The 57,671-nt window shown below is 43.8% G+C and carries 53 protein-coding genes (2 of these 53 running past the window's edge); 11 read left to right on the top strand and 42 right to left on the bottom strand.

Features of this window, described 5'->3' with window-relative positions; all coding sequences use genetic code 11:
• Together LN995_RS10420 and LN995_RS10415 are read left to right on the top strand one after the other, a co-directional pair.
• On the top strand, positions 1–730 hold the 3' portion of the coding sequence (locus LN995_RS10420) for a radical SAM protein (protein WP_229961036.1). It extends 254 nt beyond the left edge of the window; the window shows 730 of its 984 coding nt (coding positions 255–984); its start codon lies off the left edge, out of view; its stop codon occupies positions 728–730.
• Positions 731–861: 131 nt separating this feature from the next.
• Positions 862–1,380: a gamma carbonic anhydrase family protein gene (locus tag LN995_RS10415; protein WP_229961000.1), complete on the top strand. Its 519-nt coding sequence runs from the start codon at positions 862–864 to the stop codon at positions 1,378–1,380.
• Between the two features lie 2 nt (positions 1,381–1,382).
• Here the strand turns inward: LN995_RS10415 and LN995_RS10410 are convergent, their stop codons facing one another.
• The 7 genes from LN995_RS10410 to LN995_RS10380 all read right to left on the bottom strand — a co-directional run bounded on the left by LN995_RS10410 (position 1,383) and on the right by LN995_RS10380 (position 9,235).
• On the bottom strand, positions 1,383–1,841 hold the full coding sequence (locus LN995_RS10410; protein WP_229960999.1) for a hemerythrin domain-containing protein: 459 nt from the start codon (positions 1,839–1,841) through the stop codon (positions 1,383–1,385).
• A 6-nt stretch (positions 1,842–1,847) separates the two neighbouring features.
• Positions 1,848–3,161, bottom strand: a complete 1,314-nt coding sequence (locus LN995_RS10405; protein ID WP_229960998.1) for a hemolysin family protein — start codon at positions 3,159–3,161, stop codon at positions 1,848–1,850.
• Between the two features lie 221 nt (positions 3,162–3,382).
• Entirely contained in the window at positions 3,383–4,606 is a 1,224-nt protein-coding gene (locus tag LN995_RS10400) for a hypothetical protein (protein ID WP_229960997.1), read from the bottom strand.
• Between the two features lie 108 nt (positions 4,607–4,714).
• Positions 4,715–7,159 (bottom strand): DUF2339 domain-containing protein, encoded by a 2,445-nt coding sequence (locus tag LN995_RS10395; protein ID WP_229960996.1) that lies wholly within the window; start codon positions 7,157–7,159, stop codon positions 4,715–4,717.
• Between the two features lie 286 nt (positions 7,160–7,445).
• Positions 7,446–8,054, bottom strand: a complete 609-nt coding sequence (locus LN995_RS10390; protein ID WP_229960995.1) for a superoxide dismutase — start codon at positions 8,052–8,054, stop codon at positions 7,446–7,448.
• 88 nt (positions 8,055–8,142) lie between these two features.
• Positions 8,143–8,592 (bottom strand): nucleoside deaminase, encoded by a 450-nt coding sequence (locus LN995_RS10385; protein WP_229960994.1) that lies wholly within the window; start codon positions 8,590–8,592, stop codon positions 8,143–8,145.
• Positions 8,593–8,680: 88 nt separating this feature from the next.
• A complete protein-coding gene (locus tag LN995_RS10380) occupies positions 8,681–9,235 on the bottom strand; it encodes a hypothetical protein (protein ID WP_229960993.1) in 555 nt (184 codons plus the stop codon).
• A gap of 229 nt (positions 9,236–9,464) precedes the next feature.
• Here LN995_RS10380 and LN995_RS10375 point away from each other — a divergent pair, with 229 nt between their 5' ends.
• On the top strand, positions 9,465–9,908 hold the full coding sequence (locus tag LN995_RS10375; protein ID WP_229960992.1) for a DUF937 domain-containing protein: 444 nt from the start codon (positions 9,465–9,467) through the stop codon (positions 9,906–9,908).
• Positions 9,909–10,047: 139 nt separating this feature from the next.
• On the opposite strand, the gene LN995_RS10370 is transcribed toward LN995_RS10375, so the two are convergent.
• Together LN995_RS10370 and LN995_RS10365 are read right to left on the bottom strand one after the other, a co-directional pair.
• Positions 10,048–13,683, bottom strand: coding sequence for a M1 family aminopeptidase (locus LN995_RS10370; RefSeq protein WP_229960991.1), 3,636 nt, complete (start codon positions 13,681–13,683; stop codon positions 10,048–10,050).
• A gap of 55 nt (positions 13,684–13,738) precedes the next feature.
• A complete protein-coding gene (locus LN995_RS10365) occupies positions 13,739–14,650 on the bottom strand; it encodes an ABC transporter ATP-binding protein (protein WP_229960990.1) in 912 nt (303 codons plus the stop codon).
• A gap of 256 nt (positions 14,651–14,906) precedes the next feature.
• On the opposite strand from LN995_RS10365, the gene LN995_RS10360 reads away from it, so the two are divergent.
• Entirely contained in the window at positions 14,907–15,302 is a 396-nt protein-coding gene (locus LN995_RS10360) for a GtrA family protein (RefSeq protein WP_229960989.1), read from the top strand.
• 26 nt (positions 15,303–15,328) lie between these two features.
• On the opposite strand, the gene LN995_RS10355 is transcribed toward LN995_RS10360, so the two are convergent.
• Positions 15,329–16,951 (bottom strand): glycosyltransferase family 39 protein, encoded by a 1,623-nt coding sequence (locus LN995_RS10355; protein WP_229960988.1) that lies wholly within the window; start codon positions 16,949–16,951, stop codon positions 15,329–15,331.
• Between the two features lie 76 nt (positions 16,952–17,027).
• On the opposite strand from LN995_RS10355, the gene LN995_RS10350 reads away from it, so the two are divergent.
• Entirely contained in the window at positions 17,028–17,942 is a 915-nt protein-coding gene (locus tag LN995_RS10350; protein WP_229960987.1) for a glycerophosphodiester phosphodiesterase, read from the top strand.
• Between the two features lie 85 nt (positions 17,943–18,027).
• Here LN995_RS10350 and LN995_RS10345 read toward each other — a convergent pair whose 3' ends face one another.
• From LN995_RS10345 to LN995_RS10335, 3 genes are all read right to left on the bottom strand, one after another.
• Positions 18,028–18,186, bottom strand: coding sequence for a hypothetical protein (locus tag LN995_RS10345; RefSeq protein ID WP_229960986.1), 159 nt, complete (start codon positions 18,184–18,186; stop codon positions 18,028–18,030).
• 421 nt (positions 18,187–18,607) lie between these two features.
• Positions 18,608–19,093 carry a hypothetical protein gene (locus LN995_RS10340; protein ID WP_229960985.1) on the bottom strand — a complete coding sequence of 162 codons (486 nt, stop codon included), beginning with the start codon at positions 19,091–19,093 and terminating at the stop codon, positions 18,608–18,610.
• Positions 19,094–19,263: 170 nt separating this feature from the next.
• Positions 19,264–20,166, bottom strand: coding sequence for a retroviral-like aspartic protease family protein (locus tag LN995_RS10335; protein ID WP_229960984.1), 903 nt, complete (start codon positions 20,164–20,166; stop codon positions 19,264–19,266).
• A gap of 190 nt (positions 20,167–20,356) precedes the next feature.
• On the opposite strand from LN995_RS10335, the gene aspS reads away from it, so the two are divergent.
• A complete protein-coding gene (aspS, locus tag LN995_RS10330) occupies positions 20,357–22,111 on the top strand; it encodes an aspartate--tRNA ligase (RefSeq protein ID WP_229960982.1) in 1,755 nt (584 codons plus the stop codon).
• 75 nt (positions 22,112–22,186) lie between these two features.
• Here aspS and LN995_RS10325 read toward each other — a convergent pair whose 3' ends face one another.
• From LN995_RS10325 to nuoK, 4 genes are read right to left on the bottom strand one after another with little or no spacing between them, the layout of a single operon-like run.
• Positions 22,187–23,569, bottom strand: a complete 1,383-nt coding sequence (locus LN995_RS10325) for an NADH-quinone oxidoreductase subunit N (RefSeq protein WP_229960980.1) — start codon at positions 23,567–23,569, stop codon at positions 22,187–22,189.
• A 41-nt stretch (positions 23,570–23,610) separates the two neighbouring features.
• Positions 23,611–25,062 carry a complex I subunit 4 family protein gene (locus tag LN995_RS10320; protein ID WP_229960978.1) on the bottom strand — a complete coding sequence of 484 codons (1,452 nt, stop codon included), beginning with the start codon at positions 25,060–25,062 and terminating at the stop codon, positions 23,611–23,613.
• A 9-nt stretch (positions 25,063–25,071) separates the two neighbouring features.
• Complete coding sequence (gene nuoL, locus LN995_RS10315; protein WP_229960976.1) at positions 25,072–27,027, bottom strand: NADH-quinone oxidoreductase subunit L; 1,956 nt, start codon at positions 27,025–27,027, stop codon at positions 25,072–25,074.
• 46 nt (positions 27,028–27,073) lie between these two features.
• Complete coding sequence (nuoK, locus tag LN995_RS10310; RefSeq protein ID WP_229960974.1) at positions 27,074–27,403, bottom strand: NADH-quinone oxidoreductase subunit NuoK; 330 nt, start codon at positions 27,401–27,403, stop codon at positions 27,074–27,076.
• Between the two features lie 304 nt (positions 27,404–27,707).
• On the opposite strand from nuoK, the gene LN995_RS10305 reads away from it, so the two are divergent.
• Entirely contained in the window at positions 27,708–28,754 is a 1,047-nt protein-coding gene (locus tag LN995_RS10305) for a DUF6929 family protein (protein ID WP_229960972.1), read from the top strand.
• Positions 28,755–28,780: 26 nt separating this feature from the next.
• Here the strand turns inward: LN995_RS10305 and LN995_RS10300 are convergent, their stop codons facing one another.
• The 12 genes from LN995_RS10300 to LN995_RS21895 form a co-directional block, all read right to left on the bottom strand.
• Complete coding sequence (locus LN995_RS10300; RefSeq protein ID WP_229960970.1) at positions 28,781–29,296, bottom strand: NADH-quinone oxidoreductase subunit J family protein; 516 nt, start codon at positions 29,294–29,296, stop codon at positions 28,781–28,783.
• Between the two features lie 5 nt (positions 29,297–29,301).
• Positions 29,302–29,814 (bottom strand): NuoI/complex I 23 kDa subunit family protein, encoded by a 513-nt coding sequence (locus tag LN995_RS10295; protein WP_229960968.1) that lies wholly within the window; start codon positions 29,812–29,814, stop codon positions 29,302–29,304.
• 61 nt (positions 29,815–29,875) lie between these two features.
• Positions 29,876–30,931: an NADH-quinone oxidoreductase subunit NuoH gene (gene nuoH / locus LN995_RS10290; protein ID WP_229960966.1), complete on the bottom strand. Its 1,056-nt coding sequence runs from the start codon at positions 30,929–30,931 to the stop codon at positions 29,876–29,878.
• 3 nt (positions 30,932–30,934) lie between these two features.
• On the bottom strand, positions 30,935–31,915 hold the full coding sequence (locus tag LN995_RS10285) for a 2Fe-2S iron-sulfur cluster-binding protein (protein WP_229960964.1): 981 nt from the start codon (positions 31,913–31,915) through the stop codon (positions 30,935–30,937).
• Between the two features lie 207 nt (positions 31,916–32,122).
• Positions 32,123–33,469, bottom strand: a complete 1,347-nt coding sequence (gene nuoF, locus LN995_RS10280) for an NADH-quinone oxidoreductase subunit NuoF (protein ID WP_229960962.1) — start codon at positions 33,467–33,469, stop codon at positions 32,123–32,125.
• Positions 33,470–33,506: 37 nt separating this feature from the next.
• Positions 33,507–34,067, bottom strand: a complete 561-nt coding sequence (locus LN995_RS10275) for an NADH-quinone oxidoreductase subunit NuoE family protein (protein WP_229960960.1) — start codon at positions 34,065–34,067, stop codon at positions 33,507–33,509.
• Positions 34,068–34,128: 61 nt separating this feature from the next.
• A complete protein-coding gene (gene nuoD / locus LN995_RS10270; protein ID WP_229960958.1) occupies positions 34,129–35,379 on the bottom strand; it encodes an NADH dehydrogenase (quinone) subunit D in 1,251 nt (416 codons plus the stop codon).
• A gap of 43 nt (positions 35,380–35,422) precedes the next feature.
• Positions 35,423–35,929 (bottom strand): NADH-quinone oxidoreductase subunit C, encoded by a 507-nt coding sequence (locus tag LN995_RS10265; protein ID WP_229960957.1) that lies wholly within the window; start codon positions 35,927–35,929, stop codon positions 35,423–35,425.
• 5 nt (positions 35,930–35,934) lie between these two features.
• Positions 35,935–36,489 carry an NADH-quinone oxidoreductase subunit B gene (locus LN995_RS10260; protein WP_317206943.1) on the bottom strand — a complete coding sequence of 185 codons (555 nt, stop codon included), beginning with the start codon at positions 36,487–36,489 and terminating at the stop codon, positions 35,935–35,937.
• A 76-nt stretch (positions 36,490–36,565) separates the two neighbouring features.
• On the bottom strand, positions 36,566–36,946 hold the full coding sequence (locus LN995_RS10255; protein ID WP_229960955.1) for an NADH-quinone oxidoreductase subunit A: 381 nt from the start codon (positions 36,944–36,946) through the stop codon (positions 36,566–36,568).
• Positions 36,947–37,165: 219 nt separating this feature from the next.
• Positions 37,166–38,794 (bottom strand): L-glutamate gamma-semialdehyde dehydrogenase, encoded by a 1,629-nt coding sequence (gene pruA, locus LN995_RS10250; RefSeq protein ID WP_229960953.1) that lies wholly within the window; start codon positions 38,792–38,794, stop codon positions 37,166–37,168.
• A gap of 105 nt (positions 38,795–38,899) precedes the next feature.
• On the bottom strand, positions 38,900–39,028 hold the full coding sequence (locus LN995_RS21895; protein ID WP_262910459.1) for a hypothetical protein: 129 nt from the start codon (positions 39,026–39,028) through the stop codon (positions 38,900–38,902).
• Between the two features lie 194 nt (positions 39,029–39,222).
• Here LN995_RS21895 and LN995_RS10245 point away from each other — a divergent pair, with 194 nt between their 5' ends.
• Positions 39,223–39,633, top strand: a complete 411-nt coding sequence (locus LN995_RS10245) for a hypothetical protein (RefSeq protein ID WP_229960951.1) — start codon at positions 39,223–39,225, stop codon at positions 39,631–39,633.
• Between the two features lie 95 nt (positions 39,634–39,728).
• Here the strand turns inward: LN995_RS10245 and LN995_RS10240 are convergent, their stop codons facing one another.
• Positions 39,729–40,424, bottom strand: a complete 696-nt coding sequence (locus tag LN995_RS10240; RefSeq protein WP_229960949.1) for a YjjG family noncanonical pyrimidine nucleotidase — start codon at positions 40,422–40,424, stop codon at positions 39,729–39,731.
• Positions 40,425–40,560: 136 nt separating this feature from the next.
• Positions 40,561–40,947, bottom strand: a complete 387-nt coding sequence (locus tag LN995_RS10235; protein WP_229960947.1) for an ArsR/SmtB family transcription factor — start codon at positions 40,945–40,947, stop codon at positions 40,561–40,563.
• A gap of 74 nt (positions 40,948–41,021) precedes the next feature.
• Between LN995_RS10235 and LN995_RS10230 the strand changes: the two genes are divergently transcribed.
• Complete coding sequence (locus tag LN995_RS10230; RefSeq protein ID WP_229960946.1) at positions 41,022–41,690, top strand: carboxypeptidase-like regulatory domain-containing protein; 669 nt, start codon at positions 41,022–41,024, stop codon at positions 41,688–41,690.
• Positions 41,691–41,853: 163 nt separating this feature from the next.
• Here the strand turns inward: LN995_RS10230 and LN995_RS10225 are convergent, their stop codons facing one another.
• From LN995_RS10225 to LN995_RS10210, 4 genes are all read right to left on the bottom strand, one after another.
• On the bottom strand, positions 41,854–42,429 hold the full coding sequence (locus LN995_RS10225) for an autotransporter outer membrane beta-barrel domain-containing protein (RefSeq protein ID WP_229960944.1): 576 nt from the start codon (positions 42,427–42,429) through the stop codon (positions 41,854–41,856).
• Positions 42,430–43,716: an LVIVD repeat-containing protein gene (locus LN995_RS10220; protein WP_229960942.1), complete on the bottom strand. Its 1,287-nt coding sequence runs from the start codon at positions 43,714–43,716 to the stop codon at positions 42,430–42,432. It abuts the gene before it with no gap.
• 308 nt (positions 43,717–44,024) lie between these two features.
• Positions 44,025–46,355, bottom strand: a complete 2,331-nt coding sequence (locus LN995_RS10215) for a M1 family metallopeptidase (protein WP_229960940.1) — start codon at positions 46,353–46,355, stop codon at positions 44,025–44,027.
• A 57-nt stretch (positions 46,356–46,412) separates the two neighbouring features.
• On the bottom strand, positions 46,413–47,006 hold the full coding sequence (locus LN995_RS10210; protein ID WP_229960938.1) for a HupE/UreJ family protein: 594 nt from the start codon (positions 47,004–47,006) through the stop codon (positions 46,413–46,415).
• Positions 47,007–47,354: 348 nt separating this feature from the next.
• On the opposite strand from LN995_RS10210, the gene LN995_RS10205 reads away from it, so the two are divergent.
• A complete protein-coding gene (locus LN995_RS10205) occupies positions 47,355–48,590 on the top strand; it encodes a lactonase family protein (protein WP_229960936.1) in 1,236 nt (411 codons plus the stop codon).
• 68 nt (positions 48,591–48,658) lie between these two features.
• Here LN995_RS10205 and LN995_RS10200 read toward each other — a convergent pair whose 3' ends face one another.
• The 7 genes from LN995_RS10200 to LN995_RS10170 all read right to left on the bottom strand — a co-directional run bounded on the left by LN995_RS10200 (position 48,659) and on the right by LN995_RS10170 (position 57,468).
• The gene (locus LN995_RS10200) at positions 48,659–50,878 is read right to left on the bottom strand and encodes a hypothetical protein (RefSeq protein WP_229960934.1); all 2,220 of its coding nucleotides are present in this window, start codon (positions 50,876–50,878) and stop codon (positions 48,659–48,661) included.
• 361 nt (positions 50,879–51,239) lie between these two features.
• Positions 51,240–51,689, bottom strand: coding sequence for a hypothetical protein (locus LN995_RS10195; protein ID WP_229960932.1), 450 nt, complete (start codon positions 51,687–51,689; stop codon positions 51,240–51,242).
• Between the two features lie 154 nt (positions 51,690–51,843).
• Positions 51,844–54,465 (bottom strand): ATP-dependent chaperone ClpB, encoded by a 2,622-nt coding sequence (gene clpB, locus LN995_RS10190; RefSeq protein WP_229960930.1) that lies wholly within the window; start codon positions 54,463–54,465, stop codon positions 51,844–51,846.
• Between the two features lie 264 nt (positions 54,466–54,729).
• Positions 54,730–54,870, bottom strand: a complete 141-nt coding sequence (locus LN995_RS10185; protein ID WP_229960928.1) for a hypothetical protein — start codon at positions 54,868–54,870, stop codon at positions 54,730–54,732.
• Positions 54,871–55,390: 520 nt separating this feature from the next.
• On the bottom strand, positions 55,391–55,951 hold the full coding sequence (locus tag LN995_RS10180) for a hypothetical protein (protein ID WP_229960926.1): 561 nt from the start codon (positions 55,949–55,951) through the stop codon (positions 55,391–55,393).
• Positions 55,952–56,006: 55 nt separating this feature from the next.
• A complete protein-coding gene (gene nfi, locus LN995_RS10175; protein WP_229960925.1) occupies positions 56,007–56,693 on the bottom strand; it encodes a deoxyribonuclease V in 687 nt (228 codons plus the stop codon).
• 109 nt (positions 56,694–56,802) lie between these two features.
• Positions 56,803–57,468, bottom strand: a complete 666-nt coding sequence (locus tag LN995_RS10170) for a hypothetical protein (protein WP_229960923.1) — start codon at positions 57,466–57,468, stop codon at positions 56,803–56,805.
• A gap of 144 nt (positions 57,469–57,612) precedes the next feature.
• Between LN995_RS10170 and LN995_RS10165 the strand changes: the two genes are divergently transcribed.
• Positions 57,613–57,671 carry the start of a dienelactone hydrolase family protein gene (locus LN995_RS10165; protein WP_229960921.1) on the top strand. It continues 622 nt past the right edge of the window, so the window shows 59 of its 681 coding nt (coding positions 1–59); its start codon is at positions 57,613–57,615; the stop codon falls past the right edge of the window.

Genomic DNA, 57,671 nt, shown 5'->3' with positions numbered 1-57,671 from the left:
TACAAATGGCATGCTGTACCCCAAGCTGGCAAAGCGCCTGCAGGGGCATGTAGATATGCTTCATTTTTCTCTGGATTCAGCTCATAAAGAGGAGCACGACAATGGCAGAGGAGTCGCCTGCTACGATTTTGTAATGGAATCTATCAAGGTGGCCCGGCAGTTGGGGGAACGGCCAGATATCCTTTTTACTGTGTTCAAGCATAACCTTAAGCAACTGGAGGACGTGTATGAGCAGGTAATACTTCCGAATAACCTGATGCTGATTATTAACCCTGCCTTTGAATATAATGCTGTTGAAACAGGTGACAGGCTGACGGAGGAAGAGCTAAGCTATCTCTCTGCATTTGGGAAACGTAAGAGTGTGTATATGAATGAGGGGTTTATAGAGCTAAGGCGCGACGGAGGGAATCATATAAACGATCCTATTTGTAAGGCTGCCAGTACTACTTTGGCTATCTCCCCGCATAATGAGCTGGTTCTGCCGTGTTACCACTTAGGCACTAAAGCATTTCCTGTTAACGCTAATTTGTACAACTTATATTTAAGTGAGGAGGTAGAAGAGTGGAAGCAGCAGGAGGGGAAGCTTACTGCCTGTGAGGGATGTACTATAAATTGCTACATGCAGCCCAGTTTTGGAGTAGAAGTAAACAAATATTTCTGGAAAGCTCTGCCTAGTACATTAAAGTACAACCTATACAAAGGTACCTGGAAGAGACTATTGCCATTTTGATATATAAGTTTTACGTAGTTTATTCGTTAAAGCAGCAAATAAGTTAACAACTGTAGCTTACTGTAATATGCACCTTAAATAGTAAAAGGTTTATATTTGCACCTCAATTCAGGATTATAATTTAGATAAAAATGCCAGTTATTCTTTCGGTAAAAGGTATAAAGCCTCAGATGGGTGATGGTAGCTTTATTGCTGAAAATGCCACTATTGTGGGCAATGTAGTATTAGGTAATGATTGCTCTGTCTGGTTTAACGCAGTTATTCGGGGCGATGTAAACAGCATCCGCATTGGTGATAAAACCAATATTCAGGATGGTGTGGTTATTCACTGTACTTATGAGAAAGCAGCTACCACTATTGGGAACAATGTTTCTATCGGGCATAGAGCTATTATGCATGGCTGCACGATAGAAGATAATGTACTGATAGGTATGGGAGCTATTGTAATGGACCAGGCTGTAGTGCAGAAGAACTGTATCATAGCTGCAGGAGCCATTGTACTGGAGAACACTATATGCGAATCAGGATGGATTTATGCTGGTATTCCGGCCCGGAAAGTAAAGCAGCTAAACCCGGAACAGGTGGAGGGTCTGGATAAGCTTGCTCACAACTATGTTATGTACAGCGGTTGGTTCACAGGCAGAGACTAACATCACAATAAGCGATGCTGCTCTACCTGCTCTTTCAGAGAGGCCAATCTTTCTTCCGGAAGTTCCTGTTGCAGTTGTTCGAAAAACTGGCGCTCTTCCTGACGGATATGTTGCTCCAGAAGAACCCCCACTTCGTGTAGCTTATCCTGCAGTTCGTCTGCAGTAGTCTGGGGTAAGGCTGTAATGAGTTGTTCCAGTTGGCGGTGCTCCGCTTCTAGCTTTTTTGCCTGCTGCTGTAATTGTTCCGAAGCATCCTGGGCAAAAATAAACACCGTTTCTTCCTCCAATAAGAAATGTGGCTTTAACTGACGGGCCAGAAACATTTGCATATACTTACATTTTGCAGCAGGAGTAGTCGGCAGACCATGATAAGCCGGAGCTTCCCGCTGTAACAGTCGTGCTGCAAGCAACCCGTCATGGTGTTGCCTGGAAATAGGTATAAGACTTTCGTGTCGTTTCATAGTTAATCAAAGCAAGCTTTCACGTACTTCTTCGCGTATTCTCAGGTGTACCCATTCTACCCGCCTATCAGACTTTTCCAGCACCCTTACGTCATACTCGTTAAAGGTAGTTGTCTCATTCAGCGTTTCCGGTATCTGGCCATACAGCACATTAATCCATCCTCCTACTGTTTCATAGTCTTCACCTTCCGGAAGAGGGTAAGGAAGAAAATCGTTTGCGTCTGAAATGTTGGCAGAGCCATTTACTTTATACTCAAAGTCGGTGAGTTTCTCAACAATAGGTGCCTCCTCATCGTACTCATCCTGAATTTCTCCAACCAGTTCCTCTACAATATCCTCTATCGTAACAATGCCTGACACACCACCGAATTCATCTGTGGCAATAGCCATATGCGTGTGGCGGCGCTGGAATTGCTTTAACAATAGGTTTATTTTTTTTGTCTCCGGCACAAAGTAAGCTGGGCGCATCAGTTTTTCTACAATAATAGGCGCACCAAGGCGCATGTTACTCAAGATGTCTTTTACATTAAGTACGCCTACAATGTTGTCTATGGAGCCATTATATACTGGTAATCTGGAATATCCCTCGTTAAAAATAATCTCCATCAGGTCCGGTTCGGAAATACTTACGTCTACGGCTACCATTTTAGTACGGGGTACCAATATCTGCTTTACCATACGCTCATTAAACTGGAACACATTCTCTATCAGTTCATGCTGAGAGTCCAGTATGGCACCGCTTTCCACACTTTGCTCGAACAGAAGGCGCAGTTCTTCAGCTGTGTGTACTTCTGCGCCGTGTACAGGTTGTATACCCACAGCACGCAGCACCAGGTTAGCAAAGCCATTAAGGAACCAGATAAAGGGCCTGAACACAATGTAGAAGAAACGTAAAGGCAGTGTAACACCCAGTGTAATAGACTCTGTTCGCTGAATGGCCAGTGATTTAGGAGCCAGTTCACCAAAAACGATATGGAGTACGGTTATTATGGCGAATGAAATCGGGAGAGCAATGCTATGCGCCAGTGCCTCCCCTCCTTCAAAGCCAAAGGCCTGCATAACATCAATCACAATGCGGGCAACGACACTTTCGCCTATCCAGCCAAGTCCAAGTGAGGCCAGGGTGATGCCTAACTGCGTTGCTGACAGGTAAGCATCAAGGTGCTCGAGCATGTGCTGTGCCATTTGTGCCATAGAGTTACCCGCCTGCGCGCGTAGCTCTATCTGTGAGGATCTCACTTTAACAATGGCAAACTCAGCCGCAACAAAAAAGCCGTTGAGTAAAACAAGTAATATTGTGATTAAGACATCAAGAACCATAGAGTGTATAAGCTATGAAAAGCTACTAAGGCTGTAAAATTAAATAAAATACGTGCTTTTACTACATATGTATATTAAGCAAAGCCAGTTTAGCTTTAGATATGCCTTTATAAAGAGCTACAAGCCTTTTTTAGCAGGTATTTTTTTGAAGAGAAAACTTAAGGCAGACTTCCCAGGAAGCATTTTGGTAATTACAATTTTTCTGTTTACGGATCAGAGGTTTACAGCGATTTCTTTTTGCTCATATCGTTCAGCAATCTCATTGACATAAAAATTAAAGCTGAGGCTACTATTATAATGGCGATCCAAACATACAAGTTTGGAGTTTTTGTATCGGAGGCTGTTTGTGTCTGCACTTGCTCAATATGTTTTACCTGTAGTACAGGCAGGTGCTGAGGTATGCTATCCTGGAAATACTGCAGCTCATAGTTAGGCGACTTTGCTTTCTCATTACCGAAACGTAAGCTGTACTGCTGGGCAGGGTTTAGCTCAGCGGCCAGGTAATGGTTAAGCTGGAGTAATTTTATAGAATTGATTTGTAAGGGTGGGTTATCTTCATTCTCTATGATAAATGTTAGCTCCTGCACTTTTCTTCTGGGAAGATCTATAACGTCAGGAGCATTAGAACTAAGTACGAAAGGAATGGTGGCTGCTCTGAGTACTTTGTTTCTTTTACGCTTTCTTCTTCGCTCGATTACTTTTTCCTTGCCTAAAATAACTAGCCCTGTACGATAATATAATTGTGGCTCCAGTATTTGCAGCTCCAGCCGGTCAGGGTATACAGGTTGCTCGAAAAGTAGCCGGACGTACGTCTGCTTTAGAGAAGAGCTATCAGTGCGGATCACTTGCTGAACCGGTATCTGGGTATACTTGCCTGCTTCGGCTTGCGTGTCGTAAGAACCAACCTGCAAAATGTTAAGCGGGGCACAGCTAGAGTCGTTGAGCTGCAGGCGCAGGTATTTATAATTGCTCCAGGGGAAGTTCAGTAGCCGTACCTCTGATGTGCTTTGCGTACTGTTGATGGCAAAGAGAACCCCTTTTTCCTTAAGCACGTACCAGTCCTGCTGATTATTGCTGCCACTCAGGTTTACTTCTTTCTGTACCTCTGCATTACTAACTAACAGGCTCATGTTATTTATCTTACGCTTCTCAGGGTTAGCGATCAGCAACTCAGAGCAACAGCCTTCGCGGTGGGTGTAGCTGATAATTTGATGAGAAGTAAACAGCTTTTTGTACTGTAATGGTTCTTCAACGCGTAACAGGTACGGAACTTCTGTGCCCTTGCTGTTTTGCAGGCGCACATCTGCCTTGCCAGGCTGTAGCTGGCCAACAACCTGAGGTGGTAAAAGAATATTATAATAACCCGCCTGCTGAGGCTGTTCTATATTGGCCTGCCAACGGTAGTTTTGAGCTGTAATGCCGTGGCAAAGCAGCGTAAAAGCCAACAGAAGAAGATGTTTAATATAACCAGACAATTTTCTGTAACTTAAATAACAGGAAAGCAGACCAGGAAATAATCTGCTTCAACAGGTTACGTCAGTAAGCTATATAATTTATGGTGCATCTGACGTAGACCCTGGCGAAGCATTGGCTGCATCATCTTCCAGAATTAAGGCCTTAAGCTTCTGGTACATAAACGATACGACCAGCAGCAGAATACCTAAACTTATAAAAGCTGCAATCTTTCCTCCCTCTGATATTTCTCTTATATCAAACAGGAAGAGCTTTAGGAGAGTGAGAAAGAACAGCGACAATGATACGATACGTAATGTTTTTAGTTTATAGCGCATGCCAATCATCATCAAAATAAATGAACTGACACCCCAAAGGATGAGAAAGCCGATTTTGCGCACCTGCGTTAGCTGTATTTCCAAGCTTTCGGCAGGGTTGTAAGTAAGAAGTAGCTTCAGGTGCTCTAACTCTGCACTTGCTAAAAACACTGCTACAAAAGCTGCAAACCACAAAGCAGCTTTACCAGCTTTTGTTTTAAAACCATACTGCTGATATATTAAACGAAGCAATGCGCCCAAAATTATCATTGTGAGCAGGAGGGGTAGGTAATGCAGCAGGAAAGACGCTTTAGTGGCTCCGTTACCCTGCAGGTATAAATCGCGAGTGCTCATGGTAATAGGGTGCAGCACCAGTAAATAAAGAACAACACCACCCATTGCCAGCACAAGGGCACCAATTTTATATAGTTTACCCGCAAGATGAGGCACTAGCTGTAATAAGCCCAGCAGGAACAGGTAATTGTAAAAGCCGATGATAAAAGCATAGGAACCATAACTGACTGCGTGGCAGTCTAACTGATAACTTAGCTCTAGTTGCAGCACCAGGTACAGCGTTATAGCAAGTACAAATCCTACGGCAGCCCGGTAAGCTTTTGCTGTAAGCATAGAGCCGAAGACAGGTTCCTGTTCGCGCTGTAGTAGCCATAAGGTAATAGCAAGAGCTGTTACTGCTACGGCACCCGTTATAAATACTTTATTAAAGATAATGCGAAGCGGTTCCGTTAAAATGTCGTAATAGATGCTCCAGTCGATTGCCAGGCTAAAGAACATCAGCGTTAGCACAATTACCGATGCCGCCCGGATTAGTTTAATACCTGGTTTCTGTGAAAGCCATAGTAGCAGTACTCCTTCCAGTGCCCAGAAAAGCGTAATATAGTTCCCTTCCAGCTGTACAGGTGCTGCTAAGCTCAGGAAAGTAAGCACTAACCCGATAAGCAGGTACACGAGGTTTCTGTCTGTTTTATGGTTCTGGTAAAGCAGGTAAGCAAAAACGAAGTTGAACACAGCAATGGCTATGGTAAAAAGCCCTTGATAAGCACCAGCAGCTATATTGTACAGTACATACATTCCTGCTGAATAGTACAGAAAGGTATTGCTCAGTAATATCATGATTTCCGGAGCAACAAAGCGGTGCTGCTCTTTTATGTTATTGATGATGTTCATAAGGAAGAACACCAGGTAGAATAAAGTGGCAAAAACCAAGGCGCCTGTATAAGGTGGGTTTACTGTGCCAATGACACGGGTAGTAAGCCAGCCGCCATACAGTACAATGGTAAAGACATAGGCGATAATGTTGAGCAGGTTCCACTTTTTGAAGTAGGCCAACACCAGTATGCCCAGGTTCAGAATAAGCACAAACACAAAGAGCGCTATATAACTGCCTCCGCCAGTGCTCACCATAAAAGGGCTGGCAAAGCCGCCTACCAGCGCCAGCGCCGCCAACTCTACCCGGTTATAAGCAATAGCCAGGAAAATACTAAAGCCCGTAATCGCCACCATCAGCACAAAGGCCATTGCCTGGCTGAAGAGTGCATATTCATGAAAAGCAATGGCGATGGTAAAATACAGCACAGCCAAACCGCCTCCCACTAAAACAGAACTAAAGGCTTTGTAAGACTGCCGAAGCCAATGCGCTACACCCAATAGTACGCCACCTGCTAATATACCTATCGTCACACGGCCGGCTTCATTTATCCAGTCTTGGTCAATGGCATACTTTACAAAAAAGCCTATACCTATCACCAGAATGGCAATACCCAGTTTATTAATAAGATTCTCGCCAATAAACTTCTCCCAGTCCGGTATGCGGTCAAAAAACGAATATTTTGATGGAGGCGACGCAACAGGAGGAGGAGTTGCAGAAGGTGTCGCCTCAAAAGCCATTACAGTTTCAGGTTCTGCTACAGGTGCTGGCTTCTGTTGCTTCAGTGGTAAGTCAGGTGCTGCCGGCTTAGGCAGAGGAGGCGTAGTGGGAGGGACAAAGTCCGAGCTGAGCGTTCTTTTAACCTTATCTACGCTATGTTTAGTGACTGTTTCTGCTGAAGTGACCGTGCCTTGGGTCGCCTGCTTTCCCAGTTGTTCACGCAGGTGTTGTACCTCACTATTAAGCTGTCGTAACTCTTGTGTGTTCTGTGTCAGCTTACCTGATATTCTGCCTGCAAACCAGATCATCAGTATAATAAGCAACAAGAGTACTGTCAATTCCATAATGTTCGCCTGTAGTTTAGTTTTCTATATTACAGATTTTATCTTGGATAATAAAAATGAAACGATGTTTACACAGAGAAAGCAGCTGTAAGTTACAACAGGAGGAGAGATAAACTGAAGATTGGGTTTGGCTTTAGATACAGCTATTCCCGAAGTTTACTGTAAAGAAATGCTCTGAAGGCTGTAAGGCATCAAAACAAAAGCCCTGTCATTGCTGGCAGGGCTTTTGTTTTTCAGACATCAGTAAGTCTGATACCTGGTTTCTAATATCTAGCGTCTAAAAAGACTACTTGGCTGCACTGTAGCGCTTTGCTACTTCTTCCCAGTTTACTACATTCCAGAAAGCGCTGATGTAGTCTGGGCGACGGTTCTGGTAGTTCAGGTAGTAAGCGTGTTCCCACACATCCAGGCCTAAAATTGGCGTACCGCCACAACTTTCAGCAAAGGACATAATAGGAGTATCTTGGTTTTGAGTAGAGCATACTTCTAGTTTGCCGTCTTTTACGCAAAGCCAGGCCCAGCCAGAACCAAAACGAGTAGCCGCAGCAGCGTTAAATTTCTCTTTAAACTGATCGAAAGAGCCAAAAGCTTCTTTTATAGCGTCTGCTAGCTCACCTGTAGGCTCACCACCACCGTTTGGAGATAGAACTGTCCAGAACAGGTTGTGGTTGTAAAAGCCACCGCCGTTGTTACGCACAGCTTTGTTGTCTCCGCTGATGCTGGTTAAAATTTCTTCGATAGACTTACCCTCCAGTTCAGTGCCTTGGATAGCATTGTTGAGGTTAGTTGTGTAAGCCTGGTGATGTTTTGTATGGTGGATTTCCATGGTGCGCGCATCAATATGCGGCTCTAATGCGTCGTAAGCATAAGGTAGTTTCGGAAGTTCGAAAGCCATAGTTTTATATATGTTTATATGTTAAAAATTGCATACATTTTATCTTAACAGTTTACGTATGCGCTTCGACTGTTAGTTTCAAAGTTAGTTAATTTCTTTTATTCGCAAAGAACGAGGCCATCAGGTCTGCACACTCCTGCGCCATAATACCACTAACCATTTCAGTTTTAGGATGTAGCAGGTTTCCTACTCGCCTGTAGCCACGCTTAGGCTCTGGAGAGCCATAAACTATCCGCTTTAGCTGAGCCCAATAACTGGCTCCGGCACACATGACACAAGGCTCCACTGTTACGTACAGGGTACAGTCGTGGAGGTATTTATTACTCATATAATTAGATGCCGCTGTTAGCGCGAGCATTTCAGCGTGAGCCGTAACATCGTTAAGCTTTTCTGTCTGGTTATAGGCTTTGGCAATAATACGATTGTTACATACTACTACAGCTCCGATAGGTATTTCGTCTTCTTCCAGTGCATACTGTGCCTGACGGTATGCCTCCCGCATAAAGTGTTCGTCGCTGTGAACAGATAAGAATTCCATAGGTATAATAATACTGCTTTACCCGAAGGTATAAAAAAAGCCCCTCCTGCGAAAGGAGAGGCTTGTGAAATTATTGTTAAAACGTTAGTTATTTTATATTGATGGAATTCATTACCTCACGCACTGTCGGCTGCCATTCATTTTTCATAGTGAATGGTGTGTGCATTGTAAAGATCAGGAGTTGGTTACCTTGAATGGTATACTGTACCATGCTGTACTTCTGCACCGGCCCTAAGATACTGGCACCTCGCTCGTCAGCCAGATTAGACACAAATTCAAAAACTATAAAATCTTTGCCGTTAACCTGCGTTACTTCTTCCCTGATAAAATCAACTTTTGTGAAAGTCTCTACTAGGTTTGCTTTGTAGAACTCCTGTAGCATTTTCAAGTCCTGAGACTTGAACGGAGTAGACTTTTGGGTAACACTGAAGTCAATCTGGTCGTTTGGGCTGGAGTATACTGCCAGCGGTCTGGTTGTAGCAGGAAATTTGCGGGCAACATCATCGTCAGATTGTGGAGAGAAGTCCTGCGGTAGTTTTACGCTGATCTCTTTACTAATCTGTACTTTCTTAAGCTTAGGAGCGGCAAGAACTACACCTGCTACAAATATAATGGCTAAAAAAGCTAAATATCGAATGTTCATGTGTTTCTATCGGCGGAGCAATATAGTAGTAATTTAGGTTTCTGTCCTTGTTGCAGCAATTTCTTTGCCAAAGTTCAAACGTGGATAGCTAGTACTGTATTGTTTTCAAAACATCTTCTTTGGATAAATATCGTTATAAATAAAATCTGTTGTTGATGGTTTAGATGAGTTAGATAAAGAAGATATCAACAATAACTAGGAAGTTATTTATAACATAAAACAGAAAACGATGCTAGAGAATATCATAAACAACTTTAAAGGTCAGTTGACCGGAGAGTTACAGAATAAGTTTAATTTACAGCCAGACCAAGCAAATAAGTCTGTAGACCTTGCACAGCAAAACTTGTCGGGTGGAATGAAAAACCAAGCCAGTAGTGGTGACTTTGGTGGAATTATGAACGTGCTGAAAGGTAACCAGAGCGCTACCCAAAGCCCGGCTATGAATGGTATGATCGGGAACTATGTAAATGATCTTACCACTAAACTTGGCCTGCCACCACAGGTAGCCAGCCAAATAGGCCCTTTTGTGATGAACTTTATTATGGGCAAGCTCTCTTCTAAGGTTACTTCCGAAGGAATGGGGAATTCTGATATTATGGGCATGTTAGGGGGAGGTCTGGCTGACAAACTTCCGGGAGGGCTTGGCAGTAAGCTAGGTGGTTTATTTAAGTAAAAAGAAAGACGTTGCTATTAAAAGACAGAAGCCACACCGGGGAGGTGTGGCTTCACTTGTCTGCACATAAGATATGCGCAATAGGCTTTACTTAAATTTACATCTCACCTTAAATAAAAGTTGCCTAATTGCCGGGGCGCTAGCTTGCCGACAATGTCTTTGTATTATCGCTTGGGTTACGGTCTATTAGAATATTATAAGGATCTACTCCGGCTTTAGCTGGCTGCTCATCCACGACAAACTCAAACGTATTTTTACCTGTCTTTAGTATATGTTTCTTAATATATATAGGAGAGTCCTGCCAATGCCCATCTATTTTTTTACGGGCCATCACGCCAACGTCTATCCAATCATTCATAGTTGTTGCCAGAGATTCAGCGCCCAGGCTGTCAGCATAAAGCTTTTTGGCATCTACCGTAAGCGTAACTTTATACTTGCCGTCTGGTAGCTTGGTATAAGAAGCATCAGCTACTTTGTTTTCATAGAGGGTAATGTTCTCGAACATATCTGTTACGAGATACTGTAACGAGTCTGGAGTGGCGGCACGAATATACTGCATAAATTCAATTGAGTTTGTATACGGAGCCTCCTGAAACGAAACTTTTTTTATGTACTGCTGCAAAGCATCATTTAATCTGTCTTCGCCAATGTAATCAGCCAGCGCATACATTACTAAACTGCCTTTGCGGTAATGTATATAACCTTGATTTTCTACACGGTACAGCGGCATTTCCTTTTTGCGTTCGGTCGTGCGACCCAGTAGGTAAGAGTTAAGCTCATACTTCAGAAACTTGTTCATTTTGTCTGCGCCGTACTCATGCTTCATTACCATCAGGGCACTGTACTGGCTCATGGTTTCCGACATTAGCACTGCTCCCTGCACGTTGCCGCCTATTACCTGGTGTGCCCACCACTGGTGCGCTACCTCGTGTGCTGTTACATAGAACGGGTAATCCACATCCTCAGGGTTTTCATCGTCCACATCAGCTATAAAACCAATGGACTCAGAAAAAGGAATAGTATTTGGGAATGATTGTGCAAAGGAAGAATAACCGGGGAACTCCAAAATGCGCACCTGTTTGTGCTGATAGGGGCTAAAGTTGGCTGTGTAATAATCCAGCGATTTTTTCACGCCCTTAACCATCCGATCCAGATTGTAGTCATGGCCTTTATGGTAGTATATCTCTATGGCTACCTCTTTACCGTTTTTGTCTCTCCATTTATCTTTTTTTATTTGATAGTCAGCGGAAAGAAAAGAATAGAAATTCAGGATTGGTGCATCCATCTTATAATGGAAAAAGCGGCGGCCGCCCTCTGTCCATTCTTTTTGCAGGTAACCTGGTGCTATGGCTATCTGATCTTTACTGGTGCTAACAGTGGCATCAAAGTTAATCCAGTCGGCATCACTGCTGATATAGGTGTTCTGGCGCGAAGCAATATCATTCACATCGGCCATACGTTCTTTAGGGGCTAATCCATATTCTTTCCGGAGGTCATCATCGCTTAGCTCGATCCTGTCCTGATAGCCTATGCTCGGTAAATAATTACTGTCGATAAATGTTCCGTTGTACACTATGTTAGTGTTAGAGCCTTTATTTCGGAAGCCTTTCGTGGCATAAACCAGGTCGAGGTTTAGCTGCATAGAGTCTCCCGGCTGAAGGGGGTGCGCCATGCGGTAGATGTAGTAGCCATTGTCTTTATCCTGGTGCACCAGTTTTGCCGGTTTAGAGAAGTTCATTTCCCTAACGTCTGCCTCGTTTGAAAGCATCAGGTGAACAGAGTCTATAGAAGCATTGTGCTTGTTCTTTACCCAGAAGTAACCTTTAAAAGAAAAGTTACGCTCATCCGGGTAAATAGCCACGTCCAGCTTTACATCTGTTATGCGCGGTTGCGGTATGCCATCGTATTTCTTATACTTCTTCTCAAAGTCTGCCTGAAGTTCTTCCTGCTCATCAGATGTTCTGTAGGTGTTCAATACGTTAGTATTATAAAAGATAAAGCCACCTGTAACCAGGAAAACCACAAGGCCGGCAGCAGTTACAAACAAAGTAGACCTTGTAAGCTGAAGGCCTGCCAACTTAAAGCGCCACTTCAGCATAGTTTCAGAACCACGTACCCAAAGCATGTTGGCCATAGTAGCCAGCAGCAGAGCAAACGCTCCCCAGTAAATTTTGAAGATAGTGAAAGGCCACACAAAGTGCCCGTACCCGTTCATTGCTGAGTAAGTAATGCCCGGGTCAGAGTTGAAAGAGTAAAGATTATGCTCCCATCCCAGTTGTCCTTTAAATATGTTCAGCAGGTAGTAAACGACCATCACAAAATGACCCAGGTATTTGTTATTAACAATAACCTGCACCAGCATAGCCAGTACGCATAGCATCCAATAATCGACCAGGTTAATGCCGAACAAGCCTTTGAAGTACACGTCCAGTTCAAAATTAAAGTAGCCTTTAAAAGCCTGAATAATAATGCCGCAAAGCATAATAACAAACAGTAGTACCACCTGTACCAGCATCAGGGCAGACAGCTTAGAGGCAAAGGGTACCCAATTAGGTATGGGCAAAGCATCATAAATCTGGTTGAGGTGGTTATCCCGTTCCCTCCACACCAGTTCTCCTGCATAAAAAGTAATAATGATAAGAAAGAACAAGGCAAAGGTGCCATTTAGTACAGACACGACTTCAGAGGTTACAGGGTAGAAGTTGGTGTCGTACATTTTGCCGATTTGTGAGCCTGCCGTAAACAGGAAAATAACTCCGGCCAGTAGAATGGCAATAAAATATAAGCTCTTTACTACACCCTTAAACTCCTGCTTGGTAAGTCTGAAATATTGACTCAGGCTAAGGTTAAAGGAGAAGTGCTGGCTTACTTTGGGCAAAGCTAGGCGCTCTGTAGGCACAAAAGCCCCGGCAGCTTCGGTGCTGCTACGTTTGCGGAATAACCTGATACCTGCGTTGGCGAAGGAGAAACTGAACCTGAAGTAACAGAAGGCAATAAGGGCCAAACCTATTCCCATCCAGAGCACACGGTTCATAATAATGTACTCACTGAACGGAAGCATAAGCGTGTTTCGTTCTGCTGTAGTCCAGTAGCGTTGGGTAAAGTAAATAGCATTGGCTCCGAGAGGGTCTGCCAAGTTAGCTACAGTTTCATTGTCGAGGTCGCCTGTAAGGCTGCTGGCGATGCCATAAAGAACCAGGAAAACAACGCCCCCAACATAGATGGAAAGTGCACTGCGGGTAAGGGTGGCAAGTGTAAAAAAGATAGCACCTGTCAGTAACAGGTTAGGGATAATGATGGTCAGGTAAGGTTGTATGTACCACATCAGGTTAAACGGGCCTACCTTGTCAGCTTCCATCCAAGGCATAATGGTGGCAAACATAGCTCCGGCAGCCACACCTGCAAATACCAGCAATGTAATTAAGAAGGAACCTGCAAAGCGTCCGAATAAATATCCAGCTTTAGTAATAGGGGTTGTGTAGTATAAGGCATGTGACTTATGTTCGAAGTCGCGGTAAATAGGTGTACCCATCATGGAGCAGGTTATCAGTACACCAAACCAGCTTAACAGGGTAATGATCCAATTAATCTGGTAAGGTGAGTTAGCAAACACTTTTCCGCCACTGGCGTCACCAATTATTACACCGGCACCAAATGCACCTCCCAAAGCCAACATAGCCAGAAATGCCATAAGGAACAACAGCGTGAAGTATATATAAGTAGCCGGGCGTTTCATCCGGTACCTCAGCTCAAACAGGAATATCTCTTTAAACATCTGTTTTACAATTATGAATGATGAATCAAAAGTTAGAAATAGTGACTATCAATTTTTAATTCACAACCAGTTCTTTATGAGCTTCACTTTCCCGCTTCGCTGCTTCATAAATTTTGCTGAAGTACACGTCTTCCAGGTCTGGAGCAACCGCATCAAAATCAGGGCTTGGTTGCATATCGCTTAGCACATGAATAATTGTTTTACCTGCGTAGAGGCGGGAAGAGATAACCTCGTGCTTCAGCTGATGTTGTATCAGTTCGTCCTTATTGATAAACTTGCGCCAGATACGGCCTTTAATACTGTCGATTACCTGAAGCGGATCTCCCTCCAGCAGTACTTCTCCTTTGTTGATGATGGCAAAGTTGCGGCAAAGGTCAGTCACGTCTTCTACAATGTGAGTGGAAAGTATCACGATTATGTTCTCGCCAATCTCGCTAAGCAGGTTATGGAACCGGTTACGCTCTGCAGGGTCTAGACCTGCAGTGGGTTCATCCACGATAATGATTTTAGGATTACCTAACAGTGCCTGTGCAATGCCAAAACGCTGCTTCATACCACCGGAGTAACCGCCCAGATTCTTTTTGCGCACGTCGTACAGGTTTGTCTGTTGCAGTAAAGCCTTCACTACCTCTTTCCGCTCTCTGGAGTTACTGATACCTTTCAATACAGCAAAATGGTCCAGCATCTCTTCTGCCGATACTTTCGGATACACGCCAAATTCCTGCGGCAGATAACCAAGCACCTTGCGCATCTCTTCTTTTTGTCGCATCACATCCAGGTCTCCCAGCATTATAGTGCCGTTGTCAGCTTCCTGCAAGGTGGCAACGGTGCGCATAAGCGAAGATTTACCGGCTCCATTTGGCCCTAACAGTCCAAACATACCTTTAGGTATGGTCAGGTTAATGTTTTTGAGAGCTTTGGTACCATTTGTGTACGTTTTGGAGAGGTTCTGAATGACTAATTCCATTGTTGATAGATTAAGGCTTTAGGTGTTAACGTTTTTAAAATAAGCTGAATAAGTGCTTGCTCAAAATAAACTATACCAACCTGCTGCTTTTATCGACAAACAGAAAAGCAAGTGTTCGTAACTTATTTGCCAGAAGATATGCAGGAAATTTCTGTGTGTTTGGTCTCTCAGGAAGAAGTCTTTATTTTAGCAGTTTGTTTGAGAGGCTATTTTGCTTAAAAGAACTTCTTATAAAGTTTTGACACTATTACCTTAAATGGCTGAAAGTATAGAAGTGCTCATATTAAAGTTCCTGAAGTTTGGATTGGTAGGAGTAACCGGAACTGTTCTGGACTTTGGAATAACCTATCTTGCAAAAGAGAAGCTTAAATGGAATAAGTATCTTGCCAATAGCTGTGGTTTTATAATAGCTGTATCAAACAATTACTACCTGAACCGCATCTGGACATTTAATAACACTGATCCAAACATAGGGTGGCAGTTCAGCAAGTTTATGACAGTAGCATTGATCGGTTTACTGCTCAATAACCTGATTATATACCTTCTGACGGAGCGCATGAAGCTTAACTTTTACTTTGCTAAGCTTAGCGCAACCTTTATCGTGTTTATCTGGAATTTCTTTCTGAACTATCTTTTTACTTTTAGCAGGTAGGTTTGTCTCATAAAAACTCTGCCGGACTACTTTGTGGGCAGAATTTCATAAATACTCACCTGCTCATCTTTATGCACACGCGGGTTAAGGAAGTGCAGTAACTGGTCGTAGAGTGATGGCGTGATCGTATGGTCTAGCTTAAGCTTTGGGTAAACACTGTGGATGCGCTCCATCCTTTCTGCCATATCATCGGACCCTACCATAACCAAATAGTCTGGTTTGTACTTGGTGTCGTTTATCTCTCTGGCTAATTCTTGTACAGGCTTTTCCCCGTTAAGACTATAAACCATTATGAAATCTTCCGGTAAAGGAGTCCCGGCTCTGTACTTGTCCCAAACCCTTTTTTTGTCGGGATCATACTTGTAGTCTCTGTACTCTGCACTGGAACGGCCCAGGTAGAAAAGCGGGGGCTTTTTGGGGCTGTGGTTGCCGAATTCCAGTAGTAAAGCATCCATATTTGCTTTCTGCGATAAATACACTAATGGTGCCACACGGCTTTTCTTGGTATAGGTTAAAGCCATTCCTAAGGCAGCAATAATGTTAAGAGACCAGAAGAGTATCCAGCAGCCAGCCAAAAGCTTTTGTCTTTTTTGCCAGAAAGTAGATTGCTTCACAAAACTCTGCCAACCGATTACCCCTAAAATCATTATAAGCGGAAATAATGGCAGTATAAAGCGTTCCTGCTTGTTTGGGAAAAGAGAGTGTGCTATAAAAAAAACTAAGCCAGCCCAGAATAAAAGCGGAGACAGTTTACTGGTGCGTGCATAGCCGAATACAAGAAACAAGCTTACAGGTGGTACTAAAAAGCCTAGAATGGTTAAGGCAAATCGGTATATAGGACCTGTACTGTAGTTATAGGCATTCTCAGAATTATAGAGAAAATAGGTAATAACAGAGTGGAATGGATAATCAAAGAAGATAATATCAATTGTACCTTGTATAATGGTGGCAATAACTGCAAATCCAAGTCCGAACCATAATATTTCGCGCCATTGCTTCCTGTAAAGTAACACCAGGCCAGCTCCGCCTGCAAGCAATACAGTATGATACCTGAGCACAAAGGCTATGGCAAACAAGGCGCCTGCCCAAAAGAAACGCTTGGCTACCTTACTGTTCTCTTGCTTTATCATCAGGTAAAAGCCAGCCATGTAAGGAGGTATACAAACCATTTCTACCAGGTTGCGCACACTCATGAAGGGCATAAACCACAGCAGCGCCAGCATCATGCCCACCAGGCGGGCATTGGCCTTAGTAGAAAGCTTGTCTGTGATCTTGTACCCAAAGTAGACTATTAACAGCGAGTACAACCCATGTAGTAGCCGTGCCACTGTCATTTTAGTTTCGGGGCTTGGCAGGCCTATACTATTCATTATGTTGAATAGCACATAATGAATGCCCACATAAAACATGCTGTGGCGAGGCGGCATATCTTCATATAGCCAGAACGGAAAACCATCCAGCCAACCCTGGGCAATGGTTATGACATCAAAGTGATCATCATGAAAAGCGAATCCCTTGGAAAAGAAAGCTGCTAGAAGCCTTATAATAAGTGCAATAAATAAAATGACAGGTAATGAAATAAGGTAGCGCTCTTTTGTAGGAGTAGGTGTTGCAGCCTTTTCCGATGACAGATCAGAAGTAATTTGCATGAGTTGGTACTGTAAAAGTGTTTACTTAAAAACCAAAGGGAAAATTAACACAAAAATTAATGTGACTGTAGCCTTTATGCTTTTAAATTTGCCTATGGCTTCTTCTACAACAAAGCAGGACACTGCTTCAAAATCAAAAAAGAAATATTGGATAATAGGTGCAGTTATAATTGTAGCTGTTGTTTATTTCATCCTTAATAATCCTTTTTACTCCTATTCTGGTTCAAAAAAGATACTGGTGATAGGTCATGCCGGCTCTGGCTTCTTCTCCCCAATAAATCCTTTCAATCCATTGCCATCAAACAGCATGGCCTCTATTGTGCGTGCTTTAGAAGAGGACGGGGCTGATGGGATAGAGGTAGATGTGCAGCTTAGCCAGGATGGAGTGCCTGTTTTGTACCACGATGTAGACCTGGAATCTATGACCGACATTGTCGGAAAAATTGATCAGCTTCCGGCTGATCAGGTGATAGGGCTGGAGTATAGGGGAGGCTTCTTTTATGAGTTTTTTCATGATGAGCGGATTATCTCTTTAGAAACGCTGCTGCAAAAGCTTAAAACATACCCGGAGTTACCTTACCTGCACCTTGATTTGCGCAATACCAACCCTGATCGCCGCGACTACTATGCTCAAACCTTAATGGCCATGCTGCGCAAGTATAACTATCCGCTGGTGAAAATGATGTTTATTTCTCCGGATACAGAAATGCTGGAGGCATTCAAAAGAGTAGAGCCTGATGCCACGCTTTTAGTAGACATGGGCGAGAGCTTCAACGAAACTTTAGAAACAATACTGGCACATGAGCTTGATGGTATATGTGCCAATGGGAAGATTATTACAGAAGAGCAGGTAGCAAAGGCAAAGCAGCACGATTTGCTGGTTGTGTTGTTCGGAGGCAAGTCCCGTTCCCGCATATCTAAAATGCTGGCTACAGAACCGGAGGCTATTCAGGTAAACCATGTAGAGGCCATGCGGAATATGCTGGATTAGGAAAATATACCTGAAGGTGATTCTATTAAAAGCTTTGGCAATTTTACATTCTACAATATTTCAGCGGTCGAAATCATGTCGTCCGTTAATGGAGGATGATTTTACTACTTGTCATTCCAGAATCCATTTTGTCGATTGCCATCTTTTTTAATGTTGTTGGCTGTAGTTTATTATTTTTTATTGATTCTAAGAAGCCCAGTTCTTCTGGATATTTATCAAATTGACTACGAGAACCTAACGGCATGGCTACTAATATTTTATTTGGACCTTGTTCCTGCTTTTGTTTTATAAACTGATGTTGTTATGGTTAGTTAATTACAACGGTCCCGCGGTAAAAATCGTTGGGGAATTCGGAGCCACTTCATTATCAGGATAAAATAGACCTTGACGCGAGAACTGGCGATTGAATAACCACTACACCCCCAATGTTTTATGACCGCGTGTTGTAGCGCGTTTATATCTCACTTTCAGTTCGTTATATTCTTTCTCTTTGTCTGATAAATTACAAAAACAATCAGTCCAATTATCAAAACAATCGGCCCGGAAATTGTCCCTTTGAACATATCAGGCCAGTGCATAATTTTAAATTGTAATCCTACAATATATAAAAGTGTTCCAAACACAATTAGTACTATCGAAATCCTTTTTAATCCCTTCATATTATTTTACTCTTTTTTTAAATCAAGATGTTGTTCAAATTTGTTTCTCAGTCTATTCCTTAAAAATCTACCTAATGGGTAGAAAATTAGTCCAATTAAAACAAATGTCAATCCCGCGATTAATCCATCTTCAGTCGTACTGCCAAATCCAGTTGCAAACAATGCAAAAATCCCTGCAATTGGAAATAAGAATCCAAATATTGAGAAGATTGAATTTGGCCTAATAGTTACATTTAAAATTATACCGTTACTTGTCTCTTTGATTTTTCCTTTCAAATATGCAGGGTCATTCTCAAAACTCCTGATATATACTCCAATTGTCCATTTATCAGTTGCTTTAAACTCATAATCGTTAATAAATTTCCCAGATAAATTGTACTTAAATTTAAATGTCCCTTGATTGAAAATCGTGTCAAGTTTGTTTTTAAAATCCTGAGATGTCAGGTTTGATTTATACTCTAATCGCTCGATATTAAAAATCTTATCTATCATCTGTTTATATTCGTGCAGGGTCTTTCCTTAAATGCGCTACAACTATCGAATATACGTAAACATACGTTTATCTGCGCTATGTACATGAAAGGGGGCACTGCTTTCAAATGACTTATTTTAAATTCTCACGGCCTTAAAATAAGAGGAGTTTGCTAAAGGTCTTAATCAGGCTAGTCCCAAAAATATACTTTACTGTCTGCAAAGTTGATAGACATTTTTCTGGCGCTCAGAAAAGGATAGCCTAGTAAACCGTCGATGCTTAAGCCATAGCCCTGGTTGAGTGGCGATATGTCAGAAAACACGTACTGCATGTTAGAGTAAGTGTGGCCGTTAATCAGAGTTGCTTTTACATACGCTTCCTGTGCTGCTACAGCAGTAGCATTAGCCCCTGATATATTTCTGACATTACTCTTCTTGTAGTCATTGCTGTTAAGCTTCGAAATGCTGCCTATGTTTAATAAGTTAGCCTCTGCTCCGGTGTCCAAGCCAAAAAGCATTTTCTGATTTCCGATTGTTGCCTCTACTACCGGAATATGTGCCTGCAACTTAAACGGCATCTCTGAAGTCGGTTTTATATGGGTGTGGTAGTCTGTAGCATTCGCTCTGAATAAAGTGAGCGTTTTGCTGCCATAGTCTAGCAGTAACTCATAATCTTTCAGGGTGCTGTAACCAATCAGGCCATCAATCTGCTTTTTGGTTAGCTTCTCCAGGTGCGCCAGGTCCATGGCTATGGCAGGAGTCTCTGATAATTGCATGTCTCCTAAGACCAATTTCGGTACGACTACCTGTTGTACCTGTATATTGCCTGTTACTCCTTTTCCGTCTAAAGTATGCGTGGCATTAGTGGCTAGTCGTTTACTGATAACCAAGGTAGGAGCACCTGTATCCAGTATAAAGTTGGCAGGTTTGTTGTTTACCTGCACCTTAATAAATATCAGGCCCCCTTTTAGTTCAAAGGGCACTTTTATTTCTTCGGGGAGGCTGTTAACCGGTACAGCTATGGCTGTACGACTAAGTGCAAAGAGTATGGTTAAGCTCCAAAGTATAAGGGAGTAAGGAGTTCGATTTATCATTAGAATGAATTGTCAGTTGCATTTGAAAAAGGATAGAAAGAGTTATAATTCTGTTTTTATGATAATTATCACATTACTATCCGTTAATTTAACATTATTAATACTCTAACTCGTTCAGCAGGTTTGGCTTTTTAGCTGTATCCTTGAAAACAATTATTACTTTTGCACCATATAAAATATTAACAATATTATGCTCCGAACACATACTTGCGGCGATCTACGAATAGACAACGTAGGCGAAGAGGTTATTCTGACAGGTTGGGTACAGCGACTGCGCGATAAAGGTGGTATGCTGTGGATTGACCTGCGTGACCGCTATGGAATCACACAGTTAAATTTTGAAGAAGGCCACACTGATCAGACAGTGCTGGATGCAGCACGTAACCTGGGCCGTGAATATGTAATAAAAGCTACTGGTAAAGTAATTGAGCGTTTTTCCAAGAACGACAAAATACCTACCGGCGACATTGAGGTGAAAGTAACTGCACTGGAAGTCCTGAATCCAGCTAAACTACCTCCTTTCTTAATCGAGGATGAAACAGATGGCGGTGATGACCTGCGTATGAAGTACCGTTACCTGGACCTGCGCCGTACGCCAGTGCGTAAAAACTTAGAGCTTCGCCACCGTATGATGCGTGAGACACGCAATTACCTGGATGGCCTGAACTTCATAGAGGTGGAAACGCCTGTACTTATAAAGTCTACACCTGAAGGAGCTCGTGACTTTGTGGTACCCAGCCGCATGAACCCTGGTGAGTTTTATGCCCTGCCACAGTCACCACAGACATTTAAGCAGCTACTAATGGTGTCTGGCTTCGACAGGTATTTTCAGATTGTGAAATGTTTCCGCGACGAAGACCTTCGCGCTGACCGCCAGCCTGAATTTACGCAGATTGACTGCGAGATGGCTTTTATTACGCAGGAAGATATTCTGAATACCTTTGAAGGTTTTATCCGCCACCTGTTTAAGGAAGTTAAAGGTGTTACCATAGAGGAACTGCCACGCATGACTTATGCCGATGCTATGAAGCTTTATGGTTCTGATAAACCGGATACACGTTTCGGAATGCAGTTTGTGGAGCTGAACGACGTAGTAAAGAACAAAGGTTTTAAGGTGTTTGATGATGCTGAGCTAGTAGTAGGTATCAATGCAAAAGGAGCAGCAGGCTATACCCGTAAGCAAATCGACGAGTTGACTAACTTTGTAAAACGCCCACAAGTAGGTGCTACAGGTTTGGTTTATGCACGTGTGCAGGAAGATGGAAGTGTAAAATCATCAGTAGATAAGTTCTATTCTCCAGAAGACTTGCAGGCATGGGCAACAGCCCTTAACGCAGCGCCTGGAGACCTGATACTGGTATTAGCTGGTGCAGCGGATAAAACACGTAAGGCATTAAATGAACTGCGCCTGGAAATGGGTGAGCAATTAGGCCTGCGCGATAAGAATGTTTTCTCTCCGCTTTGGGTGGTAGACTTCCCGTTATTGGAATGGGACGAAGAAACAAACCGCTATCACGCAATGCACCACCCATTCACTTCGCCTAAGCCTGAAGATTTAGCTTTAATTAAGACAGACCCAGGAGCTATTCGTGCCAATGCCTACGATATGGTGATAAACGGTGTCGAAGTAGGTGGTGGTTCTATCCGTATCTACGACAGAGAATTGCAAGCGCAGATGTTTGGGTTACTAGGTTTCACGCCGGAAGAAGCACAAAATCAGTTCGGCTTCCTGATGAATGCCTTTGAATATGGAGCTCCTCCGCATGGTGGTATTGCTTTCGGGTTTGACAGGCTTTGCTCATTATTCGGTGGTGCCGATTCTATCCGTGACTTTATCGCATTCCCTAAAAACAACTCAGGGCGTGACGTGATGATAGACGCTCCTTCTCCGATAGCAAACGTGCAGTTGGAAGAACTCTCTATTGATGTAAAGAAGAAGGCATAATATTGATAGTGCTACAAAAAAAAAGCTCCTGTTACTAATGTAGCAGGAGCTTTTTTTATATATGGTGAGTAGGTACTAGATCAGGTCGCTTACCAGAGCAGGGGCTATGCCTAAGAGAATGGTCAGTGCCGAAATAAGCATCAGCATGAAAGTTGTAAAGCTGTTGACCTGTACTTTTTCATAGTTCCCTGCAGGATGCATGTACATGGCTACGACAACTTTAAAGTAATAGTAAATACCAACAGCAGCCATAAGAACGGCTACAACTACTAACCACATCAGGCCGGAAGCTTCTACCACAGCAGCGAAAACAAAGAACTTACCAAAGAAGCCAGCCGTGAGTGGTATGCCTGCCAGCGAACACATAGATACCGTCATGGCAAAGGCTAGCAAAGGGTTCGTTTTGCCCAGACCTGCAAAGCCTTCAAAGGTTTCGTCTCCACGTTGGTCAGATACTAACTTCATAACGCCGAAAGCGGCTACTGTTGCAATAGAATATGCAAAGGAGTAAAACAAGATAGATGAATCCGAACGCTCATTAAAAGCAATAAGCGACATAAGCAGATAACCGGCGTGCGAGATACTGGAATAAGCCAGCATACGCTTTGCACTCCTTTGCACTACGGCACCAATGTTTCCAACTACCAACGTGAGCACTGTAATTGCAATTAGTGTTGGAAACCAGGTAGCGTAAGAAGCTGCAAAAGCAGCCACCATTAATTTATAAAAGGCAGCTACACCAGCCGTTTTAACCACCGTTGACATAAAAGAGGTGAACAGGGTAGGTGTGCCTTCATACACATCAGGTGTCCAGAAGTGGAAAGGAGCAGCAGATATTTTAAAGGAGATACCAATTACCACCAGTAACAGGCCGAGCACGAACATGGTATTCATTACCCCATCGTTCATAGCTTGAGTAGTGCCAATCTCTGTAACGTTAAATGTGCCTGTAGCTCCATAAATCAGCACAATGCCAAACAGCAATATACCTGTAAAGAAAGCTCCCATCAGGAAGTATTTTAAGGCAGCTTCGTTAGACCGTAAACTTCTTTTATCGCTACCAGCCAGTATATACATGGCAATGGAAAGGATTTCAATCCCTACAAAGAGCATGAGCATGTTCTCATAACTTACCATCATAATGGCGCCAACCAAAGCAAAGAGCAACAGCGAGTAAAATTCTGCCAGGTTCTGGTCATCCTCCTGTAAGTAGTGTTGTGAAAAGGGCAGGATCAGGAGTGTAGAGAGCGTCATAATGCCTGTAAATGCCACCGCATAGTTGTCTATGGTGAGCATGTTGTTGAAATAAGTCTGGGTATTGTTCCAGCCAATAAGGTTTACGCCAAACACTACAACCAGAAACAGCAAAGCGAGCGGCAGTAATATTCGCTTTGACTTTAAAAAGCCGATAAAAAGATTAGCAATGCCAAAAACCGATAGAAGTATGATCGAAGTCATGTCGTCGTATTTCCTATAAAACTCTTATTATTATCTCTGACTTATCGATTAATGATGTTCAGCAGGTTACCTACAGCAGGTTCTGAAATACTAAGGAAGGTATTGGGGAACAAGCCAATCCAAAACACCATAATCACCAGCGGTATCAGCACTGCTTTTTCATTCAGTGTCAGGTCCGTAAAGTTATCGGTGTTTGCAGTTTTTGTTCCGAACATAACTCCCTGGAACATACGCAACATGTAAACAGCACCTAGTATGATGGTAAGACCAGCAATGCCTCCAAACCAGTTGTTATATTGGAACACCCCCGACAGCAAGAGGAATTCTCCTACAAAGCCGTTAGTAAGCGGTAAGGCAATGGACCCTAACATTAATATCATAAAGAAGATTGAAAGCGCCGGAGTGGTTTGCGTAATGCCACCCAGGTTGTTGATTTCTCTGGTCTGGGTTCGGCTGAAGATAATGTCAATAATAAAGAATAAACCAACTACATTAATACCATGGCTCAGCATCTGAATAACCCCTCCCTGTAAGCCTTGTTCATTTAAGGTAAATATGCCAGCGGCAATAAGGCCAACGTGTGCAAAAGATGAATAAGCAATCAGGCGCTTCAGGTCATGCTGGCGTATAGCAATAACGGAGCCGTAAACAATACCAATAATAGCCAGTATCAGCACTAGTTCATCCCACTGGCTTACACCTAGCGGCACGACAGGTAGTAACCAGCGAATGACACCGTAAATACCCATCTTTAGCATAATACCAGCTAGCAGCATACTTGCCTGGGGAGGTGATTCTGTATAAGTATCCGGTTGCCAGGTGTGAAACGGGAAAACAGGCATTTTAATAGCAAAGGCTACAAACAGAAACCAGAATATCCAACTTTGTGTAGCAGCATCTAAGGGCAACTGATAAAAAGTATTTACATCGGAGGAGTGGCTACCGGGTGTCTGGAAGTACAGGTATACAAAAGCAGCCAGCATAAACAGAGAGCCGAAGATGGTGTATACAAAGAACTTAAAGGTAACAGGCACACGGTTGGCACCTCCCCAGATAGCAGCGATAAAATATACCGGAATAAGCGCCACCTCCCAGAAAAAGTAAAACAAGAAAGCATCTAAAGCTACAAAAACCCCGATCAGGCCTGTTTGCATAAAAAGGATCAGCGCGTAAAAGACATTAGGGCTTCTGTATTCATGTTTAAAAGAGGAAAGGACGATTAGCGGTATCAGGAAAGTAGTTAGCAATACCATTAGTAGGCTGATGCCATCCATGCCGATACTAAAGCGTATGCCAGCGCTTTCTATCCAAGGTAAGTTTAGGGCAAACTGAGCATGAGCACTTAGGGTATCAAAACCTGAAACAGCAAACAGCGCAAAGGCAAACTCTACCAAGGCAGCTACAAATGCTACTGTTTTGGCTCCCTTTCCTTTTATAAGGAGAACCAGTATGCCAGCTAGGGCGGGCCAGAAAAGTAATAAAGCTGTCATCATTTTACCTTATCAGATAAAGAAGTTTAAAAACAGAATAAGCACAATACTGAACACCATCATCATGACATAAAAACCTATAGCACCACTTTGAGCATAGCGCATTGTGCGGCCACTAACCATCACAAACTTGCCGAGGCCATTCACAATGCCGTCTACCACTATGGTATCAAGTACTTTATAAAAGATAGAAGACAACCACATAAGGGGAAGCACAAACAGCGTGTTGTAAATTTCGTCGATATAGTATTTGTGGTAGATAAGATTGTGAACAGGAGACAGACGCTGGTCTTCTGATGCAGGTACTGTTCTTTTGCTAATATACATGACATAAGCTATAATAATAGCTATAACAGCCACACCTACCGAAACAGCCATTAGCAGGTATTCTGTGGCATGGTCTAGTTGTACAGGTTCTATGGCTGGTCCGTTAGCGCGGCGTGCAAAGTTGAAAATAGGGGAAAGGTAATTGCCTAATACATGTTCAGCACCAAATATTTCCGGCATCCCGATGAAACCTCCAACAGTAGAAAGTATGGCCAGTATAACTAATGGGGCTGTCATTGAAGCAGGTGATTCGTGGAGGTGAGAGCGCTGTGCATCTGTACCTCTAAACTCCCCAAAGAAAGTCAGGAATAACAGGCGGAACATATAAAAAGCTGTCATAAATGAGGTTATTACCCCTAGTGCCCACATTATTTTATTATGATGGTAGGTGTAAGCCAGTAGTTCGTCTTTAGAGAAAAAACCTGCAAAGGGCGGAATGCCAGAAATTGCCAGTGTACCGATCAGGAAGGTGATGAACGTAATGGGCAAAGCTTTGCGCAGGCCGCCCATGTAGCGGATGTCCTGCTCATTACTCATCGCATGAATCACGCTGCCTGCTCCTAAGAACAGAAGCGCCTTAAAGAAGGCATGTGTAAGTACGTGAAAAATAGAAGATGAGAAAGCCATTACCCCTAATGCCAGGAACATATAACCGAGTTGGCTAACGGTAGAGTAAGCCAACACTTTTTTAATATCGTTTTGTGCCAGGCCTATGGTAGCTGCCACTAAAGCAGTGGCTACGCCAATTATAGCTATTATTTCAAGCGTGGTAGGAGCTAGTACATACAGTACATTAGAGCGCAGTACCATGTAAATACCAGCTGTAACCATAGTTGCCGCATGAATAAGGGCAGAAACCGGAGTAGGACCGGCCATGGCATCGGGCAACCACGTAAACAGCGGAATTTGAGCGCTTTTACCCATGGCACCGACAAACAGCAGCAGCGTGATTGTAATCATTACAGGTGTATCAACGCCAGTATAGTTGCTGGCTTCCAGGAAAACCTGCTGATAGCTGACACTGCCAAAGGTGATAAAGATAAGGAAGATACCAAGTAAGAACCCCAGGTCGCCGATGCGGTTCATTATAAAGGCTTTCTTGGCGGCATTATTATAACTTGTATTTGTGTTCCAGAAACCAATTAGCAGGTAAGAGCAAAGGCCGACACCCTCCCAGCCGACAAACATCAGTACATAGTTAGAGCCCATTACGAGTAGCAGCATCGAGAACATGAACAAGTTCAGAAAGGCAAAGAACTTACCAAAGCCTTCGTCATGGTTCATGTAGCCTGCCGAGTACACATGAATCAGGAAACCGATGCCTGTTACCATTAGCAGCATCAGTAGCGTTAGCTGGTCTATCAGAAATGTGAATCCTATTTCCAGTGTGCCTACCGATATCCAGTTGTAAAAGTCGGCTATATACGGTTGGCTGCCATTGGCGGTAAAGTCGAAGAAAAGGTAAACTGCTATCAGAAAAGAGGCCAGTACTGTACTGCAGCCAACAATTCTGACTATTCCTTTGGAGAGCTTTCGGTTACCTAGTCCGTTTAGGATAAACCCAAGCAAAGGCAGGAGCGGAATTAACAAACACAGCAGTGCCATTTCTTGCTTGTTGATGGGCATTACTATTTCTTGCATTCTAAGTATAGTTAAATTTAAGCTTATTCTTAACGAAACTTATAGGCTACCACTTCAGGTAGTTTAGCAACTGCACATCTGTAGAGCGGATGTTGCGATAGGTCATAACAATAATGGCCAGCCCAACGCACACCTCTGCCGCTGCCACAGCCATAATAAAAAACACGAAAACCTGCCCATTAGCGTCTGCTCTATAAGAGGCAAACGCTGTTAAGAGCAAATTTACAGCGTTTAGCATCAGTTCCACGCACATAAAAACAACAATAGCATTACGCCTTGTAAGCACACCAATTACACCAATAGCAAAAAGAGCTGTGCTAAAAAATAAGTAATAATTAAGCGGAATTGTTCTGATGACTTCTGGTATCTGATTCATATAGGTGGACTTGGGAAATATATTCTGATATAAGGTTTCGCTAACACTTATTCGTAAAGTTATTCCAATTTTTGACAATACATAATATTTCTAATATAATTACCGCCTTTTATAGAAGAAACAGGCTGTTGCTGCAGTTATGGGTTTAACAGGAGCGTAAAGAACCAGTCCATATTTACATATAGCTTATACTTTACTGTCTGTACTTCGTAAGATTTCTGAACTCCTGTAGTTTATCTGAGAAAAGCCGTTTTTGAATGATGATCTCACGACAGGAGCTTACTGCCAAGCTACGCCTGATTATATGACACAATTAAAAACTACATTTTTACTTCTTTTTGTTGTTGCGCTGCTTGCTTTTTCTTGCCAGCAAGGTGAACATACTGCCAGTGGTGCAACTTCAGTACAAACTAAACCGGCTATGAGTAGAGGAAACGCTTTTATTGAAAAGAAAATATTCTTTGAGAACTTACCATCTGCTTCCGGCTTAGAGTCTACCTTTCCTGACAGCTATTATGTATTAGGAGACGATTCCCCCTTTCTGTACCGTTTAGATTCAAGCTACACACTTGCTGAACAGTATCCTTTATTTTCTACTGAAAACTTTACAGGCGGAAGAATACCTAAAGCTTTAAAGCCAGACCTGGAGTGCATGGCTCAGTTTAAGTACAGAGGAGAAAATTACTTGTTTATGCTTGGCTCTGGTTCAACTGAAGCTCGTTATAAGGGCTTTGCTGTGAACCTTGATCGCCAGTATGAAGTAACGGAGCTAGAGCTAAATACACTGTATGCTTTTCTGAAGCAGGTTACCAGTAGAAACAAAAATGAGCAGCTAAACCTGGAGGGGCTTGCCATGGATAACAAGCATGTTTATCTGCTCCAGAGGTCATTAAGCTCGGTTGGCAATGTGTTGTTTCGCTTCGAGACAGACAGCTTTATCTCTTACCTGATGGAATCACAGGCGTTGCCTGCCGCTTCAGTTTTTTATTTTAGCCTACCACAGTTAGACCAATATACTTCTGGCTTCTCCGGGGCTTATGTGTTCCATAACTACCTCTTCTTTACTGCCTCTGTAGAAGGCACTACAAACGTAGTAGACGACGGAGAAATGCTCGGTAGCTACCTCGGCTATATAGAACTGGAAGATTTTGATCTTGCCACCAGTCCTGATAAGCCTTTAAACGCAACTGCCTTTCCTCTGAAATATAAAGACGGTACTTCTTATAAAGGCAAAGCGGAGTCGCTGGTAATAGATTATGTAGACAAGCAGTGGAATTACAAAGCTGTGGTTGTGTCTGACGATGATTTAGGCCATTCAGAGTTGCTGGAGGTATTGGTAAAAGTAAAGTAGGCCCGGTGTATGGGCTACTTTATCTTTTAAAAATGCTGCTCTCCTGCTTCTTTCTTACCTAACATAACTGCACCCACCATCGCTACTAAAAATAGAATAGAGGCAAGCTCAAAAGGTAAGAGGTAGTCACGGAACAGTACAGATCCTAAACTCTCTACCATACCTGTCTGCGATGTATAGGTGTCAGGGTTGTAGCCCACTACATCAGCATCTTTCAGTGCTGCAATCATTACAACAAACAACAAACCTCCAGCTATAGTACCTGCTACTTTGCTCATGGTAGAGGTTTTGATGGTCTCTTTCTCTTTGCCCATGTTAAGGAACATGATCACGAAAAGGAATAAAACCATAATGGCTCCTGCATACACAATAATGTTAACTGCTGCCAAAAACTGCGCATTTAACAGAATGTAGTGACCTGATATAGTGAAGAACGTAATAATCAGGAATAAGACGCTATGTACCGGATTCTTTGAAATAACCACCATCAGGGCGCAAAGCAGTGTAAGCGAAGAAAGGAAATAAAACAGGTTCTCTGTCATCGGAGTTATTTTGTTTCAGTTGCCTTTAAAGGCTCTACCAAACGGTCTTTGCCATAAATAAACTCAGCACGTTCGTAACGGGCCGGTGCAATTTTATCGTCTTGTAAAAAAATAGCTGCTTTAGGGCATGCTTCCTCGCAAAGTCCGCAGAAAATACAGCGAAGCATGTTTACCTCGTAAGTAACGGCGTACTTCTCCTCCCGGTATAGATTCTCTTCGCCGCTTTTTCTTTCACCAGCTGTCATTGTAATAGCTTCAGCCGGGCAGGCAACTGCGCATAAGCCACAGGCCGTACAACGTTCACGCCCTTGCTCATCGCGTTTCAGTACATGCAAGCCTCGCCAGACATCACTGCGTGGGCGAATTTCTTCCGGATACTGTATCGTTGCTTTCTTCGTTTTGAAGAAGTGTTTTAACGTAATAGAAAGGCCTTGCGTAATAGCTGGAATGTACATCTTCTCTGACAATGTCATCTCCTGCTTTTCAATTTTCTTTCTTCTGTTGGTTAGTGGTTCCATTTCTTTCTTAATTTAAGTACTGCCTTTCAGTCTTCACTTTCTCAATACCTGGCAATACTGTTTAAAATAAGTTTTCTTTCAGCAGGATACCGCCGCCTGTCAGGATGATGTTCAGGATAGAAAGCGGAATCAAGATTTGCCAGCCTAACTTCATTAATTGGTCGTAACGGAAGCGTGGCAGCGTCCAGCGAACCCACATAAAGAAGAAGATAAAGAAGAAGATTTTGGCAAACATCACGACTAAGCCTACTATAGTAACCACATTGTTAGCTGTAACCGGATCATCGATGGCAGCACGTAGGTTTTCCATAAAGGGGAAGTTATAAGCGCCAAAGTACAGCGTGGCCATCACTGCTGAAGCTACAAATATGTTGATATATTCTGCAAACAGATATAACCCCAGTTTCATGGAACTGAATTCGGTGTGGTAGCCACCTATTAGTTCTGTCTCACACTCCGGCAAGTCAAAAGGTGCCCGGTTGGTTTCGGCAAAAGCGCATACTAAAAAGATAAGGAAGCCAAGTGGCTGATACCAAATATTCCAGTTAAACCCTACCTGTTGTGCCGCTATCTCTCTTAAAGACAAGGAACCTGAAATCATCAGAATAGCAATGATAGCAAGTCCCATAGCCAATTCATAGCTGATGTTTTGCGAAGCAGCACGAATAGCGCCTAGTAAAGAAAATTTATTGTTAGAGGCCCAACCTCCGATCATCAAACCATAAACACCCAAAGAAACTACGCCAAACACGTACAGCATCCCGATGTTTACTTCAATAGCCTGCAGGTATACTTCTCTGCCGCCGACTAACAACATATCACCAAAAGGAATGACAGCACTGGACATACAGGCAATAAGCATGGCGATGCCCGGACCTAATATGAACAAGGCTCTGTTTGAATTAGCAGGAATAAACTCTTCTTTAAAGAACATTTTGCCTGCATCGGCTAATGGTTGCAGCAAACCAAAAGGACCAGCTCTGTTCGGACCGATACGGTCTTGTATAAAAGCAGCTACTTTACGTTCTGCATAAGTAGAGTAAGTGGCAATCAAAAGCGTAACGCCGAAGATGGACAGGATGTATATCGCTTTATAAATTAGGTCTACAGGCTCCATAGCTTAGTTTTTTTGCAGGCTTGTTCTAATAGATTTAGGCAGGTTTGGTACTATCGGCACATTTACCACAGGTAACTCGTAATGGTTTGCAGAAATAACCGAACCTCTGTCTATGTGGCGAGGGCCTTCAATAGTCCAGTCGCTCATTTCTTTTTTGTCAAAGCGGCAGGTGTTGCATATAAATTCCTCTACCTCGTTATACTTGTCTTTGCGGGCAGTTACACGCAGTACCTGGTTGCCACGCGTCCAGAGTGACACTTTTCCGCTGCAGGTAGGGCAGTTGCGGTGCGCGTCTAATGGTTTGGTAAACCACACACGGTTTTTAAAGCGGAAGGTTTTATCTGTCAGGGCTCCTACCGGGCAAACATCAATCACATTGCCTGAGAAATCCTGATCGACTACGTTTTCAATGTAAGTGCCTATTTCAGCGGTATCACCACGACCTAATACACCATGCACGCGCTTACCGGCAATCTGATCAGCGGTATAAACACAGCGGTAGCAGAGAATGCATCGGGTCATGTGCAACTGTATATAAGGACCAAGGTCTACTTTATTGAACGTGCGTCTTTCTTCTTCATAGCGGGTGGCACTGACACCATGCTCAAAAGAAAGGTCCTGCAGGTTGCATTCGCCAGCCTGGTCGCATACAGGGCAATCCAGCGGGTGGTTGATCAGTAGCATTTCCACAATACCCTTGCGGGCGGTCAAAACATTTTCGTTTGTGGAGTTTTCTACCACCATACCATCCTGTACCTGTGTGATGCAGGAGGCCACGAGCTTAGGCATAGGGCGCGGATCTTTCGTAGAGCCTTGTGTTACCTTAACCAGGCACACACGGCACTTGCCACCACTGCCTTTCAACGGTCCGTAATAACACATGGCAGGTGGCACCACATGGCCTCCTATTTTTCGGGCAGCCTGTAAGATGGTGCTACCATCTTCTACCTCTATCTCAACGCCGTCTATTGTTACTTTAGCCATTATTCCGTTATTCGTTTGTTGTTGTTTGTTTCTTGCAAGATAGCAGGACCTCAAACCTTTACACTGTAAATTAGGAGCTTTCTCTATTCCTTGAGACGCTTTGGTTTAATCATTCTCTCCTTGTCAAGGCGGGGAATTTATTGCCTCTGCTTATATTTTAAATTCAGATAATCAAAAGCAAGGTCTAAGATCTAGCGTCAAATATTTTTAAACTTCTACTGTCGTAAGCTGGCCTCTATATACAGCACCCTGGGCTGTGGCTTCTTTCGGGTACCTGATATGCCACTCAAACTCATCGCGGAAATGACGGATAGCAGCGGCTACGGGCCAGGCTGCCGCGTCGCCTAATGGGCAGATCGTGTTGCCCTCTATCTGCTTGGCGACACTTACCAGCAAGTCAATGTCCTGCTGATGCCCATGGCCATGTTCGATGCGGTGCAGTACTTTTTCCATCCAGCCTGTTCCTTCGCGGCACGGGCTGCATTGGCCGCAGGATTCATGATGATAGAAGCGGGCATAGTTCCACGTATTACGCACTATGCACTGTTCTTCATCAAAGACAATAAAAGCACCCGAACCCATCATAGAGCCTGTCACAAAACCACCTTCTGAAAGAGACTCGTAAGACATCAGGCGATGCTCACCGGCAGCTGTTTTTAAGATAAGCTCCTTAGGCAAAATAGGAACAGAGCTACCACCCGGAACAACTGCTTTCAACTCCCTTCCTTTCCAGATGCCACCGCAGTATTCATCAGAATAAATAAACTCCTCTACCGGAACACCCAGCTCAATTTCGTAAACGCCAGGGTTATTAATGTTGCCACTGGCAGATATCATCTTAGTGCCTGTACTGCGGCCTACTCCTATTTTGGCGTATTCTGCCCCTGTGTTATTCACAATCCAGGGCACAGATGAGATAGTCTCGACATTGTTCACCACAGTAGGGCTGGCAAACAGACCTTTTACTGCCGGGAAAGGAGGCTTATTACGTGGGTTACCGCGTTTACCTTCTAAAGACTCCAGCAAAGCGGTTTCCTCACCACATATATAAGCGCCACCACCAGGGTGTACATGCAGGTCAAGGTCATAGCCTGAACCTAATATGTTTTTGCCCAGCAAACCCGCTGCATAGGCTTCTGCAATGGCTTTTTCCAAAATGCGCAGAATAAACATCAGTTCACCCCGTATGTAGATATAGGAAGTATTGGCGCCCAGAGCATAACTGGACGTGATCATCCCTTCTATTAACGAGTGTGGCGTACGCTCCATAAAGTAGCGATCCTTGAAAGTGCCTGGTTCTGACTCATCGGCATTACAAACCAAGTAGCGTGGCACACCTTCTGGTTTAGCCAAAAAGCTCCACTTCATACCGGCAGGAAAGCCTGCACCACCACGACCTCGCAAACCAGCTGTTTTTACTTCCTCCACAACTTCTTCTGGTGTCATTGTTTTAAGGGCTTTCTCTACAGAGCGATAACCGCCATGTTTTCGATAGACCTCCAGTTTCTCAATACCAAGTACGTTTATGTGTTCGGTCAATATTTTAATTCCCATAAAGCAGGATGTCTTTCTAGGTTAACAGTAGCTTTTGTTATAGCCCTTGGGCTTTATGCTGATAAATTGCCTTGTGAAATGGTGTTTCTACTTCCGATTGGCGCATCATTTCAAGAAAAGCATCTACACGTTCTTCACTATCCAAGTTCTCATAGTACTTCTCCCGCACCTGTAGCATCGGGCCTGTTCCACATGAAGCCAGGCATTCAACTGTTTTCAAAGTAAACATGCCATCTGCTGTGGTTTCGCCCTCTGTAATATTCAGCTTCTGCTTTAGCGTCTCAATCATCTGGTCGGCTCCGCGCAGACAACAAGGGCCTGTGCGGCAAACTTCCAGTACATGCCTGCCTACTGGTTTCAGGTTAAACATGGTATAAAAAGTGGCTACTTCATATACTTCAATGGGAGTAATGTTAAGCAGCTCGGCGACTTTGTCCATCACTTCCGGGCTTACCCAACCACCAAATTCTGCTTGTGCAATATGTAGTACAGGAAGAATAGCAGATTTCTGCCACCCCTCCGGATAATGACTGACATAACGCTGAATGTCGGCCATAGCCGCATCAGAAAACTTTACTTCGTTTGTAGTCTCTGCCATCTTGTGCGTTTATCCGTTAATAATAATCTATGACTGATAATGGTTGTTCTAATTAATGATATTAGGCGTCCAGTTCCCCAGCAATTACATTCAAACTACTTAAGGTCAGGATAGCATCAGAAAGGTTACTGCCCTTGATAAGCTCACCGTAAGCCTGATAATAAATGAAGCAAGGTCTGCGGAAGTGCAGCCTGTATGGAGAGCGGCCACCGTCGCTGATAAGGTAGAAGCCAAGCTCACCGTTACCACCTTCTACAGAATGGTACACCTCACCAGCAGGTGCATCTATTTCTCCCATTACAATTTTAAAGTGATAGATCAGCGCCTCCATATTGCGGTACACTTCCTGCTTAGGCGGAAGGTAGTAATGTGGCGCATCGGCGTGGTAAGACCCTTCCGGTAAGTTGTTGACAGCCTGCTCTACAATACGCACGCTCTGCCATACTTCTTCGTTCCGTACCCGAAAGCGATCATAAATATCTCCTTTCGTACCGACTGGTATATCAAACTCAAAGTCTTCGTAAGAAGAGTAGGGGTTCATGACTCGTGCATCGTAATCGACGCCGGCAGCACGCAGGTTAGGACCTGTAAAACCATAGTTAAGGGCACGCTCGGCAGAAATGCCTCCTACACCTTCTGTTCTGTCTATAAAAATGCGGTTACGGTTCAGCATCCTTTCAAACTCGGCAAATACTTTAGGGAAGTCTTTCAGAAACTCCTTTATCAAACTGATTGCCCTAGGTGAAAGGTCGCGTTCCATGCCCCCGATACGCCCCATGTTCGTAGTCAGGCGGGCTCCGCAAACTTCTTCGTAAATATCATATATCTTTTCGCGGTACTGCATCACGTACAGGAAACCAGTTAGGGCACCAGAGTCTACACCAATTACACCATTACAGATCAGGTGGTCGGCAATGCGGGCCAGTTCCATCATAATCACCCTAATATATTGTGCCCGCTTTGGTACCGTAATGCCTAACAGTTTTTCTACTGTCATATGATAGCCCATGTTATTGATGGGAGAAGAGCAGTAGTTCATGCGGTCGGTGAGCGGCGTGATCTGGTAAAACGGACGACGCTCAGCAATTTTTTCAAAAGCCCGGTGGATATATCCGATAGTGGCTTCAGAAGAAACAATCTTCTCACCATCCATCTGGAGTATGTTCTGGAAAATACCATGCGTTGCCGGGTGTGTTGGGCCTAGGTTTAGCGTGGTCAGCTGTTTTTCCTGCTCGTCTTGCCGTTTAAGCTCCTGAGCCCCGCGAACCTTTTGAGGTCTGTCCAGCTCAGCTTGTTTTGTTTCAGTCTCCATTGTAGTAGGGTTGCCGGGTGATTTCTATCTATTAGCAGGATGCTTAACGTCCGAAGTATGTGTCCACTTTATCTTCCCTTGTCTGGTCTTCCAGAGGGTACTGCTTCAGCATTGGGTGGTACTCCATATCCTCCACATTAAGAATACGGATAAGGTTAGGGTGCCCTGTAAACTGAATGCCGTAGAAGTCAAAAGCCTCCCGTTCCATCCAGTTAGCTGTAGCGTAAAGCTTAGTTAGGGTAGGCATTACAGGATCTGTTGCAGGAAGCGCAACCTTAATGCGGATGCGGTAGTTATGGCGTAGGCTGTGTAACTGGTACATCACACAAAGCTCCCTGTCTTTCTGTTCCGGATAATGAATGCCACATAAGGTAGTCAGAAAACGGATTTGCAGTTCCTCGTCGTTGTGTAGGTATTGTATTAGTTCCACAACCGACTCTCTGTTGGTAAAGATGGTCATAATGCCATCCGGGGTGTAAGCACCCCAGATGGCATCCTCGCCAAACTGTACAGTTATTTTGTCAAGCACGTAATCATTCGTGAGTGTCATGCTGCTTATTTTATGTTATAAGAGTCTAACAAAGCCTGGTATTCTGGTGTATTGCGGCGGCGTAATGATTCGTTCCTTGCTAAATCCTGCACACGCATGAGCCCTTCCAGTATCTGTTCTGGGCGCGGTGGGCAGCCTGGTACATAAACATCTACAGGCACTATACGGTCTATGCCCTGCAGCACAGAATAGGTATCGAATATTCCTCCAGAGGAGGCACAGGCGCCAACAGCTATTACCCACCTCGGCTCGGCCATTTGCTCGTATACCTGTTTTACTATAGGCCCCATTTTCTTGGCAATTGTTCCCATTACCATCAATACATCTGCCTGGCGGGGCGAAAAGCTCATCCGCTCCGAACCAAAACGGGAAATATCATAATTAGCTCCCATCGTAGCCATGTATTCGATACCACAGCAGGAAGTAGCAAAAGGCAGGGGCCAAAGTGAGTTGGCACGAGCCAGTCCAATTACTTTCTCTAAGGAAGTCGCAAAGAATCCTGCTCCTGAATAACCTTCAGGAGCATCCACCATTTTTATAGCCTTATTTGAATTACTCATACCAAAATCCTTTAACTGCTAAGATAGTAATTTTCTTGTTCTAACGAACAATCGCTAGCTATTAAAAGTTTAAAGTTTATTCCCACTTCAGAATTCCCTTCTTTAGTATATAGAAGAAACCTGCCAGTAATAAGCCCATAAAAACGAGCATTTGTAAAAATCCTTCTAAACCAAAGCTCCTGAAGTTTACAGCCCATGGGTAAAGGAAGATAATTTCCACATCAAATAGCACAAAGAGAATGGCTGTCATAAAGTACTTATATGAGATAGGAGTGCGTGCATCACCAACAGGTTCTACACCACATTCCCAAGCATGGTCTTTCACCTTGCTTCTGCGTTTTGGCCCAATCAGGTGCGTTACCAGTAGCGTTACCACTACAAACCCTAGGGCTGCTATAAACTGGATTAAAACGGGTAGGTAATCTGAGGGCACATACTGGTTAGCAGTTGGTTCCATAGGTTTGCTGAGTTTAAAATTTAATAGCTTAAATTAGCTGTAATTAATAATATTGAGAATAGGCAATGTATTTTGTATTTGATGTTTAGCCTTTGTTTTGCTAAAGAGCTACTGTGGTGTTGACTTTGTAAATAAAAATAAATAGATACAACAAAAACAAAAAAACCACACCTTATTTAGGTGTGGTTCAGTAATTTAGAATAAATCAAAACTGCATTCTTATTCTCCCATGAATGGGTAGCGGTAATCTACTGGTGGTACAAACGTTTCTTTAATAGAACGGGCTGATACCCAGCGGAGCAAGTTCAGCATAGAACCGGCTTTGTCGTTGGTACCTGAGGCACGGGAGCCTCCAAATGGCTGCTGTCCTACAACGGCGCCTGTCGGCTTATCGTTGATGTAGAAGTTACCGGCTGAGTCACTTAGCTTTTTTGTGGCTAGCTCTATGGCGTAACGGTCACGCCCGAAAATAGCACCTGTTAATCCATAAGGAGATGTAGAACTTACCAGCTCAAGCGTATCTTCAAAGTTGTCCTCGTTATAAACATATATCGTAATAACAGGCCCGAAAATTTCTTCACACATAGTTACATACTGTGGGTTGTGCGAAAGCAGCACTGTTGGCTCAATAAAATAGCCTTTTGACTTGTCGTAGTTACCTCCGGCAATCACCTCTACTTCGTTGCTGTTCTTGGCATTGTCAATGTAGCGGGTAATTTTATCAAAAGATTTTTCATCAATCACTGCGTTGATGAAGTTAGAGAAATCTTCCGGTGGTCCCATTTTAAAGGATTGCACATCTTCTATTACATACTGCTTCACTTCCTCCCAAAGGTTGTTCGGAATATAAGCACGGGAAGCAGCAGAGCATTTCTGGCCCTGATATTCAAAAGCGCCACGTGTAATAGCAGTTGCCAGTGGCTTGGCTTCAGCCGTTCTATGGGCTAATATAAAGTCTTTACCACCTGTTTCGCCTACAATGCGCGGGTAAGCTTTGTACTTCTGAATGTTATTACCGATGCTCTTCCATATACTCTGAAAAACACCCGTACTACCTGTAAAATGGATGCCGGCAAAGTCAGCATGATTAAAGATAACATCTCCTGCTACTGGGCCATCAACATAAATAAGATTGATGACACCGTCTGGCAGGCCAGCTTCTTTTAGCAGTTCCATAATCATATGAGCTGCATAAATTTGCGTATAAGCTGGTTTCCACACGACTACGTTGCCCATCATAGCGGCAGAAGTAGGCAGGTTTCCGGCAATAGCAGTAAAGTTGAATGGCGTCAAGGCAAACACAAAACCCTCCAGTGGGCGGTGTTCCATACGGTTCCACACACCTGGAGAAGATTCCGGCTGCATTCGGTAAATTTCTGTTGCATACTGCACATTAAAACGCAGGAAATCTACGAGCTCACAGGCAGAATCAATTTCAGCCTGGTATGCATTCTTAGACTGGCCTAACATGGTAGCCGCGTTTAACTTTGCTCTCCAGGGACCTGCTAATAAATCAGCCGCTTTCAGAAAAATGCTGGCACGGTGCTCCCATGCCATATTAGACCATTCTTCACGGGCGGCAAGGGCCGCGTTGATAGCTTGTTCCACATGTGACGCATCGCCTTCGTGAAATTGACCCAGAATGTGCTGGTGGTCATGAGGCTGTAGCATAGGGTGTGTGTTGCCTGTGCGAACTTCCTCGCCACCGATGTACATAGGTACATCCAGCTCTTTGGACTTTAACTCTTTATACACGCGTTGCAACTCAGCTCTTTCAGGAGAGCCAGGTGCATAAGATCGAACGGGTTCGTTAACGGGGGTAGGTACTCTAAAAAATCCGGTTGCCATGTGTTTTATAGTTACAGATCTGAATTTTAGATGATAAAAATTGTGTTTGCTGCCTCATAAACGGTAGCTGAACAAATGTACGGCCTTTTTTTTGAAACAGTGGTATTAGTGGGGAGACTGGTGGCTAAGGGCTACTGTATTGTTGCATAGTATAAATGTCGCGTTTCTGAAAATGGGGTGTTTGCATTTGTCTATTGCCTGTGTCATGTACTTCAGGTTATTTGATAGGTTCATTAAGAGGGGTAGTTATGTGTTAGGCCATAGCTCACCGAAGTTGTACTAAAGTAGTACCTTTCTTAATAGTATGGTAGCTGCATTACCTATATCAGGTAAGAAAACAGATATTAGGATATAACCTAAATTGTACTGTTTTCCGTAAAATGCTCTTGCTGCCTATAAAATGGCAGTTTTGTAAAATGATCTTAACTATGGAAAAATCAAATAAAACACACCTTAAAATAATGCTGGCGGTAGCCTTAGGCTTTTCTTTTGCCGCAGAAGCTACAAACTATACTTCTGATAAATCAAAGTCAATGGCAGAAGTTGTGCAGAATGAAGCACCATCAATGCAAAAAGAACTTTTAGGTTCTTACGCTAACATAGAGGCATTGACTGCAAGCAACATGCGGGAAGCTTACATAACCTTATTAGAGAGTGTTCGGGCAAAACATGGCAATTGGTCTGATGAGGATTGGGCAAATGCAGAAACAGTACGTAATAAACTTGACAGCAGGAAGAAAGCTCTTGAGGATAACCTGGGAGTAGACGACAAGGCTAAGATTAAAGTACTTCAAGGTGAGTTCAGAACACTGCAAACAGCTGACGATGTGAAAGACTAACTCTTTCGTAGCAGGAAAAACAAAGAGGGGCCAGCTTCGTGTTAGTCCCTCTTTATATTATATAATTGATGTCAAGGCTTACTTTGACTATTTGTCTAAAGTATAGCCTTCAGCTCGCTAAGGCAGTTAATCTCATGTGTTGGTTTGCGGTTGTGCTTTACTTTATTAGGGTTAAAGAAAACCTGATCTATTCCAGAAGCGCAGGCGCCATCTACGTCGCATTCCAGATTGTCACCTATCATGATACACTCCTTAGGAGAACCTTTTATTTTATCCAGAGCATAGTCAAAAATACCTTTCTCTGGCTTTTTGTAACTGCAGCACTCTGAGGTGACAATCTCTTTAAAATAGCTGGTCAGTTTAGATGAACTCATCTTTATTGCCTGCACATCTTTAAAGCCATTCGTAATAATGTGCAGGTCATATTTCCCCTGCAGATACTCCAGTACCTCATAGGTAAAAGGGAAAACCGCTGTTTTGGTTGGGCAAATGTCAAGATAAGCTTCTGCTATGCCTTTAGGAACCTGATGCGGATGCAGCCCCAGCCCTACAAGTGTTTTTACAAAGCGGCTTTCGCGTAACTCTTTTTGGCTGATTTTACCTTTGCGGTAGGAAATCCAAAGCCGCTCATTTACAAATTTGTACTTCTTGTAAAAAGAAACAGAATTAAACTTCCCAAACGCTGCAAGGTTAAACTGGTCATATAAAGTGTAAATTGTTTCTTCGGAGTTCTTCTCAAAGTCCCAAATGGTATGATCCAGATCGAAAAGTATGTGGGTATATGTCTTCATTAAAATAGTAATCAGGATATGATAGGCTTATCTGAAGCCAATGGTTAGGCTATTCGCTACCGTTTATGGAGGCGAGGTACTTTATGCGTACCACAATAAAAACCATGTTTTTATGTTTTAGTTTAGAAAAAGTAAATCATGATGCTGTCCAGCGGCGCATTTGTAATTTGTTAACGGCTAGTTCTCTGTTTGAAAACAATATCTGGTAAACTTCTTGGTCTTTCTGGAGCAGCGTGTCCCGCTCCATATAAGAGTAAATTTGTGTCACATAATCAATCGTTTCATCTTTGAGGGCATAAAATACCCATTGGTCAAGTTTACGGGAAATAACAAGGCCTGCATTGCGGAGGTAAGACAGATGGCGGGACGTTTTGGTTTGTGTGAAATCCAGGACCTGTTCCAAGTCCGATATACACATTTCCTGATTGCGCAATATCAGGTGTAAGATGCGCAAACGTGACTCATCGCCTAAAGCCTTTAAAATCTGTTCCCCATATGTTAAGCTAAAGTGTTTAAGCCTCATAGTAGCATTGTCAACCTAAACAAATTTAGACAAAAGCTGCTATAATAAAAGAAATTAAAGTATAATTGTATTTCATGAAAGCGCTTGTGCAGAATTATATTATAGATAAAATAAAAGGTAAGTGGCTACTATTGCCAGTGTTGGCTACACTGCTTTTACTTGTTGCTACACCACAGGAAGCGGCTGCTCAGGGGCAGAAACGTGTGGTACAGTTGTCAGGTTTTGTAACAGCTGGTGATAGTCTGTATGGTTTAGTAGGTGTTACGATTTACGTTCCTGGCTCTACCCGCGGCACGCAGTCCAATCAGTATGGCTTTTTCTCATTGCCTGTGGTAACAGGAGATAGTGTCTTGTTTGGGGCACTCGGTTACAGGCGGCAGTACCTTAAAATTCCAAATAACTACAGCAGTCAGAGTTATTCTATTATTATGCAGATGCAGCAGGACCCGAATGAGTTGCCAACAGTTGATGTATTCCCATGGCCTACGGAGAGGGACTTTAGAGAGGCAGTAGCTAACTTAAAACTGCCAGATGAAGGACGAGCCATTGCAACACGTAACCTAGACCCTGAGCGACTGGAGGAACTTTTCAAGACTACACCAATGAGTGAGTCGGGAAACTTTCGTTTTTGGCAGCAGCAGCAGCAGATACAAACGGAGCGGCGTTATATGTATCCCACCTTTAGCCCGTTTGCCATACCTACTCTAATTAACTCCATTTTCGGGGGCAATAAAGATAAGTGACATTACTAAGAAAGGTTGTTCAGGAGTAGCTTAAGCCCTCGTTTTGCTATCTTCTTTTTTAGAAGACTTAGAATACTGGTTAGGGTAAAGCGCTATTTTAAAAAATGAATGTTTGTATTTATCAAGTGAGTTGATGTTTACCAGAGCTTTGTGATGAGCTATACTAAAATATAAAGCCTATTCGCAACGATAGCCGCTTGTAGTGTATCTTTTGCTCTCTTCTGACGTCCCATGATACAGATTCAGTTGTAACACGCTGGCTTTTATAACCAACCTGGAAGGTAAAAGCAGAGCTATTTCCTGTGCTCGCCCTTAATCCGAGAGAGGGGTTAAACATCCAGCCACCTTTGGTCTCCAACAGGCTTTCTTCCTCAGAAATAAATGTAAAACCGTATCCAGTGTCTAAACTATAGGTAGGGCTTACTCTGGTTTTAAACATTTCTCCACGTATACCCAATGCCACAGGCGTAGCCAGTATATTGTCGTAAGAATCAAAGCCTAAGGTGCCACCTAAAGTAAAAAGCCTGTGAAAGCGGTATCCATTAAAAAACTGTACACTGGGAGAGGCAACAGAGGAGTTAGTGCTTACACCGTAGTCAGTTCTTTTTATTTTGCCGTAGAGGTAGCCTATTTCTACCATGCCAGCATAACCCTTCTTTGGTTCAGGTGTAGGCATATCCTGCGCCATGGTTGTGCCTACTAATAGTAAAGAGAAAAGGAGAAGTAGTGTTTTTCTCATTTATGGATGATAAACAGGTATTTTGCCAAGCAGTTTAATTTTGTCCAGGTTGCTGTAGTCGTATTGATATAAGCCGTCCTGGCCGATCAGCAAGAGGTATCTGCCATGCGGTATTACATCAAAAGCATCATGTTCGGCGTAGTGTGCCAACATGTTTTCATCTAGTTTCAGATGATCCTTAAGATCAAAAACTTTTAGCCCAAAGCTGCCTTCGCAGAGAAAGAGGGTTGACCTGTCTATACCCAGGCCGTGAGGGTTTTGCATCGGGTAAGACTTTACAAGAAGTGGATTTCGTGCATTGCTGATGTCTATTACATCCAGTTGATTCGTAAAACCTGCACAGGCATTCCCGGAGCGAAGTGTAACCCATGCTAAATCACCATCTACTACAACAGGGTCACAACTGTTTACATGTTCATAAGTAGACAAATGTACAGGGCTAGCCGGATTGGTATTGTCGTAAATATGCATACCATTGGTAGAGCCAATAAATAGTTTGTCGTTGTACGGGAATATGGTTTCGATGCCCCAGCCTAACGCAATCTTTTCCCCTTTTTGCGGATTAGCGGGGTTGCTTATGTCAAAAAGTTGCATATCTGTTAAGCTCACTGTATAAAGCTGATCTCCCGAAATAGTGAATCGGGCCATAGAACCACCTTTGCCTGGAGAACCTGCGTCGCCTCTGCCTCCTGGTGTTTCCGGACTACTATAGTTTCCTGCTGAATCGAAAAAAGGCATTGGAGAGGTAATGTTGCCGTCGCAGTCTGCCCCAATTGCTTCCGTAACTGTTCTTTCAGTATATTCTGAAACAAACACCTGAGCGGTATCATTTACGATCATGTTGTTTACCGGAAAGATGTTTTCTACTCGTTTCACCAGTTTTACATCCTGAGGGTTACTAATATCTAATGCTACCAGGTCTATATAGCTATCGGCGTAAAGAATATTGTCCTTTACTGCCATATCTATATTACCTGGTATATCAATAAAGTTTATGATATGTGGAGTTTCCGGTTTAGAATTATCAACAATATGGATGCCTTTATTTATTTCATTGATAAACAGATAGGTGTCTTTGACATAGATCTTGCCCGGCTCCTGGAGCACGCGTGCCGGAGAAACTTTTACAGCGTTACGCAGGTCTTCACGAAGCATATAAACAGGCTCCTGTACAGTATAGGTTACCGTTGTCTCACATTCATCAGCACAGGCACTAAGCAGCAACATGGGCGTTAGAAGCAGTAAAAACAGAGTGTGTTGTAAAATGAGTAGCCGTTGTTTTCTCATATCATTCTCTTATTTAACTAAGTAATACCTAATTTATGAGTGCAGGCTAAGTTGAGCCTTCGTAATCTTGTTTTGAATTCTGAGATCAGTTTAAGATCTGTAACGGTAAGCTTATTTTTTGCAGCTACTCAACGGCTTAAGGTCTTGTAAAGAGCTTAATAGCAGGTGGCTTTTACTGCTGTTACTCATATGACCCTAAGAAGTATGGAATGGTTGTAAGGGCAGACGAAAAAAAGCAAATAAAAAGCGCCTCCGGATATAACATCCGGAGGCGCTTTTTTCAAAGTAAGATTAGTTGGGTTGTTTACTTATTGCCCTGTATTGCTGCTACTGCTATTGCGGCTGGTAGCCCGCTGTTGCTGCATTGGGTTTGTCTGCTGCCTTTGCTGTTGCTTAAATATGTCGAAGCGAGACGGTGCCAAACGACGAGGGAAAGTGTTGTTCGACAGGTCTGTGTCTGCTGTTTGCAGGTAAGGGTCCAGTTCAAAGCTAACAACAGGTTTCTGTGTGATGAACACTTTTGTGATGTCGTTATTGTTATAGCGCCAGATTTCAGCAGGAATATTCGCTACTTCCTCTGTGCCGTCTTCAAACTCCATTCGTACGATCAGCGGCATTACCAGGCCTCCGTTATTCTTAAAGCTAACTTCGTAGAAGTTCAGGCCAGAATCAAGTGCTCTTTTCTGCTCTGCAGATAAGTCTTTAAGGAACGTCTGGTAGCGCTGTTGGTCAGTAGCTGTAGTAGCTAGAGGGTCATAGCTGTTATAGAAGTCTTTCAAAGCTGGCTTCTGGTCTACAAGCGTTCTCGGAATATCCTGCAGGTTGCGTTGCTGCGATAGTGTTTTAGGCTCCCTGTTCTGCTGCTCACGCTTCTGTGTGCTTACAAACTCCGGATCCTGGGAATCAATGGTGAACCATTTGACATCCTCTACAGAAATGTCGGTATGGTCGGTGGTATAGAACCAGCCTCTCCAGAACCAGTCCAGGTCAACACCAGAGGCATCCTCCATAGTACGGAAGAAGTCGGCAGGCATTGGATGTTTAAAGGCCCAACGGCGAGCGTATTCTTTAAAAGCATAATCAAAAAGCTCACGTCCCATAATTGTCTCACGTAGGATATTTAAGCCTGTGGCAGGTTTACCGTAAGCATTCGGGCCGAACTGAAGCACAGATTCAGAGTTCGTCATAATTGGAACCTGTGTGCTCTTGTCGCTCTTCATGTACTCTACAATATCCTTCGGCTCACCTCTTCTGGATGGGTAATCACGCTCCCATTCCTGCTCAGTCAGGTACTGTACAAAGGTGTTCAGGCCTTCGTCCATCCATGTCCACTGACGCTCATCAGAGTTGATGATCATTGGGAAGAAGTTATGACCAACCTCATGAATGATAACAGAGATCAAACCATACTTGGTACGATCAGAGTAAGTACCGTCTGCTTCCGGACGATAGCCATTGAAAGACACCATTGGGTATTCCATACCGCCTATTGGGCCGTGTACTGAAATAGCTACCGGGTAAGGGTAATCTATGGTGTATTTAGAGTATGTTCTTAAAGTATGCCCTACTGCTTCTGTAGAATACTGCCCCCAAAGTGGGTTTCCTTCTTTAGGGTAGTAAGACATAGCCAATATATTCTTACCGGCAACATTTACGTTCATGGCATCCCATATAAACTTACGGGAGCTGGCCCAGGCAAAGTCACGCACATTTTTGGCAGCGTAAACCCAGGTTTTTTTGCTTTTAGATTTGTCTTTTTCAGCCTTTGTCGCTTCGTCCTGAGTTACAATTACGATAGGAGAGTCGCTTTTAGATGCCTCTGCCAAACGTTTTTGTTGTGTAGAACTAAGAACCTGGTTGGCATTTTGTAATTCACCTGTACCTGCCACTACGTGGTCAGCTGGAACTGTAATGCTTACTTTATAATCTCCGAAAGGCAAGGCAAACTCGCCGCTTCCCAGGAACTGCTTGTGCTGCCATCCGTTTACATCGTCATAAACAGCCATGCGAGGGAACCACTGTGCCATTTCATACAGATAGTTGCCATCTCCCGGGAAGAACTCGTAACCTGAACGACCTCCTAATGTTAAAGCATTGTTAATGTTATGGTGCCAGTCTATGCTAAAGGTAACATTCTGCCCTGGCTTTAATGGCGATGGCAAATCTACACGCATCATGGTGTTATTGATGGTGTAGGGTAAAGCTTTGCCATTTCGGTCTTTAACCGTCTCAATTTTAAAGCCACCGTCAAACTCTTCACGGGTAAGGTGCTCCAGCGCCTGCGTAGACATACGCTCCTTCAGGTTAGCTGTGCGGGTCAGGTTGCTCATCGACTTAGGTTCGAAAAGGTTCTGATCCAGTTGCACCCACAGGTAAGAAAGCACATCAGGGGAGTTATTAGTGTACGTAATAGATTCAGAGCCCTTCACAGACTGGTTTTCGTCGTTTAGCTCTACCTTAATGTTATAATCGGCACGCTGCTGCCAGTATTGGTGGCCAGGTGCTCCGGAAGCGGTGCGGTAAGTGTTTGGTGTAGGAAGTTCCTGGCCCAGTTGACCAAATTTGGTATCTTGTGCCATAGCTGCTATAGGCCCTGCGACAAGTCCAAAAAGAGCTAAACCTCTTAGTAAATTTTTCATTGTAGTTTAGAGTGGTAGTAATATTAGATTAGTTTGTTCAGGTGATTTTGTTCAAGCCTAAAAGATACTAGTTTCCATCATCAAAATCAAGGCTATGCCTGCTGCGGCACTGGAAAGAACCATAATCCAGTCGCGCCGCTTAGCATTGAACAGGTTCATGATCAGGAAACCAGTTATCAGTATTATACTAACAATCAGCAGCTGTCCGAGTTCAATTCCAATGTTAAAAGCCAGCAGTTGTTGCCAGACCTGGCGGTTACGCCCAAGTATAGACTTTAGAAAGTTAGAAAAGCCCATGCCATGGATAAGGCCAAAGAAAATAGCCATCAGGTTGTGGAAAGACCATATTGGGTGTTGCTTTGTGGCTGCTCCTTTTAATTTGAAGAAGTTCGTAACACAGGTAAAAAATATCGTAACCGGAATCAGAAACTCAATAAGGCTAGTGTCGAACTTTATAATGTTAAAAGTAGAAAGTGCCAGCGTAACAGAATGCCCAATGGTGAAGCTTGTAACCAGAGCTATAACTTTTCGCCAGTCGCCTAAGGTGTAGATAGCGCTAAGCGCCAGCAAAAAAAGCATGTGGTCATAAGCCTGAAAGTCGAAAATGTGGTGGAACCCCAGCTTTATGTAAGTTTCAAATACAGAAGACACGTTTTATAAGTAAGCGTGATAAATTAACTAAGCTTGCAAATTAGCGCTTTATCTGATTGAATACAAAAGGCAATTGTAAGGCTATGAATGCTCGATAGTAGCTTTATATATTAGACTGCCTTGATATTTATTGAAAAAGTGAATGAATATGTAATCAATTAAAGATAGACTTAATGACAACTGAGTGCTTTGACTTAATAAAGTGTTTGAGGTTTGGCCAAGCATAGTTCGCAAATCAGTTTTATCTTTGATAGAATTATATAGCATTATTTGTTACCTTGAAACCTTGATTTCTTTAGCTGCCACTTATCATGTGAGCACATAAAGCCCGTACTAAAAATGATTTATATGAAAAGAACCCACAATCATGCACGCCGAAGCCTTATTAGATTAGCGGCACTCGGACTGGCTGGTTTGTCCCTATCACTCTCATCTTGTACTTCATCTGGCTCAGAGAATAATAATGCAGAAACTGCTGCATCAGATAATAAAACACCAAACACAGAAACAGCTATGGTGTATGTAGGCACTTATGCAGAACCCGACAGCGAAAGCATTTTCTTGTATAGCCTGAACCCCGAATCAGGAGAGTTAACGTGTGTAAGTGCGGCCAAAGGGGGAGAAAATCCTTCTTTTTTGGTGTTGGATGGGGAGCGGCAATATTTATATGCTGTAAATGAAACAATGGAGTATGAGGGGCAAAATAGCGGAGCCGTGAGCGCTTTTTCTGTAGATGAGAAAAGCGGTAACCTTACATTTTTAAACAAAGTGGCATCTAAGGGTGGAGCCCCCTGCCATATTTCTGTAGACGAAGCTAACAAAACAGTGTTAGTGGCTAACTACATGGGAGGGAATGTAGCTGCATTCCAGATACAGGAGAACGGGCAATTATCAGAAGCCTCTGATATAGAGCAGCACACAGGCACAGGGCCAAACCAGGAGCGGCAGGAGGCACCTCATGCACATTACATTGCACCTGATCCGCAAAACAAGTTTGTCATTTCAGTGGATTTAGGTGCAGACAAAGTGCTGGCCTATCGCCTCGATTCAAATAGTGGAGCGCTTACTCCTAATGAACCCGCCACCGCTTATACAAGCAAACCCGGAACCGGACCACGCCACCTGGCTTTTCACCCTAATGGCCGCTATGCCTATGTTATTAACGAGTTGAATTCTACTATGACGGCCTTAACGTATGATGCAAATAAAGGTACTTTCACAGAGACCGAAACAGTATCTACTATTCCTGCTGGTTTCAATGAAAACAACCAATGCGCTGAAGTTAAGGTGTCGCCAGATGGTAAGTTCCTGTACGGCTCTAACCGTGGGCACAACAGCATTGTAGTCTATGCCATCAATGAAAGCACTGGTAAGTTAAGCGTTGTGCAGCACGTTGGCACCAACGGCGACTGGCCCCGCGATTTTGCCATAGACCAAACTGGAAATGTGCTGCTAGTGGCTAATGAACGCTCGAATAATATTGTGTCCTTTAAGATAGATAAAGCAACAGGTAAACTTACGGCAACAGGATATGAGGTGGAGGTAAATAAGCCTGTTTGCCTGCAGGTAACTTCCGCTTTTTAAGTGGATAAATGACAACAAAAGAAGCCAGCCTCATTAGCTGGCTTCTTTTGTTGTGTCTCTTGAGTTAGTTATACGGCATCAACAAAAATAGGAGATTCTGTTACTTTTAGTTTCAACTTACCGTTTGCTGTCTTTACTTTTCTTTCCTTAAAATGCTCTGCGCCGTCAACAAACTCATAAATAGTAGCTGTTTTGGCTGTGCCTAAATCCAGTTCGTACTCTTCTGTTCTACCCTCCATGTCCGGCACAACTAAGGCGTACATCTTCTTTCCGCCGTGTTCATAAACATCAACAAAAGGAGTGGTGCTAATTGTTTTTCTGTAAGTATATTCGCCAAACTTGTTTCCAAGCTGAGCAATGTAGTCTGCTGCCGGCCGGCGGGTGTTGTCCATCTTTTCGAGCAAACCAAGGGCCGCATAAGTTCTGTTGTCTTTTTTGCCCTTCTGAATGTTTCTGGTGTAGCTGGTTTCGTCGTATAGTTGGTAGTGGTACAGCTTAGCCAGGCCCATGCGGGCATAGAAAAGGCAGTCGCGTATAATCCAGTCGCCTTGCGTTTGCAACCTAGTTCTGCTTGGCGTTTCTAAAGCCTGCTGCGAACCCTCGTTTACACCGTAGCCTACTTCTGTTAAGTACACAGGCACGTCGTTGCCTACTTCGCTCATAACCTGCAGAAATTTCTGAACCTGGTCTTTTGCGTCGGAGAGCTCCGGGGGAATACCGTTAGCCGCATCAGAATACTGGCCTCCCCCGTTGTTGGTATATCCATGGTAGTTGGCAATATCGAAGCACAGGTTTACTACTTTCTTGCCGTCTTTGTCTGTCTTGTAGCCTCTAAACTCTTTGCACCAGTCAATAATGCCTTGCACGTAGGCAGGAGAGTTATCGGCAATGCCTCCCATGGCTACCAATATAGCAGGATCTGCGTTTTTTACGCCTACTCCTTTGCCCAGTTTGCCCATGTGTCCATCGTAGAAAGCACTCAGGTTGGCGGCATATTCCCGGGCAGTCTGGTAGCGCATTCTGCCTTTCCACCAGGCGTTGGTTTCGTTGTTGCATTCTATCATCTTAACATAACCCAGTCCGATTTTCTTGTCCTGAATATTCCAGCTGAACTTAGAGTTGCCATTGCCAGAGAAGGGCTTTACCAGGTCAGGGTCCAGATTTTTGTTGGAGCCATACCTGGCCACAAACTGAAAGGCTGCTTTTGCGAACTCCGTGTAAGAGGCTGGGTCTAAGCGAATGGCAGCAAGGTCTGCATCGTAAGCGGCTTTCTTTTGTTCATATTTCGCCAGAGCAGCCTTATAGGCATCCTGATTTTTGTAGTCTTTCTTATCAGGTTTTTCTGGTGACGGAAGGTTGGTCCAGCGAGCGGGCGGGTTCTCCGGGTGCCGCAGTTTCTCGGGATAATTTGCTTGCAGGAACCAACCAGGCACTGTTTTAAAACAAACCAGTGGTTCGATGTTTCTTTTCTTAAGCTCAGCATAATATGCATCGTAGTGCCATAAGCCTTTAAACACAGGATTGAAGGTATAGATGCCTTGCTCATGTTCTATTTTCTCCCAGTCAACATAATCTCGTATGGTGGTGAACGGGGCGGCTACGTTAAACTTTTGCATGTCATTGCCTCTTCCGCTTGGCTTTTGGAAGTCCCACACATAAGTGTTTACTCCCAACATATCGTTAATGCTGACTTCTTTATGCGTGAATGGCTTCGGATTATAAGGCTTATAGCTGCCTATGAACCTGATCTCGGTAGGGAAAACTCTGCTTGTTACTTCTAGAACTACATAGGCGATGTCCAGTGGTTTTTTTAGCTGATGGGGTACCCACGTATCGTACTCATTGCCAGTAAAAGCTGGCCCTGGTATTCTCTTCCAGCTGTCCCGTTCTATAAAATATGTCTTTATGGGCACCTGGTTCTTGCCTTGCCAATCGTAAAACTGAATTTCCTTTAATGTGGCTTCCATTTCTTCCGGAAAAGGAAACCACATTTCGCTTGGCGTAACCTGTGAGTTTCCGTCAGGGCCAAAGTTTGGATTCTCATCTAGCTCACCATCAAAGAACGCATCAAGATCTTGCCTGGACTTGTCGTTATGGTAGGCCCAGTAAGGTCTGTATGGTATTTCGCCAGTTACCCTTCCGTTTGCGTCAGGAACAGGCGTGGGTTTTTCTGAGGCTTCTGTTGAAGAAAAAAGTCCTGCCAACTGCTGATCTGACTGTTCATGCTTGCTGCTATTGTTGCAGGAAAGAAGGCATAGCAGGAGAAGGGCAACTATATGTATTTTCATTTTCATCCAGGTTCAGGTATATGGGGTACTTGAGCTTTTAAGCTTCTATGAAAGAAAACTCAGAGAATAAACTTTGAGAGGCTACTATCAACATTACTACTAATGAGGATTAATTTGAATGATTTTGCTGCATACGTATATTTTTGAAAAGAGTAGTGTTATGCATGCTTGCAGCTGTTACGGAGAGGAATGCAGGAGGTGAAAGTGTAGCATTAATTTATGCTGCGTAAATGTTTCTCAAAAGGCCTTGTGGGTTTATTTATACCTATAAGAGTCTGTTTTATTCGTTGTTGCTACTTTGTTGTGACTTAGGCTCTAGCAGAATCTATGCAGGCTATAGAGCTTTTTCTCATAAATACACTTAGAGATTTAGTGTGATGAAGCTAATGATGAGCAGAAAAGAAGCAAGCAAACTACCTATAGTGTTGTAGAGAAGTAACTGAATGTTGCTACGCTTTCGAAGTAGATAAACAGCTGTGCCTATAGTTATACTAACAACTGCTATAATGATTCCACTGGTTTCATAAAAGAATGGAAGAAACATGCAGGGAAGAACCATAAAGACAACTCCTGGAATAAGCCAGGTTTTGGTCCTGTGCTCGTCTATTCTATAGATGATGCTCACCAATGCAATGATAATAAAGAGAAGAAGAAAAATAGCAGCTAGTAAAATTAGGATTACGCCCATTCCATCATTTGTACTTATAGTTTCATAGGCCAAAGAAGCAAAAAACAGAAAGTAGCCAATTAACTGATAAAGGCTTAACAGCTGATTGATTAAGTTGATCTTTTCTTTAAAATATTGTGGCATAACATTAACAGGAACATGCCTGCAGGTACTATTAATGTTTTATTTACTACTGGAGCGATAGAAGGTACATATTATATTTGAAAAATGTGTAAAAAACAAAAAGCCTCACCGTTTGGTGAGGCTTTTTCTCAGCTAAACTTTTAAACTCAATAAATTACTTTTCTGTTGGCAGCTCAATTTCCACATTTACAAATTGAATCTTGCCGTTTTCCAGCGTGGCCTCTACCACAGAATCTTTGCTGATTCTGTTGGCCAGTATGTCCTTCGAAAGCTCGTTCAGGATCTGGCGCTGCAGTACACGCTTCAGCGGGCGAGCACCGAACTGCGGGTCGTAGCCCTGCTCGCCCAGGTAATCCAGTACCTCGTCGGTAGCTACCAGTTGTATACCTGCTTCTTCCAGACGATCCTGGATGTGCTTGAACTGTATATCCACGATCTTGCGGATATCACCACGGCTCAGCGGACGGAACATTACCAGCTCATCGATACGGTTCAGAAACTCTGGTCTTACTGATTTCTTCAGCAGGTCGAAAACTTCGTCCTTCGTACGCTCAATCACCTCGTCTTTGTTGTAGTCTTCCATTTGCTCAAAATTGCTCTGGATGATGTGCGAACCAATGTTAGACGTCATGATGATGATGGTGTTCTTGAAGTTCACCACACGGCCTTTGCTATCAGTCAGGCGACCATCGTCGAGCACCTGCAGCAGGATGTTAAACACGTCCGGGTGCGCTTTCTCAATCTCGTCGAGCAGCACCACAGAGTACGGCTTACGGCGTATAGCCTCTGTTAACTGGCCTCCTTCATCGTAACCCACGTATCCCGGAGGCGCACCAATCAGGCGGCTCACAGCGTGGCGCTCCTGGTACTCACTCATATCGATACGTACCATCGCGTTGTCGTCGTTAAAGAGGTAATCGGCCAGCGCTTTGGCAAGTTCGGTTTTACCTACACCGGTTGTACCCAGGAAGATAAACGAACCAATCGGACGTCTTGGGTCCTGCATACCGGCACGGCTTCTTCGTACAGCATCAGAAATGGCTTCAATCGCTTCTTCCTGACCGGCTACGCGTTTGCTCAGTTCCTGCTCCAGGTGCAACAGTTTCTCGCGGTCGCTCTGCAGCATCTTGCTTACTGGGATGCCTGTCCACTTGGCTACTACATCGGCAATATCCTCAGCGTTCACTTCTTCCTTCAGCATGGGGTTCTCGCCCTGCATTTCGCGTACCTGCTCCTGCAGTTGCTTCACCTTCGCCTCGGCTTCCTGTATTTTACCATAACGCAGCTCTGCTACGCGGCCATAGTCGCCTGCACGTTCGGCCTGCTCGGCTTCCAGTTTATACTTCTCAATGTTCTCTTTCTCTTTCTGGAGGCCTTCTATGATCTGCTTTTCGTTCTGCCATTTGGCTTTCAGATCATCGCGCTTACCGCTCAGGTCCGCTATTTCTTTAGAAAGAGCGGACTCTTTATCCTTGTCGTTTTCACGACGGATGGCCTCGCGCTCAATTTCCAGCTGCATAATACGGCGCTGAATCTCATCCAGTTCCACTGGCAGCGAGTCGATCTCGATGCGCAGTTTTGCAGCCGCTTCGTCCATCAGGTCAATAGCCTTGTCTGGCAAAAAGCGGTCGGAAATGTAACGGTTAGACAACTCTACTGAGGCAATGATCGCATCGTCTTTGATGCGCACCCCGTGGTGCAGCTCATATTTATCTTTAATACCGCGCAGAATCGAAATAGCATCCGGCACGCTTGGTTCGTCTACCATCACCGCCTGGAAACGACGCTCCAGCGCTTTATCTTTCTCAATATACTTCTGGTACTCCTTCAGTGTCGTCGCACCGATAGCATGCAGTTCACCTCGCGCCAAGGCTGGTTTCAGCAAGTTTGCTGCGTCCATGGCACTTTCGCCTCCTGCACCTGCACCAATCAAAGTATGTATCTCGTCGATGAAGAGCACAATCTCACCCTCGGCATCGATTACTTCCTTGATCACCGCTTTCAGACGCTCCTCGAACTCACCTTTATACTTGGCACCTGCCACCAGCAGACCCATGTCCAGGCTCATCAGCGTCTTCGATTTCAGGTTCTCCGGCACGTCGCCCGCCACAATTCGCTGCGCCAGGCCTTCCACAATAGCGGTTTTACCCACACCAGGCTCACCCAGCAATACCGGGTTGTTCTTGGTGCGGCGGCTCAGGATCTGCAGCACACGGCGTATCTCTTCGTCGCGGCCAATCACCGGGTCAATCTTGCCAGCACGTGCCAATTCGTTTAAATCCTTCGCATAACGCTTCAGCGAGTTATATTTGGCCTCTGCGTTCTGGTCCGTAACCTTCGTGCCACCACGTAGTTCTTTGATGGCTTTTTTGAGGTCTTTCTCGTTAAAACCTACATCCTTCATCAAACCAGCCACTTTATCGCGACCAGCCAACAAGCCCAGCAGCATGTGCTCAATGGCTATATACTCATCGCCAAACTCTTTTAAGTAAGAAGTGGCTTTCTGCAAGGCAGTTGCTGTATCGTTAGCTAAGTACGGGCCGCCACCGCCAGTCACTTTAGGGTAACCAGCTACTGCTTCGTCTAACTTGCTATTTAGAATATTGACGTTGATGTTCAGCTTCTGCAACAGGAAGTTTGTCACGTTCTCGTCTGTGGCGAGAATCGCTTTTAAAATATGCCCAGTTTCAATAGCCTGCTGCTGGTTGCCGCCTGCTATCTCAGTGGCCTTCTGTATGGCCTCCTGCGCTTTGATTGTATAGTTATTAAAGTTCATGTCTTTGTCTGTTTCCTTAGTTTTACCTTCGACAAAATACTATCAACTTACGCACCAATGGTATTTTTTAGTGGTTTAGATGTAATTATGTCAGTTTTTTAAAATGCTATATTTATCGATTTAAGACATAATGGCAGAAGTGTTTGGCGTAGATGCTTATAGGTTTGAAAGACGCTGTGAAAGTTTAGTCGGTTACGCAGCAAAGGCTTTGGGCGCAGACACTCACAGGTCTAAAAACACATTGTGAGGTCATTCGGGCGAACGCTACAGTTTGTTTTCTTCTATTAATGTGACTATACTTGAGAAATCAGCAGCACTCGCTTTATGAAACGTCTTATACCAATCGCTATCTCCAAACCATTTCAGTACTTCGTCCCGCTCTAGTAGTATTTCGCTTTTTGACAAAAAGCTTTAATAAGAGGAAAGGCCAATCGTTAAAATCAGCTATCAAACCGTGGTGCTATGGGTTGAGGTTGATGTGAGGTATAAGTCTGGTAAAATTGTGTGCTTCTGAAGTGACTTCTTGTCTTCTGAAACGCTCCTGAAATAAGCTGCCTGTGCGACTGTATTTTTATTTACTGCTTTGGAGTAAACATTCAACAGGTGCGAAAATTGACGCTGGAGGTTAGTGCTGTACAATTCACCTGTTTCTGTGTTAGTAGCTTATAATTGATTTCCACTTTTTACTCTGATTAAGAAGTGGAAATGATTCGGCCGCAAACAGTAGACAAAAGTAGCTGCATAAGGAGCAATCTGTTTTCTATAAAGCCATAGAAAATTAAAGTAGTTCTCCTGCTCCCTATAAACAGTCTCTTTAGTTGTGGTAAAATTTTCCTGCCTCAAGTGCGGTGGTCTGCTGCATCTTTGCCTATGCGTAAACAGTAGCTCAAAAGACGCTCACAGCGTCTTTCATACCTGTGAGCGTCTACGCCGAAAGCGTCAGAATCTCTCTGGTCAAATACCGAAGCAAATGGTAAATTTCCCGCAGATCAGTTATCTCCACAATAGCTTCGTTTTTACTGAAACTTAGATAAACATCTGGTGCGTCAGGGTTGCTGGAGGTATCCAGTTTTAGCTTAGCGGTGGGGTGTTTCAATAAAATGCTGCGAATACTTTCTTCTGCAAACAAGCGCTTCAGGGCGTTCGGGTTGTTTGCCTGCACAATAAAAGCAGCATCGAACTCGGGGTAGCCTAGTTTGATGTCTTCCATACCCAACACTTTACCTATTTCGTTTAGCAGGTCCTGTTCATGAATGTTAAACCGCAGTGCTGTAGTAGCAGGCAGGGCCGTTCTGAAGCGTGTCGTGGAGATGCCGCTCTCGAAGCCTCCGCCTAAATCAATATCTATGTCGAAGAACGTTTCCTGCCCAGGCTGTAGGAGCAGCGCTGAGTACTTTAAGACATTATCTTTCGCTGACAAATCAGCAGCGAATTTCTGCCAGAGTTCTGCTTCGGTTTCACCTTTAATCTGCTTAATGCTTTCCATGAGGTTTATGGTTTATTGCGGCTATACTGCTGTTTAGGGCAAATGTTTTCTGATGCTATTTTACCTCTTGCTTAAAAACCGCTGCATAATGATCTGCTAAACGTGTGGGTTCAGGCAGTTTATACTTGGTGGCGCAAGCCATGGCTACTTCTGTCGCCGCTTCCAGGTCCATTAAATGCCCGGGCGAAACGAATACAGGCTTTACGTTATCTTTCGTCCGTAGCACATTCGCAATAACTTCGTCTTTATACACCAAGGGCGATAGGGAACCTTTGGTTGTGGCAGGCTCTGTATACTTGCCCACCAGCACTTTTTTGGCTACACCCATTGTCGGCTTGTTCAGGTGCAGGCCCAGGTGCGTAGCAATTCCCAGGCGGCGCGGGTGCGAAATGCCGTGCCCGTCAACCATAATCAGGTCTGGCTTCTGCTGTAGTTTTTCATAAGCCTTTAACAGGTTTGGGGCCTCTCGGAAAGCCAGGAAGCCAGGAATATAGGGAAGCTCCACAGAATCGTGATGCCACACTTTCTCCACTACCTCCAGTTCAGGGTAGGTCAGTAGCACAAATACCGACAGAATTGTATCCTCGCCTATAAAAGAAGAATCGCAACCTGCAATCAGCTTTAGCTCGAATTTGGGCTTTTGAATGATTATCCGTTGCTGCATCTCATGCTGTTGTGCCGTCAGTTGGCGCATAACGGCAGGGTCGGGTGGGGGAGAATTGTACGGTCGGTAGTAGGCCATCTTTTTAATTACGAAGTAAGAATTACTAATTACGAATGATGTGTGCGATAAGCTGCTCCAGCGGCAGACTTCTATTCAGTTATCAAAATTCAGTATTCAAAAACTAAACTCAAGCGCTGCAGGGGTAAATGAGTTTGGCAAAGAGCAATCGCCAGTGGCCGTCTACAACACCGAAGTGGAACTCAAAGGAGGTTCTAGTGTGCAGCACCGACTTCTGTAGAAGAGGCAATGTGCTCTTTACGCGCTGTACTTGTTTATCAGAAAGACCAGCGTAGTTCCAGTAGCCGCTTTGCTGGAACTTTGTCGGGTCGAAGATAAAGCAACCGTCTTTGCTATAGCCAGAGTTACACCCATCCATATCGGCGCAGTCAAACGTAGGCCAGTTTTCTTCCTGCAGGATACATTGCTGTATCTCGTCTGCCACCGTAAAAAAGGAGCGGCTTTTGAAGTGCCTTTTAAACTGTGTGATGTCTTGCAGGTGCGTCATCTGAGGAACAGCCCCAGGTTGTTCTATAACCCATACTCCTTCCCCCGGGTGAATAAGCTCATTTAAGCGGACAGTATCAGAAGCCTGTAACGTAGCAAAGAATTTCTTGAACGCAGCTTTAACGTCTGTTGTGTCTGTAGTCTGTCTGTTGCCTTTATGCTGAGGCTCCTCCTGAACAGCCTGCAAAGAATCTGTTCCTTCGGCCTCTAAAGGACTGTCTGTGCTTATGGTGTCAGAGCTGCAGGCTGAGAGAAGCAACAGCCCGAAGAGGCAGTATAGGTATTTCATGTTGTGGGAGTGTACGGTTATTTGCTGTACGCACAGCAGGTGGTTTATAGTTGAACAGGCTGAACCTTGGGCGTGGGAGGTCGTACTTAAAAAGGCTAAACTTGCTGCGGCTGACAGGCTTCGGCATAAAGAACGAATAAAACTATGGCAAGCGACATATTTAACGATAGCATACAAATTAATGTACACGATACGACATTGGT

It is taken from the genome of Pontibacter silvestris, from assembly GCF_020907275.1.
Classification (GTDB): Bacteria; Bacteroidota; Bacteroidia; order Cytophagales; family Hymenobacteraceae; genus Pontibacter; species Pontibacter silvestris.
Note: the sequence above shows the minus strand (reverse complement) of the source record. Positions and strands in the feature narration are given on the sequence as shown.

Coding starts and splice junctions, on each gene's coding strand:
- LN995_RS10260 (WP_317206943.1), bottom strand. CDS start 36,489: ATGAGTAATTCAAATAAGGCTATAAAAATGGTGGATGCTCCTGAAGGT.
- LN995_RS10245 (WP_229960951.1), top strand. CDS start 39,223: ATGGAAAAATCAAATAAAACACACCTTAAAATAATGCTGGCGGTAGCC.
- LN995_RS10320 (WP_229960978.1), bottom strand. CDS start 25,062: ATGATGACAGCTTTATTACTTTTCTGGCCCGCCCTAGCTGGCATACTG.
- LN995_RS10240 (WP_229960949.1), bottom strand. CDS start 40,424: ATGAAGACATATACCCACATACTTTTCGATCTGGATCATACCATTTGG.
- nuoK (WP_229960974.1), bottom strand. CDS start 27,403: ATGAATCAGATACCAGAAGTCATCAGAACAATTCCGCTTAATTATTAC.
- LN995_RS10340 (WP_229960985.1), bottom strand. CDS start 19,093: ATGATAGATAAGATTTTTAATATCGAGCGATTAGAGTATAAATCAAAC.
- LN995_RS10285 (WP_229960964.1), bottom strand. CDS start 31,915: ATGGCTAAAGTAACAATAGACGGCGTTGAGATAGAGGTAGAAGATGGT.
- pruA (WP_229960953.1), bottom strand. CDS start 38,794: ATGGCAACCGGATTTTTTAGAGTACCTACCCCCGTTAACGAACCCGTT.
- LN995_RS10415 (WP_229961000.1), top strand. CDS start 862: ATGCCAGTTATTCTTTCGGTAAAAGGTATAAAGCCTCAGATGGGTGAT.
- LN995_RS10200 (WP_229960934.1), bottom strand. CDS start 50,878: ATGAAAATACATATAGTTGCCCTTCTCCTGCTATGCCTTCTTTCCTGC.
- LN995_RS10230 (WP_229960946.1), top strand. CDS start 41,022: ATGAAAGCGCTTGTGCAGAATTATATTATAGATAAAATAAAAGGTAAG.
- nuoD (WP_229960958.1), bottom strand. CDS start 35,379: ATGGAGACTGAAACAAAACAAGCTGAGCTGGACAGACCTCAAAAGGTT.
- LN995_RS10390 (WP_229960995.1), bottom strand. CDS start 8,054: ATGGCTTTCGAACTTCCGAAACTACCTTATGCTTACGACGCATTAGAG.
- LN995_RS10365 (WP_229960990.1), bottom strand. CDS start 14,650: ATGGAATTAGTCATTCAGAACCTCTCCAAAACGTACACAAATGGTACC.
- LN995_RS10375 (WP_229960992.1), top strand. CDS start 9,465: ATGCTAGAGAATATCATAAACAACTTTAAAGGTCAGTTGACCGGAGAG.
- LN995_RS10380 (WP_229960993.1), bottom strand. CDS start 9,235: ATGAACATTCGATATTTAGCTTTTTTAGCCATTATATTTGTAGCAGGT.
- LN995_RS10300 (WP_229960970.1), bottom strand. CDS start 29,296: ATGACAGAGAACCTGTTTTATTTCCTTTCTTCGCTTACACTGCTTTGC.
- LN995_RS10215 (WP_229960940.1), bottom strand. CDS start 46,355: ATGAAAAATTTACTAAGAGGTTTAGCTCTTTTTGGACTTGTCGCAGGG.
- LN995_RS10275 (WP_229960960.1), bottom strand. CDS start 34,067: ATGGCAGAGACTACAAACGAAGTAAAGTTTTCTGATGCGGCTATGGCC.
- LN995_RS10305 (WP_229960972.1), top strand. CDS start 27,708: ATGACACAATTAAAAACTACATTTTTACTTCTTTTTGTTGTTGCGCTG.
- nuoF (WP_229960962.1), bottom strand. CDS start 33,469: ATGGGAATTAAAATATTGACCGAACACATAAACGTACTTGGTATTGAG.
- LN995_RS10205 (WP_229960936.1), top strand. CDS start 47,355: ATGAAAAGAACCCACAATCATGCACGCCGAAGCCTTATTAGATTAGCG.
- LN995_RS10410 (WP_229960999.1), bottom strand. CDS start 1,841: ATGAAACGACACGAAAGTCTTATACCTATTTCCAGGCAACACCATGAC.
- LN995_RS10370 (WP_229960991.1), bottom strand. CDS start 13,683: ATGTTTAAAGAGATATTCCTGTTTGAGCTGAGGTACCGGATGAAACGC.
- aspS (WP_229960982.1), top strand. CDS start 20,357: ATGCTCCGAACACATACTTGCGGCGATCTACGAATAGACAACGTAGGC.
- LN995_RS10395 (WP_229960996.1), bottom strand. CDS start 7,159: ATGGAATTGACAGTACTCTTGTTGCTTATTATACTGATGATCTGGTTT.
- LN995_RS10405 (WP_229960998.1), bottom strand. CDS start 3,161: ATGGTTCTTGATGTCTTAATCACAATATTACTTGTTTTACTCAACGGC.
- LN995_RS10220 (WP_229960942.1), bottom strand. CDS start 43,716: ATGAGAAAACAACGGCTACTCATTTTACAACACACTCTGTTTTTACTG.
- nfi (WP_229960925.1), bottom strand. CDS start 56,693: ATGGCCTACTACCGACCGTACAATTCTCCCCCACCCGACCCTGCCGTT.
- nuoL (WP_229960976.1), bottom strand. CDS start 27,027: ATGCAAGAAATAGTAATGCCCATCAACAAGCAAGAAATGGCACTGCTG.
- LN995_RS10335 (WP_229960984.1), bottom strand. CDS start 20,166: ATGATAAATCGAACTCCTTACTCCCTTATACTTTGGAGCTTAACCATA.
- LN995_RS10235 (WP_229960947.1), bottom strand. CDS start 40,947: ATGAGGCTTAAACACTTTAGCTTAACATATGGGGAACAGATTTTAAAG.
- LN995_RS10355 (WP_229960988.1), bottom strand. CDS start 16,951: ATGCAAATTACTTCTGATCTGTCATCGGAAAAGGCTGCAACACCTACT.
- LN995_RS10350 (WP_229960987.1), top strand. CDS start 17,028: ATGCTTTTAAATTTGCCTATGGCTTCTTCTACAACAAAGCAGGACACT.
- LN995_RS10180 (WP_229960926.1), bottom strand. CDS start 55,951: ATGGAAAGCATTAAGCAGATTAAAGGTGAAACCGAAGCAGAACTCTGG.
- LN995_RS10170 (WP_229960923.1), bottom strand. CDS start 57,468: ATGAAATACCTATACTGCCTCTTCGGGCTGTTGCTTCTCTCAGCCTGC.
- LN995_RS10225 (WP_229960944.1), bottom strand. CDS start 42,429: ATGAGAAAAACACTACTTCTCCTTTTCTCTTTACTATTAGTAGGCACA.
- LN995_RS10195 (WP_229960932.1), bottom strand. CDS start 51,689: ATGCCACAATATTTTAAAGAAAAGATCAACTTAATCAATCAGCTGTTA.
- nuoH (WP_229960966.1), bottom strand. CDS start 30,931: ATGGAGCCTGTAGACCTAATTTATAAAGCGATATACATCCTGTCCATC.
- LN995_RS10385 (WP_229960994.1), bottom strand. CDS start 8,592: ATGGAATTCTTATCTGTTCACAGCGACGAACACTTTATGCGGGAGGCA.
- clpB (WP_229960930.1), bottom strand. CDS start 54,465: ATGAACTTTAATAACTATACAATCAAAGCGCAGGAGGCCATACAGAAG.
- LN995_RS10265 (WP_229960957.1), bottom strand. CDS start 35,929: ATGACACTCACGAATGATTACGTGCTTGACAAAATAACTGTACAGTTT.
- LN995_RS21895 (WP_262910459.1), bottom strand. CDS start 39,028: ATGAACCTATCAAATAACCTGAAGTACATGACACAGGCAATAGACAAA.
- LN995_RS10345 (WP_229960986.1), bottom strand. CDS start 18,186: ATGCCGTTAGGTTCTCGTAGTCAATTTGATAAATATCCAGAAGAACTG.
- LN995_RS10295 (WP_229960968.1), bottom strand. CDS start 29,814: ATGGAACCACTAACCAACAGAAGAAAGAAAATTGAAAAGCAGGAGATG.
- LN995_RS10255 (WP_229960955.1), bottom strand. CDS start 36,946: ATGGAACCAACTGCTAACCAGTATGTGCCCTCAGATTACCTACCCGTT.
- LN995_RS10360 (WP_229960989.1), top strand. CDS start 14,907: ATGGCTGAAAGTATAGAAGTGCTCATATTAAAGTTCCTGAAGTTTGGA.
- LN995_RS10325 (WP_229960980.1), bottom strand. CDS start 23,569: ATGACTTCGATCATACTTCTATCGGTTTTTGGCATTGCTAATCTTTTT.